The following is a 56467-nucleotide window of genomic DNA, read 5'->3' on the forward strand; positions in this document are numbered from 1 at the left end:
ACACAGGCTCCACCGCCGCCGAGCCGCCGGTCGCGGCGGCCGCCTCGAAGGCGGTGGTGCGCACGGTGATGACCTTGATCGGGTCGGCCGACTGCACGGTGGCGATCGCGTTGCCGGCGTAGATCGGCCGCTCGAAGGTGTCGGCGGAGACCACGCCGGTGATGTCGGAGATCGCCGCCACGTCCAGCAGCGCTGCCACGCGCGGCAGCAGGTTCTTGCCCTCCGAGGTCGCCGCGGCCATCACATGGCCGTAGCCCTTGGCGAGCCCGACGACCAGCGGGGCGACGGCCTCCGGCAGGGCGTGGGCGTAGGCCGCGTCGTCGGCCAGCAGCACCTTCGTGACACCCGCCACCTTGGCAGCAGCCTCGGCAACGGCCTGGGCGCCCTGGCCGGCGACCAGCAGGTGGATGTCGCCGCCGATGCGGGCGGCGGCGGTGACCGCGTTGAGCGTGGCGGGCTTCAGCGCGGCGTTGTCGTGTTCGGCAATGACGAGAATGGCCATATCAGATCACCCGCGCGTCGTTCTTCAGCTTGTCGACCAGGGCGGCCACATCGGCCACCTTCACGCCGGCCTTGCGCTTGGCGGGCTCGGCCACCTTCAGCGTCGTCAGGCGCGGCACCACGTCCACGCCCAGCGCGTCGGGCGCCAGCGTGTCGATGGGCTTCTTCTTGGCCTTCATGATGTTGGGCAGCGAGGCGTAGCGCGGCTCGTTCAGGCGCAGGTCGGCGGTGACCACTGCCGGGAGTTTCAGCTCCACCGTCTCCAGGCCGCCGTCGATCTCGCGGGTGACGGTCACGGTGCCGTCGCCGGGCACGACCTTGGAGGCGAAGGTGCCCTGCGGCCAGCCGAGCAGCGCGGCGAGCATCTGGCCGGTCTGGTTGCAGTCGTCGTCGATGGCCTGCTTGCCCAGGATCACCAAGCCCGGGCCTTCCTTGTCGACCAGCGCCTTGAGAACCTTGGCGACGGCGAGCGGCTGGGTCTCGGCATCGGTCTGCACCAGGATGCCGCGGTCGGCGCCCATGGCCAGCGCGGTGCGCAGCGTCTCCTGCGCGGTGGCCGGGCCGATGGAGACGACGATGACCTCGGTCGCCTTGCCGGCTTCCTTCAGGCGCACGGCCTCTTCGACGGCGATCTCGTCGAAGGGGTTCATGCTCATCTTCACGTTGGCGGTCTCAACGCCCGAGCCGTCCGCCTTCACGCGAATCTTGACGTTGTAGTCCACCACCCGCTTCACGGGCACCAGTACCTTCATGGGGTGTGTCTCTCCCTGTTCTGGACTTGGCCCCTCTCCCCCGAAAACAGCCCAGCGAAAATCCGCGTCTCTCCGCCTTTTTCGTCATCCCCGCGCAGGCGGGGATCCAGAAAACTCCGCGTCGAGGTGCTTGTTTGCCCTGGATCCCGGCCTTCGCGGGGATGACGGTGAATGTTGCCTTTCGCTATGCTTTCCGGGGTAAAGAGGGGCCTTCTACCGATCAGGACGCCTTCGCCCCCGCGAAGAGGTCCTTGTGGGTGTCGCGCAGCAGGTTCTTTTGCACCTTGCCCATTGTGTTGCGCGGCAATTCATCGACGAAGAAAACGCGCTTCGGCACCTTGAAGTTGGCGAGCTGCTGCTTGCACACGGCGATCACGGCGGTCTCGTCCGGAGTGGCGCTGCCGGGCTTGCGCAGCACGACGGCGGTCACCGCCTCGCCGAAGTCGGGGTGAGGGACGCCGACCACCGCCGATTCGACCACGCCGTCGATGGCGTCGATCACCGTCTCGACCTCCTTCGGGTAGACGTTGAAGCCGCCGGAGATGATCAGGTCCTTGGCGCGTCCGACGATATGGACATAGCCCCGGCCATCCACCTTGCCCACGTCGCCGGTGATGAAAAAGCCGTCGGGCTTGATCTCCTGCTTGGTCTTCTCGGGCATGCGCCAGTAGCCGGAAAAGACGTTCGGCCCCTTGACCTCGATGATGCCGATCTGGTCGCTGCCCAGCGTCTTGCCCGTCTCCGGATCCACGACGCGCAGCGAGACCTCCGGCAGGGGGAAGCCCACCGTGCCGGGGATGCGGTCGCCGTCCAGCGGGTTGGAGGTCAGCATGCCGGTCTCGGTCATGCCGTAGCGCTCCAGGATCGCGTGGCCGGTGCGGGCAGAGAATTCCTTGTGCGTGTCGGCCAGCAGCGGCGCGGAGCCGGAGATGAACAGGCGCATGTGCGCCACCGATTCCCGCGTCAGGCCGGGGTGGGCGAGCAGGCGGGTGTAGAAGGTCGGCACGCCCATCATTACCGTGGCGCGCGGCAGCAGCTTCAGCACCTGATCGGTGTCGAACTTCGCCAGGAACAGCATGGAGGAGCCGTTCAGCAGCACGCAGTTGGTCGCCACGAACAGGCCGTGCGTGTGGAAGATCGGCAGCGCGTGCAGCAGCACGTCGTCCGGGCGGAAGCCCCAGTAGCCGTGCAGGGTCAACGCGTTCGAGCCGAGGTTCCGGTGGCTCATCATCGCGCCCTTGGAGCGCCCGGTGGTGCCCGACGTGTAGAGGATCGCCGCGAGATCGTCGGCGGTCGTCGGAACGGTCGCGAAGTCCGCGTCCTTGCCCGCCGCCATCTCCGGCAGCGTGCCGTCGCCCTTGGTGCCGAGCGTCAGAAGATGCGCGACCTTGGCCTTGTCGGCGACCTCGCGCAGGCCTTCGGCGGTGTCCGGCTTGGCGACGAAGACGTGCGGCTCCGCGTCGGTCAGGAAATACTCGACCTCCGCCTTCGTGTAGGCCGGGTTCAGCGGCAGGAAGACGCCGCCCGCGCGCACGGTGGCGAGATAGAGGATGATGTTCTCGACCGACTTCTCCACCTGAACCGCGACCCGGTCGCCCTTCTTCAGGCCCAGGTCGGACAGCAGGCGGGCGTAGCGGCCGGTCAGCGTCTCCAGGTCGCCGTAGGTGACGACCGTGCCCCCAGGGGATTCAGGGTCCAGCTCCGCGAAGGGACGGCCGCGGTCCGCCGGAAAGCGGGAGCGAAAGAGATCGTATATGTTGTCGCTCGCGACGGCAGCGGACTGGGCCATGTGCACTCCCTCCCATGCGCACCAAACTCGGGAGTGTGGATCTAGCACAGCGGGCGTCGCGGGGCTACAGTTTTGTATACAGAGCGCCCGGCTATTGTATTTCACCGCCGCCCATGATGGACACGAACTCCGCGAAGATATCGATCTGGATGGTCACGTGGCGCCGCATGGCGGTGTAGGCGGCTTCCGGGTCGCCGTTCATGATGGCCTCTACCACGTCGTCATGCTCGTCGAAGCTGTCGTTGATTCGCGACGGGTGGTTCAGCTGGTAGCGGCGGTAGGGGGCGAGGCGGGCGAACAGGCCGCGCGCGATCTCCTGGAGCGGCTCGTTGTGGCTGCCGGCCTGGACGGCCTCGTGGAACTCCCGGTTCACGGCGTAGTAGGCGTCCAGCTCCCGCGCCTTCATGTGCGCGCAGGAGGCGTCGTGCAGACGCTTCAGGGTCTGCTTCTCCTCCTCCGACATGCGGCGGGCGGCGTAGCGGGCGCACAGCCCCTCGATCTCCGACATCACCTCGAACATCTGCACCATGCGGTGCAGCTTCAGGGAGGCGACGACGGCGCCGTGCCGGGGCTGCTTTTCGACCAGACCGGCGTGGACGAGCTGAAGGATCGCCTCGCGAATCGGCGTGCGCGAGATGTTGAAGCGCTGCGCCAGGCTTTCCTCGTCCAGCCGCGTGCCGGGGCGCAGGCGGCCGAGGAAGATGTCCTCCTCGATGGCCAGCCGCACCTCGTCGGCGCGCGTCACGCCCTTCTTTTCCGGCAGCTTCTCGCCAGCCTTTTCGGTCATGCCCCGATCGCTCATCCCGAGCGCGTCCTTTTCGTCATTTGCGGTGACCCGCCGCTCTTGCTCCGCGGCGTTCCGCCCTTTCGGCAACCGCACCACACTCATCGGCAATTCTCCACGCCTTGTCCAGAACCGGGGTCCAGAGCCCGCCCCGTTACAACACGCCGCAGCCCGTCTCTGTATACAAGATGTGGACACCACGTATCCACTATGATAGTCCTTTGCATCAAGAATGAGAACGGGAGATCCGCCAAGGGCCACGGGCAAAGCCCCGGGCCGGCGGCTCCGGACACGAGCGGTCGGGGGAGAGCTGGCGCATGGACTTTGCGCTTTCCGAAGAGCAGCAGGCCTTCCGTGACACCGCGCGCGACTTCGCGCGGCTTGAGATGGCGCCGCACGCCGCCCTCTGGGACGAGGAGGGCATTTTCCCGGTGGACACGCTGCGCCAAGCGGCGGCGCTGGGCTTCGCCGGCATCTATGTGGGCGAGGATGTGGGCGGATCCGGCCTCGGCCGACTCGACGCCGCGGTGATCTTCGAGGAGCTGGCGGCGGCCTGCCCGTCCACGGCGGCCTACATCTCCATCCACAACATGGCATCCTGGATGATCGACCGCTTCGGCAATCAGGAGCAGCGCGAGCGCTTCCTGCCGAAGCTGACGAGCATGGAGCATTTCGCCAGCTATTGCCTGACGGAGCCCGGTTCCGGATCCGACGCGGCCTCTCTGCGTACACGGGCGGAGCGCGACGGCGACCATTACATCCTGAACGGGTCGAAGGCCTTCATCTCCGGCGGCGGGTCGTCGGACGTCTATGTCTGCATGGTCCGCACCGGCGAGCCGGGGCCGAAGGGCATCACCTGCATCGCCGTGGAGAAGGACTCGCCCGGCCTGTCCTTCGGCAAGCAGGAGCACAAGCTGGGCTGGAAGAGCCAGCCGACCTCCGCCGTGATCTTCGAGAACTGCCGCGTCCCCGTCGCCAACCGCATCGGCGAGGAAGGGGACGGCTTCAAGATCGCCATGAAGGGGCTGGACGGCGGGCGGCTGAACATCGGCGCCTGCTCCATCGGCGGCGCGCGCTTCTGCCTGGAGCAGGCCGTTGCGTACACGGCGGAGCGCAAGCAGTTCGGCAAGCCGCTGAACGCCTTCCAGGCCTTGCAGTTCAAGCTGGCCGACATGGCGACGGAGCTGGACGCGGCGCGCCTGATGCTGCACCGCGCCGCCACCAGCCTGGACGCCGGCTCGCCCGAGGCCACCATGCACTGCGCCATGGCCAAGCGCTTCGCCACCGACATCGGCTTCCAGGTGGTGAACGAGGCGCTGCAGCTGCACGGCGGCTACGGCTACATCAAGGAATACCCGATCGAGCGGTATTTCCGGGATCTGCGCGTCCACCAGATCCTCGAAGGCACCAACGAAATTATGCGCGTCATCATCGCCCGCCAGCTGACTGGCGGCTGATCGAACGGTTGTTGCGCCGGCGGCCAACGCCGGGCGACGTGAATAAGGGGGAAACGCTATGGCGACTATCGCCTTTATCGGGCTCGGCAACATGGGCGCGCCGATGGCGCGCAACCTGCTGAAGGCCGGCCACACGGTCCTGGCCTTCGACCTGTCGGAGGCCGCCTGCAACGCCGTGCGCGAGGCCGGCGCCACCATCGCCGCCGGTCCGGGTACCGCGGCGGCCGAGGCCGAGGTGGTCGTCACCATGCTGCCCGCCGGCAAGCATGTGCGCGAGGTCTACACCGGCGAGGGCGGCATCATCGCCAGCGCCAAGCCCGGCAGCCTGTTCATCGACAGCTCGACCGTCGACGTGGACTCGGCCCGCGCCGTTGCGGCGGCGGCGGCCGAGAAGGGCCACGTCATGGTGGACGCGCCGGTGTCCGGCGGCGTCGGCGGGGCCGAGGCCGGCACGCTGACCTTCATGGTCGGCGGCAGCGAAGAGGCCTTCCAGCGCGCTGAGCCGATCCTGGCCGCCATGGGCAAGACCATCGTCCACACCGGCGGGCCGGGCAACGGGCAGGCCGCGAAGATCTGCAACAACATGATCCTCGGCATCTCGATGATCGGCGTGTCGGAGGCCTTCGCGCTGGCCGAGAAGCTGGGGCTGGAATCGCAGAAGCTGTTCGACGTGGCGTCGAAGTCGTCGGGCCAGTGCTGGTCGCTGACCAGCTATTGCCCGGTGCCGGGTCCGGTCCCGACCTCCCCCGCCAACCGCGACTACGCGCCGGGCTTCGCCGCAGCGCTCATGCTGAAGGACCTGAAGCTGGCGGTCGAGGCCGGGCAGAGCACCGGCAGCCCGCTGCCGCTGGGCGGCGAGGCGGCGCAGATGTACGCGCTGTTCTGCAACGCCGGCTTCGGCGGCAAGGACTTCTCCGGTATCGTCAACATGCTGCGAGGCAAGTCATGAGCCCGGCCCAGGCGGAAGCCAGGGACGTTCCCATGTTCGAGGCGCGGGGCGTGTCCCTGCGCTTCGGCGGCGTCCAGGCGCTGACCGATGTCAGCTTCCACATCAAGAAGGGGGAGCTGTTCTCGATCATCGGGCCGAACGGGGCCGGCAAGACCTCCATGGTCAACTGCATCTCCGGCCGCTACCGCCCGACCGACGGCAAGGTCTATTTCAAGGGCCAGGACGTCACGGGCATGACGCCCAACCACCGCGCGCCGCTGGGCATCGGCCGCACCTTCCAGAATCTGGCGCTGTTCGGGCACATGACCGTGCTCGACAACATCATGGTCGGGCGCCACAACCTGCTGAAGAACAACTTCTTCACCGGTTCGCTCTATTGGCTGACCGGAGCCCGCAAGGAAGAGCTGGCGCACCGCCGCGAGGTCGAGGAGATCATCGACTTCCTGGAAATCCAGCATGTGCGCAAAGCGACCGCCGGCACCCTGTCCTACGGCCTGCGCAAGCGCGTCGAACTGGCCCGCGCCATCGCGCTGAAGCCCGACCTGATCCTCCTGGACGAGCCCATGGCGGGCATGAACCTGGAAGAGAAGGAGGACATGGCCCGCTACATCGTCGACCTGAACGAAGAGTGGGGCATGACCGTGGTGATGATCGAGCACGACATGGGCGTCGTGATGGACATCTCCCACCGCGTGATGGTGCTGGAATTCGGCAAGAAGATCGCCGAGGGCTCGCCGGAGGAGGTGCTGGCCGATCCGCGCGTCAAGCGCGCCTACCTGGGCGAGGACGACGAGGAAGAGGTGGCGCCCCCGCAGAAGCAGGAGGTCGCGTGATGGCTCTTCCCGATCTGAACATTCACGACACGCTGCCGAAGCTGCTGACCCTGCACGCCCGCGACCATGGCGGCGACGTGGCGATGCGCGAGAAGGACTTCGGCATCTGGCGCGAGTTCACCTGGGCCGACATGCACGCCCGCGTGCGCGCCTTCACGCTGGGCCTGATCGAGCTGGGTGTGCAGCGCGGCCATGTGGTGGCCCTGCTGGGCGACAACCGGCCGGACTGGGTCATGGGCGAAATCGCCGCCCACGCCATGGGCGCCATGAGCCTGGGCATCTACCGCGACGCCATGGACCAGGAGGTCGCCTACCTCATCACCTACGCCGACGTGCACGTCATCTTCGCGGAGGATGAGGAGCAGGTCGACAAGCTGCTGAACCTGGGCGACCAGCTGCCGACGCTGAAGCACATCATCTATTCCGACCCGCGCGGCATGCGCAAATACAGCGACCCCCGCCTGATGGAGGCGACGGAGCTGGTGCGCATGGGCGAGGCGCTGCACGCGAGGAAGCCGTCGCTCTACGACGAGATGGTCGCGGCGACCAAGGGCGAGGACGTGGCGGTGCTCTGCACCACCTCGGGCACCACGTCGAACCCGAAGCTGGCCATGCTGCCGGCGGGGCGGCTGATCCGGCATGTCGCCAGCTACCTGTCGGTGGACCCGAAGGGGCCGGAGGACGAATACGTCTCCGTCCTGCCGCTGTCCTGGATCATGGAGCAGATCTACGCCGTCGGCATGGGCATGGTGTCGCGGATGCGCGTGAACTTCGTCGAGGAAGCCGAGACGATGATGAACGACTTCCGCGAGATCGGGCCGAGCTTCGTGCTGTTCGCCCCCCGCCTGTGGGAGCAGATCGCCGCCGATGTGCGGGCGCGCATGATGGACAGCTCCCCCTTCAAGCAGAAGATGTACGACTACGGCATGAAGCTGGGGCTGGAGGCTCTGGCGGAAGGCAAGCGCTCGGCCGTTGCCGATCGCGTTCTTTTCGCAGCGCTGCGAGACCGGCTGGGCTTCACCAACCTGAAGTCGGCGGCGACCGGCGGTGCGGCGCTGGGGCCGGACACCTTCAAGTTCTTCCAGGCGCTGGGTGTGCCGTTGCGCCAGATCTACGGCCAGACGGAGACGATGGGCGCCTACACGGTGCACCGCGGCGACGACGTGGATTTCGACACGGTCGGCGTGCCCTTCGACGACGGCATCAAGGTCAAGGTGATCGAGCCCGACCAGAACGGCGTCGGCGAGATCGTGGTCAGCCACCCGAACATGTACGCCGGCTATTACCGGAACGAGGCGGCGACCAACGCCGACCTGCGCGATGGCTGGATGCACACGGGCGACGCCGGCTTCTTCGACAAGAAGGGCCATCTGGTCATCATCGACCGCATCAAGGACATCGCCACCACCAGCAACGGCGACCGCTTCAGCCCGCAATACATCGAGAACAAGCTGAAGTTCAGCCCCTACGTCGCCGAAGCCGTCATCCTGGGCAACCAGCGCCCGTACCTGTCGGCGATCATCTGCATCCGCTTCCCCATCGTGTCGAAGTGGGCGGAAAAGAACCGCATCGCCTTCACCACCTACTCCGACCTGTCGTCGAAGCCGGAGGTGTACGAGCTGCTGCGCCAGGAGGTGGAGCGCGTCAACGCCACGCTGCCGGAATACCAGCGCATCTCCAAGTTCCTGCTGCTCTACAAGGAGCTGGACGCCGACGATGGCGAGCTGACCCGCACCCGCAAGGTGCGCCGCGGCGTGATTGCGGAGAAGTACGGCACCATCATCGACGCGATCTACGCCGGCCAGCCGGCCATCGACGTGGACACCACCATCACCTTCCAGGACGGCACCAAGCAGCGCATCCGCACCGTGCTGAAGGTGGTCGACCTGCTGCCCGCCCCGGCGAGCGTGGCGGCGTGATGCGGGCGATGATGTGCGTCAATCTCCCTCTCCCCTCTGGGGAGAGGGTCGGGGTGAGGGGGGCCGGCCATTGCCGAACTCTCCGGTCCCCCCTGAACCCCCTCACCCTAACCCTCTCCCCAGAGGGGAGAGGGAATAAAAAATTCGTGCGCCGGGGAGGCGAACGCCCATGACCTTGCTCTTCCAGCTTCTTGTGAACGGCCTGATCGTCGGCGCGCTGTACGGCGTCGTGGCGATGTCGTTCGTGCTGATCTACAAGGCCAGCCGCATCGTGAACTTCGCCCAGGGCGAGTTCCTGCTGATCGGTGCCTGGACCTGCTGGTGGCTGCTGACCCACTGGCAGCTGCCCTTCTGGATCGGATTCCCGATCACGCTGGCCTTCATGCTGGTGTTCGGCGTCGTGCTTCAGGTCGTCGTGCTGCGGCCGATGATCGGGGAGCCGATCATCTCCGTCATCATGGTCACCATCGGCCTGTCGATCTTCTTCCAGGCGATGATGAAGTGGATGTTCGGCGTGTTCGCCAAGCCCTTCCCGCCGATCTTCGGCAGCCCGACGATGAACGTCTTCGGGCTGGAGGTGCAGACGGTCTACGTGATGTCGCTGGCCATCTCCATCCTGATCATGGCGGGCTTCGGCTGGTTCTTCAAATACTCGCGCATGGGCCTCGCCATGCGGGCGACGGCCTTCGACCAGCAGGTGGCGCAGTCGCTGGGCATCTCGGTCCGCCAGATGTTCGCGATGAGCTGGGCGATCTCCGCCATGGTGTCGGCGGTGGCCGGCGTCACGGTGGGCGTGGTCAACGGCGTGTCCTCGGCCCTGTCCTTCTTCGGCATCAAGGTCTTCCCGGCGGTGATCCTCGGCGGGCTGGACAGCGTGGCCGGCGCGGTGCTGGGCGGGCTGATCGTCGGCGTGCTGGAGAACCTCGCGCACTACGTGGACAGCCAGTGGCTGAACTGGGGCAACATGTACGAGATCGCCCCCTTCTACGTCCTGATCGTCATCCTGATGATCAAGCCGTACGGCCTCTTCGGCACCAAGGACATCGAGCGCGTGTAAGGAGCGGCCGCAACCATGGCGAACATCAGTCTCATTCCCTGCGGCGACTTCAAGACCCGATACGCCGCCGACACCACGATTTTCCCGACCGTTACCAGCCGCAACTTCGCGATCCTGGGCGTTCTGATCCTGCTGGTCTTCCCGACCTTCATGGACCGCTACTGGCTGAACCTGTGCATCCAGATCGGATACCTGGGCATCGCGGCGCTGGGGCTGAACATCCTGGTCGGCTTCACCGGCCAGATCTCCATCGGCCACGCGGCCTTCTTCGGCTTCGGCGCCTTCGCCTCGGCCTGGCTGTCCAACCGCTTCGGCATCCCGGTGGCGCTGGCCATCCCGCTGGCCGGCGTGATGACGACGGCGGTCGGCATGCTGTTCGGCGTGCCGGCGGCGCGGCTGAAGGGCCTGTACCTCGCCATCGCCACGCTGGCGGCGCAGTACATCCTGCAGGACTTCTTCGCCCGCGCGGACTGGTTCACCGGCGGCACCGCCGGCACCATCGCGGAGCCGTTCAGCCTGTTCGGCTTCGCCTTCGACACGGACGAGCGCTACTTCTACGTGGTGCTGGTCTACATGGTCGTGATGTACATCCTGGCGACCAACCTGATGCGCACCCGCGACGGGCGCGCGCTGGTGGCGGTGCGTGACCATTATCTCTCCGCCGAGATCATGGGCATCAACCTGACCAAGTACCGCACGATGTCCTTCGGCATCTCCGCCTTCTACGCGGGCATCGGCGGGGCGCTGTACGCCCACTACCTTCAGTTCGTGTCGGTGGAGGGCTTCACGATCCTCTTCTCGATCCAGTTCCTGGGCATGATCATCATCGGCGGCCTGGGCTCGATCATGGGGTCGCTGATGGGGACCGCCTTCATGGTGCTGCTGCCGGAGGTGATGCAGGGCATCACCAACAGCCTGGCGGGCACGGCCATCGACCATGCGCTGAACCTGAAGGACGCCATCGCCTTCCTGCGCGAAATGTCCATCGGCCTGGTCATCATCCTGTTCCTGGTCTTCGAACCGGACGGGCTGGCGCACCGCTGGAAGCAGATCAAGGCCTACTGGAAGCTGTATCCTTTCTCGCACTAACGCACACTCTCCCTCTCCCCTCTGGGGAGAGGGTCGGGGTGAGGGGGATGTCGGGGGACCATAAAGTTCGGCACACGCGCACCCCCCTCACCCTAACCCTCTCCCCGGAGGGGAGAGGGAATTGAGGCAAAACATAATGAACGGGAGAAAACGCACCATGACCATGAAGACCCTGCTGCTCGCCTCCGCCGCCGTTCTGGTGATGGGTGCCGGTGCGGCGAACGCCCAGCAGAAGATCCCGGTCGGCCACCTCGCCGACCAGTCGGGCGCCACCTCCGACGTGGGCGTGCCCTTCGGGCAGGGCGTGGCCGACGCGCTGGCCTACATCAACAAGAGCGGCGGCGTCGGCGGCACCCAGATGGCCGTGGAGACCGTGGACTACGGCTATCAGGCCCCGCGCGCCATCAGCCAGTACAAGAAATGGTCGTCGGGCAGCGACAAGGTCGCGGCCATTCAGGGCTGGGGCACCGCCGACACCGAGGCGCTGACCGGCTTCGTCGGCAAGGACGAGATTCCCTACTACTCCGGTTCCTACTCGGGCCACCTGACCGATCCGGCGGGCAAGGGCCCGCACGGCTCCAAGCCGGCGCCCTACAACTTCTTCTACGGCCCGTCCTACTCCGACGGCCTGCGCGCCATGCTGACCTGGGCGGCCGAGGACTGGAAGAAGAAGGGCGGTTCGGGCAAGCCGAAGTACGTCCACATGGGCGCCAACCACCCCTACCCGAACGCCCCGAAGGAGGCCGGTGAGGCGCTCGCCAAGGAGCTGGGCTTCGACGTGCTGCCGGCGGTGCAGTTCGCGCTGACGCCGGGCGACTACACCGCCCAGTGCCTGACGCTGAAGGAATCCGGCGTCAATTACGCCTATCTCGGCAACACGGCGGGCTCCAACATCTCCGTGCTGAAGGCATGCCAGACGGTGGGCGCCAACGTGCAGTTCATGGGCAACGTCTGGGGCATGGACGAGAACGCCGCCAAGGCCGCCGGCTCCGCCGCCAACGGCGTCATCTTCCCGGTCCGCACCGCCGCCATCTGGGGCGACGACGCGCCGGGCATGAAGACGGTCAAGGAGATCTCCAAGATCTCCGACGCCGCCGGCACGGCCTACCGTCCGGTGCACTATGTCGCCGGCGTCTGCTCCGCCTACTACATGAAGGAGGCGATGGACTGGGCGAAGGCGAATGGCGGCGTGACCGGCCCGAACATCCGCAAGGGCATGTACCAGAAGAAGGACTGGGTGCCGGCCGGGCTTGAGGGCGTGTGCGTGCCGTCCACCTGGACCGAAACCGACCACCGCGGCATGGACAAGGTCAACATCTACCGCGCCAACGTGAAGGGCGAGACCGGCGCCTCGGTGGACGAGCTGGTGAAGGCCGGCACGATCAAGCTGGAGAAGATCGCCACCGTCGACGTCCCGCGCAAGCCGGAGTGGCTGGGCTGGTAAGTCCGGCCATCCCCTCCTCCGTCCGTCACAGGGCGGGGGAGGGGGCCTCCTTGCTCCTCTTCGCATCAGGTGCCGCATGATGAACGCTGCTACCGCGACGGCTGTTGCTCCCGCGCCGGTCCCCGGCACGGCCAAGGCGCCGCTGCTGTCCGTCAACAACATCGAGGTCGTCTACAACGACGTCATCCTGGTGCTCCGCGGCCTCAGCCTGGAGGTGCCGGAGGGTGAGATCGTCGCCCTTCTCGGCGCCAACGGCGCCGGCAAGTCCACCACGCTGAAGGCCATCTCCGGCCTGCTGAAGACCGAGGACGGCGAGGTCACGCGCGGCGACGTCACCTTCGCGGGCGAGCGCATCAACGGCATCGACCCCGACCAGATCGTCAAGCGCGGCATCTTCCAGGTGATGGAAGGCCGCCGCATCGTCGGCGACATGACCTGCCTGGAGAACCTGCGCCTGGGCGCCTTCACCCGCCGCGACGGCGGCGTGAAGGACGACATCGAGATGGTCTACCACTACTTCCCGCGCCTGAAGGAACGCACCGGCCTCGCCGGCTATCTGTCGGGCGGCGAGCAGCAGATGCTCGCCATCGGCCGCGCCATGATGGCCCGCCCGAAGCTGATCCTGATGGACGAGCCCTCCATGGGCCTGTCGCCGCTGATGGTGAAGGAGGTCTTCAGCATCATCCGCCAGATCAACAAGGATTTGGGTGTCACCATCCTGCTGGTCGAACAGAACGCCCGCATGGCGCTCCAGGCCGCGACGCGCGGCTACATCATGGAGAACGGCAAGGTCGTGCTGGACGGTACGGCGGAGGAACTGCGCAACAACGAGGACGTGAAGGAATTCTACCTCGGCGGCGGCAACGAGGAGCGCAAGAGCTTCAAGAACCTGAAGAGCTTCAAGCGCCGCAAGCGCTGGATTTGATCTGTCCCTCTCCCCTCTGGGGAGAGGGTGGCGCGAAGCGCCGGGTGAGGGGGATCTCGGGGGACCGGAAGCGCGGGAAATGCGCAACCCCCTCACCCTGACCCTCTCCCCGGAGGGGAGAGGGAAGTAAGAACGCGGAGGCATCGGTGGCTGACTTCTACGACTCTTTGGAAACCCGCTCCTCCGACCAGCGCGAGGCGGAGCTGTTCGCGGCGTTGCCGGCGCAGATCGCCCACGCCAAGGCGAACGCGCCGTACTTCGCCCGCGCGCTGGCCGACGTGGACCCGGCGTCGGTGCGCGACCGCGCCTCGCTCGCCGCGCTGCCGGTCACGCGCAAGTCGGACCTGATCGCGCTCCAGAAGGACGCGCCGCCCTTCGGCGGCCTGACCACCGTCGCCATCGGGCAACTCGCCCGCGTCTTCGCCTCCCCCGGCCCGATCCACGATCCGGAGCCGCACGGGACGGACCCCTGGCGCACCGCGCGCGCCATGTTCGCGTCGGGCATCCGGGGCGGCGACCTCGTGCAGAACTGCTTTTCCTACCACCTGACCCCGGCCGGCTCGATGTTCGAGACGGGGGCGCACGCGCTGGGCTGCGCGGTCATCCCGGCCGGCGTCGGCAACACGGAGATGCAGGCCCAGGTGGCCACCCATCTGAAGCCCAAGGCCTATGTCGGCACGCCGGACTTCCTGAAGATCATCGTGGAGAAGGCGGACGAGCTTGGCCTCGACCTCTCCTCGATCAAGGTCGGCCATGTCACCGGCGGCCCCTTCCTGCCGGACGCCCGCGCTTTTTACGACGGGCGCGGCATCAGCGTGTACCAGAGCTACGGCACCGCCGACCTGGGCATCGTCGCCTATGAGACTCCGGCCCGCGCCGGGCTGGTGGTGGACGAGGGCGCCATCGTCGAGATCGTGCGGCCGGGCACCGGCGACCCCGTGCCGGAGGGCGAGGTGGGGGAGGTGGTCGTCACCATCTTCAACAAGGCCTACCCGCTGGTCCGCTTCGCCACCGGCGACCTGTCGGCCGTGCTGCCGGGCACAAGCCCCTGCGGGCGCACCAACATGCGGCTGAAGGGCTGGATGGGCCGCGCCGACCAGACCACCAAGGTCAAGGGCATGTTCGTCCACCCGCAGCAGATCGCCGAGGTGGCGCGCCGCCATCCGCAGATCGGCAAGGCCCGCCTCGTCGTCGGGCGCGAGGACGCCAACGACACCATGACTCTCCGCTGCGAGGCGGCGGAGCATGGCGAGGCGCTGGCGGCCGCCCTGCGGGAAACGCTCGCCTCCGTGACCAAGCTGAAGGGTACCGTGGAGTTCGTCGCCCCCGGCAGCCTGCCGAACGACGGCAAGGTCATCGAAGACGCCAGGACGTAGAATGCCTTTAGCCCCTCTCCCTTGAGGGGAGAGGGGTTGGGGTGAGGGTGGCGCCGGCCGAAGGCCGGCTTGGTCTCTCCCCGCTCTTCGAGCGGTAACGACCCCTCATCCCAACCCTTCTCCCCGCTCTCGGCGGCCACAGGCCGCCTGTCGCCGTCAGCGCAAACTTCGTTTGCGCGTGAGGCCAAGGGGAGAAGGGCTCTGGAACCGAGACGCTCGCAGCCAAGAAATACACAAGGACCTCAGAGACATGACCGTCAGCACCGACCTCCAGCTCGACCCCTTCGCGCTCGCCAGGGAGCTGTCGGGCAAGCACTTCATCGGGGGCGAGTTCCGCCCGGCCGCCTCGGGCAAGACCTTCCCGGTCGTGAATCCGGCCACCGGCGAGACCGTCGCCGAAGCCGCCTTCGGCGAGGCCGCCGACGTGGACGCGGCGGTCGCCTCCGCCAAAGCCGCCCAGAAGGAATGGGCCAAGCGCCCGGCGCGCGAGCGCGGCAAGCTGGTGGCCGAATGCGGGCGCGTCCTGGACGCCCACAAGGAAGAGATCGCCAAGCTGATCGCGCTGGAGACCGGCAAGGCGCTGCGCACCGAATCGCGCATCGAGGCCGGTGTTCTGTCCGACGCCTTCGTCTTCTTCGGCGGTCTGGCGCCGGAGCTGAAGGGCGAGACCATCCCCTTCAACCCGAACATGCTGACCATGACCGTGCGCGAGCCGGTCGGCGTCGTCGGCGCGATCATCCCGTGGAACGTGCCGCTGCTGCTGATGGCGCTGAAGATCGCCCCGGCGATGGTGGCCGGCAACGCCGTGGTGGTGAAGTCGGCGGAGGAGGCTCCGCTCGCCGTGCTGCGTGTCGTGCAGCTGATCAACACGGTCATCCCGGCCGGCATCGTGAACATCCTGTCCGGCTATGGGCCGGAGTGCGGCGCGCCGCTGGTCGCCCACAAGGACGTGCACAAGGTGACCTTCACCGGCTCCGTGGAGACCGGCAAGATCGTCTACAAGACCGCGGCCGACAAGCTGATCCCGGTGACGCTGGAACTGGGCGGCAAGAGCCCGATGATCGTCTGCGGCGACGCCGACATGGACCAGGCCATCGCGGGCGCCGTCGCCGGCATGCGCTTCACCCGCCAGGGGCAGAGCTGCACCGCCTCCTCCCGCATCTTCGTCCATGACAGCATCCACGACGCCTTCGTGGAGAAGCTGAAGGAGAAGGTGAACGCGATGAAGATGGGCGACCCGCTGGACGAGTCGACCGACATCGGCACCATCGTCTCCCCGCAACAGATGGAGCGGGTGCAGAGCTACATCGCGATCGGCAAGGAAGCAGGGGCGACGGCGCATGTCTGCTCCGCCATGCCGGACTCGGAAAAGCTGACCAAGGGCCTGTTCGTGCAGCCGCACATCTTCACCGGCGTGAAGAACACCGACCGCATCGCGCGGGAGGAAATCTTCGGCCCGGTCTGCTGCGTCATCCGCTGGACCGACTACGAGGACGTGATCGCCCAGGCCAACGACACCGAATACGGCCTCGCCGCCACCATCTGGACCCGCGACCTGAAGCTGGCCATGGACGCGGTGCACCGGCTGGAGGCGGGCTTCGTGCAGGTGAACCAGAACCTCGTCGTGCAGCCGAACCTCAGCTACGGCGGCGTGAAGACCTCCGGCCTCGGCAAGGAGGCCTCGCTGGAGGCGATGCTGGAGCATTTCACGCACAAGAAGACCATCATCATCAACATGAAGTAAGGCGAACGCCGGGGGGTCCGCTCGCTGGGATGGCGAGGTGGCGCGGGCAGGGAGGTCTTTTTAAGGCCAAGCCCGCGCCACCTTTCGATCCGACCGGGAATTCGGTTCCGAAAGCCTGTATCGTCTTTGCCTGTCGAAAGGATCGCCGGCAACCCTAGCGCGATTCATTCGATGGCAAATGGATGCGAGGACATGATGGTCAGACGACTTCTTTCGGCAGCGATCGTCGCAAGCGCCCTGCTGCAGGGCGTGGCGCATGCGGATTCGGCGATCGGCGATTACAGCGCCAATCAACGGGTGCGTGAGGAACTGAAGCTGCCACGGATGACGGTGCCGCTGCCGCCCGGCGATTGGCGCGTCAGCGCCGTCGATGAATTCCGGAACAGCGACAACATCACGCTGTTCCGAATCACCCTGGCGAACATCGAGAACGGCAAGCTGGCGTCCTGGGTCGAATTTGAAACCAACGTGGACGCGGCCGAGCAGGGGTGGCCCTACAGCCCGGTGTGCGAACGCAAGGACCTGATCTACCTGGAAAAGCGGGCCAATTACCCGCATGAGCAGGATTGCCGCTGGCTAAGCCACATCGTGTTCGAGGCGACCAGCACCTACACGCCCAAGAAGGGGGTGAACATCCGGCAGTTTGCCCAGAACAACAATGTGGAAATGCCGCCGGTGGCCTTGCAGGAAGGGATTCGCCTGTCCGACAAGGCGAACTTCCTGAACGTTCTTTACCTGACGAACCCCGCCGTGTTCGGCATCGCGCCGGAGTACAGAACGACCTGGGCCAACAGCAAATGGCACAAGGACCTGTACAGCCGCGATCCAAAGCGGGTCGAGGCCGTCAACGCCCTTGAACGCGAACTGGAGCAATTCTACGAGGCCGTCCGTCGGAGGACCTATTTCTGACGGCGAATGCCGGACAAAGCCGCCCTGCCCGACTAGGGACGACCCGACCAGGGACGACCCGACCAGGGAGGAGCGCGGCGGCGGCAATGTCCGGCTTGCCACCGCCTCGTCCATACGCTACCGTACGGTCACAATACGCTGCCGTATGGTGGCCCGATCAGGCAAGCGGCAAAAAGCGAACGGCAAAAAACGAACGAAGGGGGAGCGCCCACACCATGCTGTCCAACCAGTATCCGACCCTGAACTTCGACCTCGGCGAGTCCGCGGACATGCTGCGCGATTCGGTGCGCGCCTTCGCCGCCGACGAGATCGCGCCCCGCGCCGCCGAGATCGACCAGACCAACGAGTTCCCGAACGAGCTGTGGCGCAAGTTCGGCGACCTCGGCGTGCTCGGCATCACGGCGGAGGAGGAATACGGCGGCGCCGGCATGGGCTATCTGGAGCATGTCGTGGCGATGGAGGAGATCTCCCGCGCCTCGGCCTCGGTGGGCCTCAGCTACGGCGCGCACTCCAACCTCTGCGTCAACCAGATCCGCAAGAACGGCACTGAGGAGCAGAAGCGCCGCTACCTGCCCAAGCTGATCTCGGGCGAGCACATCGGCGCGCTGGCCATGTCGGAGCCGAACGCTGGGTCCGACGTGGTGTCGATGAAGCTGCGCGCGGAGAAGAAGGGCGACCGGTATGTCCTGAACGGCACCAAGATGTGGATCACCAACGGCCCCGACGCCGACACGCTGGTGGTCTACGCCAAAACCGACGTGAACGCCGGCCCGCGCGGCATCACCGCCTTCCTGATCGAGAAGTCGTTCAAGGGTTTCTCCGTCGCGCAGAAGCTGGACAAGCTGGGCATGCGCGGCTCCAACACCGGCGAACTGGTGTTCGAGGACTGCGAGGTGCCGGAGGAGAACATCCTGGGCGGGCTGGGGCGCGGCGTGAACGTGCTGATGTCGGGCCTGGACTACGAGCGCGCGGTGCTGGCCGGCGGGCCGCTGGGGATCATGCAGGCCTGCATGGACGTGGTCATTCCGTACCTGCACGACCGCAAGCAGTTCGGCCAGCCCATCGGCGAGTTCCAGCTGATGCAGGGCAAGCTGGCCGACATGTACACGATCATGAACGCCGCCAAGGCCTATGTGTACACCGTCGCCAAGGCCTGCGACCGCGGCGAGACCACCCGCAAGGACGCCGCCGGCGCAATTCTCTACGCCGCCGAAAAGGCGACCTGGATGGCGCTGGAAGCCATCCAAACGCTGGGCGGCAATGGCTACATCAATGAATACCCGACGGGCCGCCTGCTGCGCGACGCCAAGCTGTACGAGATCGGCGCCGGCACCAGCGAGATCCGCCGCATGCTGATCGGCCGCGAGCTTTTCAAAGAGACGGCCTAAGGGAAAAAGATGGTCGAGGGAAGGGAAGAGACATGACCGACACCGTTGTCATCGCGGGTGCCGCCCGCACGCCGATGGGTGGCTTTCAGGGCGAGCTTCAGGGCCTGACCGCGCCGCAGCTCGGATCCACCGCGATCAAGGCGGCGCTGGAGCGCGCTGGGGTGAAGCCGGAGGCCGTCGACGAGGTCTTCATGGGCAACGTGCTGCCGGCCGGCCTCGGTCAGGCGCCCGCCCGTCAGGCCTCGCTGGGTGCCGGCATTCCGGAGGCGGCCGGCTGCACCACCATTTCCAAGGTGTGCGGCTCGGGCATGAAGGCGGTCATGCTCGCCCACGACCTGATCAAGGCTGGCACGACCCAGGTCATGGTGGCCGGCGGCATGGAGAGCATGTCGAACGCCCCCTACCTGCTGGACCGTGCGCGCGGCGGCTATCGGCTGGGGCACGGCAAGGTGCTCGATCACATGTTCCTGGACGGGCTTGAGGACGCCTACGACCGCGGTCGGCTGATGGGCACCTTCGCCGAGGAATGCGCCCAGCACTACCAGTTCACGCGCGAAGCGCAGGACGCCTACGCCGTGGAAAGCCTCGCCCGCGCCAAGCGCGCCACCGAGGACGGCAGCTTCCGAAAGGAAATCACCGCCGTCACCGTGAAGGGCCGCAAGGGTGACACGGTCATCGACAAGGACGAGCAGCCGCTGAAGGCGGACCCGGCCAAGATCCCGACGCTGAAGCCCGCCTTCGCCAAGGACGGCACGGTCACGGCGGCGAACTCCTCGTCGATTTCGGACGGTGCCGCGGCGCTGGTGCTGACCACCCGGTCGAACGCGGAGAAGCTGGGCCTGCCGATCATCGCGGAGATCAAGGCGCACTCCAACCACGCCCAGGCCCCGGCCTGGTTCACCACCGCCCCGGTCGGCGCCATCAACAAGGTTCTGGAGCGCGCCGGCTGGTCCGCCAAGGACGTTGATCTGTATGAGCTGAACGAGGCTTTCGCGGTCGTGGCAATGGCCGCGATGCGCGAGCTGGACATTCCGCACGACAAGATCAACGTGCACGGCGGCGCCTGCGCGCTGGGCCACCCGATCGGCGCGTCGGGGGCTCGCATCCTCGTGACCCTGCTGGCCGCGCTGGAGAAGAACGGGCTGAAGCGCGGCGTGGCGAGCCTGTGCATCGGCGGCGGCGAGGCGACGGCCGTGGCGGTGGAGTTGGTCTGAGCGACGCGATGACTATCCCCTCTCCCCTCTGGGGAGAGGGTTAGGGTGAGGGGGCCTCGCCACGTTGGTACGTTCGGCAAAGGCGCATCCCCCTCACCCCGACCCTCTCCCCGGAGGGGAGAGGGAGAAAAGGGAGGAAAAACATGCGGCTGACGGAAGAGCAGCAGATGGTGCGCGACATGGCGCGTGCGTTCTCGGCGGAGCGGCTGGCGCCGACAGCGGCCGAGCGGGACCGGACCGGGGCCTTCCCGAAGGCCGAACTGGCGGAGATGGGCAAGCTCGGCCTGATGGGCATGCTGGTACCGGAAGACTATGACGGCGCCGCCACGGACCACATCGCCTACGCGCTCGCCATTGAGGAGATCGCGGCGGGCGACGGCGCTATCTCCACCATCATGAGCGTCCACAACTCCGTCGGCTGCATGCCGATCCTGAAGTTCGGCAGCGCGGAGCAGAAGGACCGCTTCCTGAAGCCGATGGCGCGCGGTGAACTGCTCGGCTGCTTCTGCCTGACGGAGCCGCAGGCGGGATCCGACGCCGCCGCGATCACGACGAAGGCGCGGCGCGACGGCAATCACTGGGTCCTGAACGGCACCAAGCAGTTCATCACCTCCGGCAAGAACGCGGACGTCGCCATCGTCTTCGCGGTCAGCGACCCGGACGCCGGGAAGAAGGGCATCACCGCCTTCATCGTCCCCACCGACACGCCGGGTTTCCAGGTCGCGCGGGTGGAGGAGAAGCTGGGGCAGGGCTGCTCCGACACCTGCCAGATCGTGCTGGAGGACTGCCGGATCCCGGCGGACCTGATGCTCGGGCCGGAGGGCGGCGGGTACAAGGTGGCGCTCGCCAACCTGGAGGGCGGGCGCATCGGCATCGCCGCGCAGTCGGTGGGCATGGCGCGCTCCGCGCTCGACCACGCCGTGCGTTACGCCCAGGAGCGGCAGAGCATGGGCGTGCCGATCATCCAGCATCAGGCGGTGGCCTTCCGGCTGGCCGACATGGCGACGAAGGTGGAGGCGGCGCGGCAACTGGTCCTTCACGTGGCGAGCCTGCGCGACGCGGGCGAGCCCTGCCTGAAGGAGGCCGCCATGGCGAAGCTGTTCGCCTCGGAAATGGCGGAGCGGGTGTGCTCCGACGCGATCCAGATCCACGGCGGCTACGGCTACCTCGCCGACTTCCCCGTCGAGCGCATCTACCGCGACGTGCGGGTCTGCCAGATCTACGAGGGCACCAGCGACATCCAGCGGCTGGTCATCAGCAGAGCCTTGGTTTCTTGAGGGGGTTCTTGAGGGGGAATGTTGGGTTTCGCGGTGCTCAACCCAACCTACGGGTGGATGTGTAGGTTGGGTTGAGCGCAGCGAAACCCAACGAAAACAACGCCGACGACGAAGAATAAAAAGTGGGAGGACGACGGCCATGACCGTCCTGAAGAGCGCCCTGAACGCGCGCTCCGCCGAGTTCCAGACGAACGCCGACGCCATGTCCACCCTGGTCGCCGACCTGCGGGAGAAGGTCGGCGCCATCAAGCAGGGTGGCGGGGCGAAGGCGCGCGACAAGCATCTGTCGCGCGGCAAGCTGCTGCCGCGCGAGCGCATCCGCCAGCTTCTCGACGTCGGCTCGCCGTTCCTGGAGCTGTCGCAGATGGCCGCCTACAAGGTCTATGACGACGACGTGCCGGCGGCGGGCATCATCACCGGCATCGGCAGCGTCGCCGGCCAGGAATGCATGGTGGTCGTCAACGACGCCACCGTGAAGGGCGGCACCTACTACCCGCTGACGGTCAAGAAGCACCTGCGCGCGCAGGAAGTGGCGCAGCAGAACAACCTGCCCTGCATCTATCTGGTGGACAGCGGCGGCGCCAACCTGCCGAACCAGGACGAGGTCTTCCCCGACCGCGACCATTTCGGCCGCATCTTCTTCAACCAGGCCAACATGTCGGCCCAGGGCATCCCGCAGATCGCGGTGGTCATGGGCAGCTGCACGGCCGGCGGCGCCTATGTCCCGGCCATGTCGGACGAGGCGATCATCGTCCGCAACCAGGGCACCATCTTCCTGGGCGGCCCGCCGCTGGTGAAGGCGGCGACCGGCGAGGTGGTCTCGGCCGAGGATCTGGGCGGGGCGGACGTGCACTCCCGCACCTCCGGCGTCACCGACCATTACGCGCTGAATGACGCGCACGCGCTGGCCATGGCGCGCAAGGTCGTGTCGAACCTGAACCGCAGCAAGCGCATCGACATGGACCTGCGCGAACCGCAGGAGCCGGCCTACGACCCGCGCGAGCTGTACGGCGTCATCCCCAGCGACCCGCGCAAGCCCTTCGACGTGCGCGAGGTGATCGCGCGCGTGGTCGACGGCTCGGTTCTGGACGAGTTCAAGCCGCTCTACGGCACGACGCTGGTCTGCGGCTTCGCCCACATCTTCGGCTATCCCGTCGGCATCATTGCCAACAACGGCATCCTGTTCAGCGAATCCGCCTTGAAGGGAGCGCATTTCGTCGAACTGTGCTGCCAGCGCGGCATTCCGCTGGTCTTCCTGCAGAACATCACCGGCTTCATGGTCGGCCGCAAGTACGAGGCCGGCGGCATCGCCAAGGACGGCGCGAAGCTGGTGACGGCGGTGGCCTGCGCCAAGGTACCGAAGTTCACGGTCATCATCGGCGGCAGCTACGGCGCCGGCAACTACGGCATGTGCGGGCGCGCCTACAGCCCGCGCTTCCTCTGGATGTGGCCGAACTCCCGCATTTCCGTCATGGGCGGGGAGCAGGCGGCGGGCGTGCTGGCCCAGGTGCGCCGCGACGCGCTGGAATCCCAGGGCAAGAGCTGGCCGGCCGAGGAGGAGGAAGCCTTCAAGGCCCCGATCCGCCAGCAGTACGAGCACCAGGGGCATCCCTACTACGCGTCGGCGCGGCTGTGGGACGACGGTATCATCGACCCGGCCGACACCCGCATGGTGCTGGGCCTCGGCCTGTCGGCCAGCCTGAACGCCCCGGTCGAAAAGACCACCTTCGGCGTCTTCCGGATGTGATGGGGGCGGAACCATGAGCGACATTCTGATCGAAACGGCCGCAAATGGCGTCGCCACCGTCACCATGAACCGTGGTCAGGTGCACAACGCCTTCAACGAGCACGTCATCGCCGACCTGACCGCCGCCTTCCGCAAGGTGGGCGAGGATCCCTCGGTCCGCGTTGTGCTGCTGCGCGGGGTGGGCAAGAGCTTTTCGGCCGGGGCTGACCTTGACTGGATGAAGCGCATCGCCGGCTACGGGCATGAGCAGAACGTCGAGGACGCTATGGGCCTCGCCACCATGCTGCGCACGCTGGACGAATGCCCGAAGCCCACGGTCGCCGTGGTGCAGGGGCCGGCCTTCGGCGGCGGGGTGGGGCTGGTCTCCGCCTGCGACATCGCCATTGCGGCGGAGACGGCCAGCTTCGCCCTGACCGAGGTGCGGCTGGGCCTGATCCCGGCGGTCATCAGCCCCTACGTCATCGCCGCGATGGGCGAGCGCGCCTGCCGCCGCTACTTCCTGACGGGGGAGCGCTTCTCGGCCGCCGAGGCGCTGCGGCACGGGCTGCTGCATGAGGTGGTCCCGGCGGACGGGCTTGAGGGGGCCGTGGAGGCCATGGTCAAGCGGCTGATGGAATGCGGCCCGGCCTCCCAGACCGCCGCGAAGGAACTGATTCGCGCGGTGGCGCGCCGCCCGATGAGCACCGAGGTGATGCTCGACACCGCCCAGCGCATCGCCCGCCAGCGGGCAAGTGCGGAGGGGAAGGAGGGCGTCGGCGCCTTCCTGGAGAAACGCGACCCGAAGTGGCGGAGCTGAGACCATGCCCAACATGGCTATGTTTGACAAGATTCTCATTGCCAACCGTGGCGAGATCGCCTGCCGCGTCATCCGCACCGCCCGCCGCATGGGCATCCGCACGGTCGCCGTCTATTCGGAGGCCGACGCCCGCGCCATGCATGTGGAGATGGCCGACGAGGCCGTCTGCATCGGCGCGGCCCCGGTCGGCGAAAGCTATCTGCGCGGTGACGTGATCCTGGAGGTTGCCAAGCGTACCGGCGCCCAGGCCATCCATCCCGGCTACGGCTTCCTGTCGGAGAACGCCGGCTTCGCGGCGGCCTGTGCCGAGGCCGGCGTGGTCTTCATCGGCCCGCCGATCGAGGCGATCCGCGTCATGGGCTCCAAGGCCGAGTCCAAGCGCGTCATGTCCCAGGCCGACGTGCCGCTGGTCCCCGGCTATCATGGCGAAGCCCAGGATTTGGAGACGCTGGCCGCCGAGGCGCAGCGCATAGGCTTCCCGGTGCTGGTCAAGGCCTCGGCCGGCGGCGGCGGCAAGGGCATGCGCGTGGTGCGCGCGGCGGGCGAGTTCGCCGACGCCGTGGCCGGCGCCAAGCGCGAGGCGAAAGCCGCCTTCGGCGACGACAGCGTGCTGCTGGAGAAGTATCTCGGCCGTCCGCGCCACGTCGAAATCCAGGTCTTCTGCGACACCCACGGCAACGGCGTCTACCTGTTCGAGCGTGACTGCTCCATCCAGCGCCGCCACCAGAAGGTGATCGAGGAGGCCCCGGCCCCCAACCTGCCCGACGACCTGCGCCGCCGCATGGGCGAGGCGGCGGTGGCCGCCGCGAAGGCGGTGAACTACGTCGGCGCCGGCACGGTGGAGTTCCTTTACGAGGACGGCGGCTTCTACTTCATCGAGATGAACACCCGCCTACAGGTGGAGCATCCGGTGACGGAGAAGATCACCGGGCTGGATCTGGTGGAATGGCAGCTCCGCGTCGCGGCCGGCAGCACCCTGCCGCTGATGCAGGAGCAACTGACCCGTCGCGGCCACGCCTTCGAGGCGCGTCTCTACGCCGAGGATCCGCAGCGCGAGTTCCTGCCGGCCATCGGCCGCCTCGCCCGCCTGCGCCCGCCGGCCGAGAACGAGCATGTCCGGGTGGACACCGGCGTCCGCGAGGGCGACGAGGTCACCATGTTCTACGACCCGATGATCGCCAAGCTGATCGTCTGGGACGAGGACCGCGACGCGGCCCTGCGCCGCCTGCGGGTGGCTCTGGCGGCCTACGAGGTCGTCGGGGTGACCACCAACGTCGCCTTCCTGGGCGCCATCGCCGCGCACCCGGCCTTCCGCGCGGTGGAGATCGACACCGGCTTCATCGAGCGGCACCGCGCCGACCTGCTGCCCCCGCCGGCCCCGGTGCCGGACCGTGGGCTGGCCATCGCGGCGCTCGCCATCCTGCTGCGCCGGAACGCCGAGACGAAGAAGGCCCGCCGCGCCGCGTCGGACCCCTATTCGCCATGGCTGTCGGCCAGCGGCTGGCGGCTGAACGACGACAACCACCACGACCTGCGCCTGCTGGACGGCGAGACCCCGCGCAGCCTGACCCTGCATTTCCGCCCCGACGGCTACGAGATCGAGGTGGAAGGCCGCCCGGCCATCCGCGCGGAGAGGGTGTCGCTGGACGGCGAGGTGCTGACCGCCACCATCGACCGGGTGCGCACGCGGGCCACGGTGGTCTGCCAGGGCCTCGACCTGACCATCCTGTCGGATGGGGCGGTGTGGCGGCTGCATCTGGACGACCCGACCGCCCGCGCGGCGGAGCAGGAGGGCGGCTCCGGCCGCCTGACAGCACCCATGCCGGGCACCGTCGTCCGCGTTCTGGTCGAGCCCGGCCAGACCGTGGAGGCCGGCGCGCCGCTGATGCTGCTGGAAGCCATGAAGATGGAGCACACCATCAAGGCCCCGGCCGCCGGCACCGTCTCCGCCGTGAACTTCGCGGCCGGCGATCAGGTGTCGGAGGGCGTGGACCTGCTGGTCCTCGATGTCGCCGAGGAGAAATAGTATGCGTTTGCCGAAGAGCGTCCGCATGGTGGAGGTCGGCCCGCGCGACGGCCTCCAGAACGAAAAGCAGATCGTGCCGACCGAGGTGAAGATCGGGCTGGTGGACCGGCTGGCCGAGGCCGGGCTGACCTCCATCGAGGCGGGCAGCTTCGTCTCGCCCAAATGGGTCCCGCAGATGGCCGACACGCCGGAGGTCTTCGCCGGGATCCGGCGCAAGCCCGGCGTGCGCTACGTCGCGCTGACCCCGAACGCCAAGGGGCTGGAAGGGGCGCTGGCCGCCAAGGCCGACGAAGTGGCGGTGTTCGCCGCCGCCTCGGAAAGCTTCAGCCGGAAGAACATCAACTGCTCCATCGCGGAGAGTCTGGAGCGCTTTGCCCCCGTCATGGACGCGGCGAAGGCGCAGGGACTGCCGGTGCGCGGCTATGTCTCCTGCGTGCTCGGTTGCCCTTATGAGGGGGAGATCGCGCCGGCCGCCGTCGCCGACGTGGCGGGCAGGCTGCTGGAGATGGGCTGCTACGAGATCTCGCTCGGCGACACCATCGGCACCGGCACGCCGGCCAAGGCGCAGGCCATGGTCGCGGCGGTGGCGGAGCGCGTGCCGATGGAGAGGATCGCCGTCCACTTCCACGACACCTACGGGCAGGCGCTCGCCAACATCCTGGCGGTGCTGGAGATGGGCGTGGCGGTGGTGGACAGCTCGGTGGCCGGTTTGGGCGGCTGCCCCTACGCTAGGGGGGCGTCCGGCAACGTGGCGAGCGAGGACGTGCTCTACATGCTGAACGGGCTCGGCATCGCGACAGGCGTGGACCTGGACAGGCTGGTGGCGGCCGGTGCCTACATCAGCGAGGCCATCGGTCGTCCGACCGCGTCCAAGGTCGCGCGGGCAAGAGGGTGCGCGTAACATCTCCCTCTCCCCTCCGGGGAGAGGGACGGGGTGAGGGGGATGCGCATTGCGGAACGTCCGGCAAAAGCGCAACCCCCTCACCCTAACCCTCTCCCCAGAGGGGAAAGGGAACAGTACGGGAAAGGGAGAGCGCCATGAGCTACACGAACCTGCTGGTGCATCTGGACGACAGCGAGCGGTGCGAGGAGCGGCTGAACCTTGCCCTGACGCTGGCGCAGAGCCACGGCGCCACGCTGACCGGCCTGTTCGCGCAGAGCGAGACGGCCGGTGTCGGGGTCGTCGCCCGGCGCGCCAGCCCGGCCCTCGTCCAGGCGGCGGAGCGCGTGAAGGAGGTTTTCGAGGGCAAGGCCCGCGAGGCCGGCGTAACGACCCGCTGGTGGCAGCTCAGCCATGGCGAGTACGGTCATGTGATGTCGGAAACGGTGATCTGCTGCCGCTACGTGGACCTCGCCATCTTCGGGCAGCATGATTCGAAGGGCGACAACCGCGTGCCGCCGGACCTGATCGAAGAGGTCGTGCTGAACTCCGGCCGCCCGATTCTGGTGGTGCCGCACGCCGGCAGCTTCAACCAGTTCGCCGAGCGCCCGGTCATCGCCTGGAACGGCAGCCGCGAGGCCGCCCGCGCCGTCAACGACGCGCTGCCGCTGCTGAAGCAGGCCAAATCGGTGCTGCTGCTGGCTTTCCACGTCCAGTCCGGGGCGGGGGAGGGTGGCAACGTCCCGCAGGTGGACATTCTGGAACACCTCGCCAGCCACGGCGTGAAGGCCAGCCAGGAGCGCCTGACCATCAGCACCATGACGCCCATGGACGCCGCCCTGTCGCGCGCGTCCGACCATGGCGCCGACCTGCTGGTGATGGGCGGCTTCGGTGGCTACGGTGGCTCCCTGTTCCCGCTGTTCGGGCGGGGCAGCAACACCCGCCAGATCCTGCGGCAGATGACGCTGCCCGTTTTGTTGTCTCATTAAGAAGAAGGAAGAAAGCGATGGCTCAGGCGATGGATCGCGACCCGCGCGAGGTGATGGAATACGACGTCCTCGTGGTCGGCGCCGGCCCGTCCGGCTTGAGCGCGGCCATCCGCCTGAAGCAGCTGGCCAATGAGGCGGGGCAGGAGCTGTCGGTCTGCGTCATCGAGAAGGGCTCCGAAGTCGGCGCGCACCTGCTCTCCGGCGCGGTGTTCGAGCCGCACGCGCTCGACGAGCTGATCCCCGACTGGAAGGACAAGGGCGCTCCGCTGACCACCCCGGCGCGCGAGGACCACTTCCTGTTCCTGACCGAGACCAAGGCCTACAAGTCCCCGGTCACCCCGCCGCAGATGCACAATCACGGCAACTACATCATCTCGCTCGGCAACCTCGCCCGCTGGATGGCCGCCCAGGCCGAAGAGCTGGGCGTGGAGATCTACCCCGGCTTCGCCGCCGCGGAGGTCCTCTACGACGACTCGGGTGCGGTGAAGGGTGTGGCCACCGGCGACATGGGCATCGGCAAGGACGGCGAGAAGACGTCCGGCTACACGGCGGGCATGGAGCTGCACGCCAAGCAGACCGTCTTCGCCGAGGGCTGCCGCGGCTCGCTGACCAAGACGCTCTTTGAGACGTTCAACCTGCGCGAGGGCGCCGACCCGCAGACCTACGGCATCGGCATCAAGGAGCTGTGGGAGGTCGAGCCGAGCAAGTCCCAGCCCGGCCTGATCGTCCACACCATCGGCTGGCCGGTGGACCCCAGCACCTACGGCGGGTCCTGGCTCTACCACATGGAGGGGAATCTGGTGTCGGTCGGCTTCGTGGTCGGGCTCGACTACGCCAACCCGCACCTGTCGCCGTTCGAGGAGTTCCAGCGCTACAAGACGCATCCGGCCATCCGCCCGACCTTCGAGGGCGGCCGGCGCATCGCCTATGGCGCCCGCGCGCTGAGCGAGGGCGGCTTCCAGTCGATCCCCAAGCTGACCTTCCCGGGCGGTCTGATCGTCGGCGACGCGGCGGGCTTCCTGAACGTGCCCAAGATCAAGGGCAACCACACCGCCATGAAGTCGGGCATGCTGGCGGCGGAGGCGATCTACGAGCACCTGACCGGCGGCGGCCCCAGTGGCGAAGGCGACCGCGAGGTGACGGAGTATCCGGACCGCCTGAAGGCGTCGTGGGTGTGGAAGGAGCTGTGGGAGGTGCGCAACATCCGCCCCGGCTTCCAGAAGGGGCTGTGGGCCGGGCTGGCCAACGCCGCCTACGAGACGGCGACCAAGGGCAAGTCGCCCTGGACCTTGCACCACAAGCACGGCGACCACGCCACGCTGAAGAAGGCGGCGGAGACGCCGAAGATCGTCTACCCCAAGCCGGACGGGGTGGTGAGCTTCGACCGGCTGTCGTCGGTGTACCTGTCGAACACCAACCACGAGGAAAACCAGCCGGCGCACCTGACGCTGAAGGACCCGGCGGTGCCGATCAGCGTGAACCTGGCGCTGTACGACGCGCCGGAGACGCGCTACTGCCCGGCCGGCGTGTACGAGATCGTGCGCAACGAGGACGGCACCAACCCGCGCCTGCAGATCAACGCGCAGAACTGCGTGCACTGCAAGACCTGCGACATCAAGGACCCCACCCAGAACATCAACTGGGTCGTCCCGGAGGGCGGCGGCGGTCCCAACTACCCCGGCGGCATGTAACGCCGTCGTCCTCTTTCCCGCGAGAGAAGAGGTTCCGCGTATAAAACACCCGTCATCCCCGCGAAGGCGGGGAACCAGAGTTTTCCGCAGGTGCATGTTGTGCGAGGTTCTGGATCCCCGCCTTCGCGGGGATGACGATGGTTTTGTTGATGGCATTATAACGTAAAAGCGGTCGCCCCGCTTCGCAGGGAAGGGTTAGGGTGGGGGCAACAGCCACCCTGATAAGAAACTCAGACGGAGAAGGATCACCATGCAGATCAACGGTCAGGCCGCCATCGTCACCGGCGGCGCGTCCGGCATGGGCGCGGAGACCGCCCGCCATCTCGCCAAGCTCGGCGCGAAGGTCACCGTGCTCGACATGAACGAGGCGGCGGTGAAGCAGGTGGCGCAGGAGATCGGCGGCCTGGGCCTGCTGTGCGACGTGTCGAACGCCGAGTCGGCGGAAAAGGCGGTTGCCGAGGCCCGCGCGGCCCACGGCCCGGCCCGCGTCCTGGTCAACTGCGCCGGCGTCGCGCCGGCCAAGCGCATCGTCGGCCGCGACGGCCCGATGCCGCTGGACGACTTCCGCAAGGTGATCGAGGTCAACCTGATCGGCACCTTCAACATGCTGCGTCTGGCCGCCGCCGATATGGGCAAGCTGGATGCGCTCGAATCGGGCGAACGCGGCGTCATCGTCAGCACCGCCTCTGTCGCCGCCTATGAGGGGCAGATCGGGCAGGCGGCCTACGCCTCGTCCAAGGGCGGCATCGTGGCGCTGACCATCTGCGCGGCCCGCGACCTCGCCCGCAGCGGCATTCGCGTCATGACCATCGCGCCGGGCCTGATCGGCACGCCGATGCTGCTGAACATGCCGCAGGAGGTCCAGGACAGCCTGGCCGCCAGCGTGCCCTTCCCCAAGCGCTTCGGGCGCCCGGAGGAGTATGCGCGGCTGGTGCAGCACATTCTCGAAAACGAGATGCTGAACGGCGACGTGATTCGCCTGGATGGCGCGATCCGCATGGCTCCGCAGTGAACGATGCAGTGAACGTCGCGGACTCGTTCGAGTGACGAAGGGTCGGGCCGCCGCGTGCGGCCCGTTCCGTTTCGGCTGGAACCGCGCCGACGAAAGCATCACGCGATCCCCCTCAGCCAACGCTGGCACCGGACCGCTCCGCCGGTGCATAAAGGGTGTGGCGACGCTGGCGTGGCAAGGGGTTGGCGGGAATGACGGCGAAGTGGTCGGTGCGGCAACTGGTGTGTCAGGCCCATGGCTGTGAGCTGGCCGTGACGTGGCGCGCCGACGGCCGCTGGACCTGGACCGTGTCGGTGGCCGGCGAACGCATCGCCGCCGGCATCGCGCAGTCGCAGGAAGGCGCGCAGGACGCCGCCTCCGACGCCGCCTACCGCCACGCGCGCGACGACGGCACCGTGCAGCTGACGATGTTCTGACGTGGCGTCGGGCGGAAATCCCCGCGAAGGCTATTCTTCAAGCCATCTCCAGGCATAGCGAAATATAAACGCCGTCGTCGCGATCTCGAGGCTGCTGAAGAACACGTAATACGGTGTCGGCGTGCCGGAAAAGAGTGTGGCGACCTGCACGGCGGTCATGATCGCCCCGGCGACCATATTTGCTATCCGGTTCACCCGATAGGTCAGCACGCGCGAAAGCAGGACCATGGCGATGGGGATTTCCATCAGCACGCCCGCGCCGAACAGGAATTCCTGGGTGATGTCCATTCCCTCGACGCTTCCGGCCAGGAACTGCTTGAGCAGGTCCGGATTCATGAGCGTTATGATGTCGCAGTACAGGTAATTGAGTGTGGCGAAAATCCACAGGGCGGAAAGCCTTGCCTTCCGGTCCGGGGCAGCTTGCGTGGTGTCTGCTCCCGTGATTGCTTCGTCGTTCATCCCGCCTGCCCCACACCGCCGCCCTGTTCTGGGGAGTGGTGTGCGAACGGCGGATGAAACGCAACGTGATGTCCTGTCGCATGGCGTTCAAACGCTTCATACCGCCGGGGTCCAGGGGCCGTCGCCCCTGGCTGGGGAGCGCGGGGGGGCGGCGTCCCCCCCCCTGAAAGCGCCTTACGTGCCCTTGTTGTCCCGGTGCCGCCGTTCGATGGCGTCCCAGAGGGTGGCTTCCAGGGCGGAGCCGTTCAGGCGGTTGATTTCCTGGATGCCGGTGGGGGAGGTGACGTTGATTTCGGTCAGGTAGTCGCCGATCACGTCGATGCCGACGAAGACGAGGCCCTTTTCGCGCAGGACCGGGCCGATGGCCTTGCAGATCTCCTGCTCGCGCGGGGTCAGGTCGGTCTTCCGGGCGCTGCCGCCGGCGTGGAAGTTGGCGCGGGCCTCGCCCTCCTGGGGCATGCGGCTGACGGCGCCGGCCGGTTCGCCGTCGATCAGGATGATGCGCTTGTCGCCCTGGCGGATCTCGGGCAGGTACTTCTGCACGATCACCGGCTCGCGGTAGAGCTGGGTGAAGAGTTCCAGCAGCGAGCCCAGGTTCTCGTCGTCCGGCTTCAGGTGGAAGACGCCGGCGCCGCCGTTGCCGAACAGCGGCTTGACGATGATGTCCTTATGCTCGGCGCGGAAGTCCAGGATGGCCTGCTTGTCGCTGGTGATCAGCGTCGGCGGCATCAGGTCGGGGAAGTGGGTGACGAACAGCTTCTCCGGCGCGTTGCGCACCTCGGCCGGGTCGTTCAGCACCAGCACCTTGGGCTGGATGTGCTCCAGCATGTGGGTGGCGGTGATGTAGGCCATGTCGAAAGGCGGGTCCTGGCGCATCAGCACGATGTCCATGGTGGACAGGTCCACGACATTCGGCTCGCCCAGCGTGTAGTGCGCGCCCTTCTGGCGGACGACGGTCATCTCCCGCACGCGGGCGGTGAGCTTGTTGCCGGTCAGGCTGAGGTCGCGCGGGTGGTAGTGGTACAGCCGGTGCCCGCGCTTCTGCGCCTCCAGCGCCATCATGAAGCTCGAGTCCGTGTCGATGTTGATGGACTCGATGGGATCCATCTGGAAGGCGACGGCAAGGCTCATGAGGGCGGTCTCCAAAGCGGACTTGTGAGGGGCGGGTCAGTTCAGGCGGTTCTTCAGCTGCTGGATCAGCGCGGCGGTCTGGTGGCGGTGCCGGTCGCTGTCGGTCAGGGCCATGAAGCTTTCCAGGGCCGCGACGGCGGCGGTCAGGTTGCCGGCGTGCGCCTCCAGCAGGCCGGTCTCGCGCCACAGCGACGGTTCCTCCGGCGCGAACAGGCGCATGGCCTCCAGCACCTCCAGCGCCTTGGGCACGTCGTGGGCGGACAGGTGGCGCAGCTTGATGTTGTTCTGAAGCCGCAGCAGCACGTCGCGGTTGGACACGGGCTGGTAGTGACCGGGCTCCAGCTCGGCGGCGCTGCCGGCGGTGGCCTTCAGCAGGTCGCGCAGGTCCACGGCGGTGCGCACCTGCCCCTCGTTGAAGGGGTCGATGATGGCGCGCCCGCCCTCGGCGTCCATGCGGATCAGGAAATGGCCGGGGAAGTTCAGCCCCATGACCGGCCAGTCCTGCGACCGGGCGGCGTGCATGAACAGGATGCCCAACGCCACCGGCAAGCCCCGGCGGCGGTCGATGACGCGCAGCAGGTTGGCGTTCTGCAGGTCGTCGTAGGTGTCGTGGTCGCCGGAATAGCCGTGCCGCTCGATGATGACCTCGTGCAGCCAGGAAATCCGCGCCTCCAGGCTGTCGGCGATGGGGTCCACGCGGTCGGCGAGGTCGCCGACGATGGCCGCGATGTGGCGGCGGTAGTCCTCCAGCGGCGTGCCCGGCAGTTCCAGCGCGCCCAGAGCCAGGGCGGCTTCCGCGAGGTCGATCTCGTCGTCCGTCTGCTGCCCCACGCGGCGCAGGATCTCGCGGGCTTCGGCGCGGCTGGTCACGGGAGGCGTCCTTCTGAAAACTTTCGGTCTCTCGACCTCTTGTATCTAGGCGCGCCAGGCGTCCTGTACATGGCGCGGCCACGACCAAGGGGTAACGAGCATAACGTCGAAGCGCAAGACATAGCCCGCGTATTGCGGGTTCGCCGCAAGGTAGACATGCGCGGCGCGCGCAAGTCGGCCGCGCTGGCGGGCGCCGACGGCCTCGTTCGCGGTGTCCCAGTCGGCGCGCGCCTTCACCTCCACGACCGCCAGGGTGGTGCCGCGCCGGGCCACGATGTCGATTTCGCCCATCGGGGTGCGCAGGCGGTTTTCCAGGATGCGGTAGCCCTTCAGCCGCAGGGCCAGCCGGCACAGGGTTTCGGCGAAGCGGCCCCAGTTCTCCGCCCGGCGGCGCAGCGCGTCTCCGGTCGTCATGGCTTCGCCTCCCGCGCCAGCTCCAGCGCGCGGGCGTACATGGCGCGCTTGGGCTGGCCGGTGCGGGCGGCCACGTCGGCCGCCGCGTCGCGCACCGACAGGCGGGTCAGCGCCTCGCGCAGCAGGTCGTCCAGGTCGGCCTCGGTCGGGGCGGCCTCCTCACCGGGCGGGCCGATGACCAGCACCACCTCCCCCTTGGGCGGCCCGGCCTCCGCGTAGTGGGCGGCGAGTTCGGGCAGGGTGCCGCGCCGCACTTCCTCGTAGAGCTTGGTCAGCTCCCGCGCCACGGCAGCCTCGCGGGGGCCGAGGATGTCGGCCAGATCGGCCAGCGAGTCGGGCAGGCGCTGCGGCGACTCGAAGAAGACCAGCGTGGCGGGGACGCCCTTCAGCTCCCCGATGGCGGTGCGCCGCGCGCTGCTCTTGTTGGGCAGGAAGCCCGCGAACAGGAACCGGTCGGTCGGCAGGCCGGACAGCACCAGCGCCGCCAGCGGGGCCGAGGCGCCGGGCAGGGTGGTGACCTTCACGCCCTCCGCCACGCACTCCCGCACCAGCTTGTAGCCGGGGTCGGAGACCAGCGGCGTGCCGGCGTCGGTGACCAGCGCAATGGCCTCCCCCGCCTTCATCCGCCCGATCAGAACCGGGCGCATCTTCGCCGCGTTGTGTTCATGGTAGGAGACGAAGGGCGTGTGGATGCCGTGGATGCCCATCAGCTTGGCCGTCACCCGCGTGTCCTCGCAGGCGATGGCGTCGGCCCGCTTCAGGGTGTCCAGCGCGCGCAGCGTGATGTCCGCGGCGTTGCCGATGGGGGTCGCGACGACATAAAGCCCGGCAGCGAGTTTACTTGCGGCCTTCGGCTCGCTACCTTCAGCGTCACCAGAGGCACTGGACCCGAAGGTGGGTTCCTTGTCCGGACCGGATGTGGAGATCGACGGTGGCACGCTTGGCAACACCTTTCTCGCGCGCTCGGGGGCGGCACGCTGCCGTCGCCCTGTTGGTTGTTGGCATGCTTTCGGCCTGTTCGTCGAATGTAAAGGCCCCGGCACCGGGGACTCAAGCGCCACAAGCGGTCGCCCCGGTCACCCAGGCTGCCCCGCAGGTTGCCAAGGTCGCGCTGCTGCTGCCGCTGTCCGGCGCCAACGCCCAGATCGGGCAGGCGATGCTGGAGTCCGCGCAGCTGGCCCTGTTCGACCTCGCCGGCGACCGGTTCGAGCTGCTGCCCCGCGACACCAAGGGCACGCCCAACGGCGCCGCCGACGCCGCGCGCCAAGCCATTTCGGAGGGTGCGCGCATCATCCTCGGCCCGCTGTTCGGGGCGGAGGTCGCGGCGGTGAAGCCCGTCGCCCAGAACGCGGGCGTGGGCGTGCTGGCCTTCACCAACGACTGGACGCAGGCCGGCAACGGCACCTACGTCATGGGCTTCGTGCCCGGCGATCAGGTCAACCGCGTGGTCGGCTTCGCCCGGTCGCGCGGGGTCGCCCGCTATGTGGCGCTCGCCCCGCGCAACGCCTACGGCGACGCGGTGGTCACGGCGCTCCAGAACACGACCCGGCAGCTCGGCGGGCAGATCGCGCAGGTGGAGCGCTACGACCCGACGGTCACCGACCTGTCCCAGCCGGCGCGGCAGGTGACCCAGGCCGGCATCCAGCCCCAGGCGGTCATGCTGGCCGAAGGCGGGCCGCGCGCCCAGGGGCTGGCCAACGCGCTGGCCGCCAACGGCCTGAACCCGCAGCAGGTGCGCCTGCTCGGCACCGGCCTGTGGGACGAGCCCGGCCTTGGGCAGGAACCGTCGCTGGTCGGCGCCTGGTTCGCCGCCCCGGCCCCGCAGACCCGCGCCGACTTCGAGTCGCGGTTCGAGCAGACCTACGGCCACAAGCCGCCGCGCATCGCCACCCTGTCCTACGACGCGACCGCCATCGCCGCGGTTCTGGCGAAAATGGGCGGCCCGGTGCCATTCGACCCGGCGTCGCTGAACAACCCGAACGGATTCGAGGGCATGGACGGCCTGTTCCGCCTGCGCCCCAACGGGCAGGTGGAGCGCGCGCTGGCCGTGCTGGAGGTCACGCCGTCCGGCTCCCGCGTCCTCGACCCGGCCCCGCCGAGCTTCGAACTGCTGGGGCAGTAAACACCCCCTCTCCCTGAGCGCGGATATCGCGGGCTTTGGCATTGAGGCGGACGAGCAGTTTGCTCCAGATAGCCCATGGCTTCGGCGAACTGGCGCACGGCGTGGGGAGGAAAGGCGCGCCGTCACTTCATCCGGCTGCCGGCCTGCTCGGTGCGGAGCGGGGTCACTTCGCCCTTCATGTAGCGGTCGATGGCGAGCGTGGTGCGTTGCGCCGGCACCTCGATCGGCAGTCCGGCCTGCGGCGAGGGGGGCAAGGGCACGATGTGCGCGGCCATGTTGTTGCGCACGGACTCGCCCAGGCTGGGGCTGCCGCTGATGGGAACCTCGGACGAGCAGGCGGCCATCAGCAGGGCCAGGGCGGACAGGACAGGAAGGCTTTTCATCGCGTCACCTCACCGCAGGACGTAGCCGACATCGCCGGCAAGGCCGGCCCCGGCGGGCATGGCCACGGACGGGGGGCCACCCCGATTTGCACCCGAGCCGGTGCCGCCGGACCCGGTGGTACCGGCGCTGGCGCCGCCGGGGTTGGGCGGGCGCGGCCCCTCGATGCGGCCGTTCAGGAACAGGTCCACCTCCCGCGGTGGAGAGACGCTGTCGGTCGGCAGCTTCAGCTGTCCGGCCAGCGTGGGATGAGCCAGATAGGGGGTCACGATGATGACCAGCTCCGTCTCCTGCTGTTGGAAGGAGCTGCTGCGCAGCAGGGCGCCAAGCACCGGAATGTCGCCGAGCCCCGGAAGCTGGTTCACGCCGTCGACGAAATTGCTCTGGATCAGGCCGGCGATGGCGAAGCTCTCCCCATGGCGCAGGTCCACGGTGGTGTGCGCCCGCCGGGTGGTCAGGCCGGGCACCACGGTCCCCTGGAGCACCACGGCGTTGGTCCGGTCGATGGCGCTGACCTCCGGTTCCACCAGCAGGTTGATGGTGCCGTTGCCCAGCACGGTCGGGGTGAAGGCCAGTTTCACGCCGAACTGCTTGAACTCGATGGTGATGACGTTGCGGCCGTTCTCGTAATTCGAGCCGACGGGGATCGGGAACTCGCCGCCGGCCAGGAAGCTCGCCGTCTCGCCGGACATGGCGATGAGGTTCGGCTCCGCCAGCGTCTTGACGATGCCCTTCTGCTCCAGCGCGTCGAGCAGCAGGTCGATGGTGACGCCGCCGGTGGTGAGCAGACCTTCCGCCAGCGCGAAGGGCGCCAGGTTGGGAACCGTGCCGGAGCGGAAGGCCAGCCGGTCGTTGCCCTTGCCGATCAGGATGTTGGAGTTGAGTCCCAGCTGCTTGGCGACGTTGCGCTTCACCTCGGCGAAGCGTACGGCCAGCATGACCTGCTGCCCGCCGGCCATGCCCAGCATGTTGGTGACCTTGCCCGGCGCGAAGTTCTCCGCGACCGCGACGGCGCGCTTCATCAGGTCGCCGCTGGACACCGTGCCGCTCAGCACCACGGCGTCGTTGGCGCCGCGCACCTCGACCCGCTCGTTCGGCATCAGCTCGTGCAGGCGTTGGCGCAGGGTGGGAAGGTCCGGGGTGACCGTCACGTCCATCAGCGAGATCAGCGACCGGTTCGGGCCGTACAGCACGATGTTGGTCGATCCCAGGCTCTTCCCCAGCACGTAGATCGATCGGTCCGACAACGCCATCACGTCGGCCACCTGCGGGTTGCCGACCAGCACGTCGGTGACCGGCCGATCCACCCGGATGATGCGCGACTTGTTCAGCGGAAGCTGCACCTCACCCGCCACCTGGGCGTTGGCGGATTCCACGCGAACCGCCGGCTGCGCCAGGGCGGCGGTTTGAACCCCGCCGGCCAGCGCAAGAGCGGAGCAAAAAATCGCGGAGACAGTTTTCAAGGTTATCCCCCTCGAACCAGGAGTCCTGAAATACTTGTGCACAAACGATTTCCGGCCACATCGCTTGCGACAAATTTTAGATTTCGAAGCAACTGTGACCGAGCATCCGACGCCCAAACAGCTAGACGAAGGTGACCGGGGTACCCCCTAATTCGCTTCGGCCACGCGGCGAAGTCTTCAGCCGGAGGTGAAGGGGGCCGGAGGTGAAGGGGACTATGCCCGCGGTCTCAGTCGGCGGGGCAGCTCTGCGCCGAAAGGCAGCGGAAGCCGGGATGGCTTTGCCCGCTTCCGACGAACCGGCCGATGCGCAGCGGCTCTGGCTGGCGGGTGGAGCCAACGTGGATCCAGCGCCCGCCCGTGGGGGCCATGACCCGCGGCACGGGACCGTTGGGGGAGGGAAATTCCGGGGCCGTCTCCGGAGGAAGACCGGCCGCCGCGCGCAGGACGTCCAGCGCCACCGCCACGTCGAGCATCGCCGTGTAGCGGTCGGCGGCAATGGTCTCGTCACGGAGGTCGATGTGGCGCACGGCCCGTGCGACCAGCCAATCGGAGAGATGGGGCGGCGCCTTGTCCGGGTAGCGGGCCTGCCACGCTCTGGCGACGGCCTCGCGGGCGGCGCGCGCCAGGACCGAATCGCGGGTGCCGGTGCCGAGCGGTCCCGCCGCCTCCAGGCGCAAGCCCTGCACTTCAGCCAACTGGGCCGTGCCAGGGCCGGACACAAGCAGGCCGGCCGCGACGCAGCCGGCCCCAAGGGCACCCGTCCATGCGCTCGACCAACCCATCCCCGCGCCGCTCCGGAAACGGCATCGCCATGTCCGTACAACGCGCGGGTGGGTGGGTCGGCGCGAGCGCCGGTGGGTTTACTCAGTGCGCGTTGGGGCGCGCGTCGGGTGAGCCCTTGCGGAGGTAGGTCAGCCAGCGCAGGTTTTCATTCGCCGTGCTGAAATGGCGGGAGCTGTCGTTGACCGCCTTTATCAGGTAGCTCTCGGCGGTGCCGTAGTCGCCGCGGGCGATGGCGGCGAAGCCGACGTTGTTCAGCGCCGTGGGCGCGCGCTCCGCCGGGACGGCAGCCAGCGCGCGGTCGTACTGGCCCATCATGGCGTTGGCGAAGGCCAGGTTGTCCTGCGCCGCCGCCATCCCCGGCGCCTGACGCAGGGCGAGGTCGAACTGCCGCGTCGCCTCGGCGTAGCGCCCGCGCAGCAGCAGGGAGTAGCCGAGGTTGTTGTGGACCTCCGCCGCGGACGGGTTCACCTCCAGCGCCCGGTGGTAGGCGGCGTCGGCCCGGTCCCAGTTGCGGTTGTGGTCATGGACCCGGCCCAGCGCGTTCCAGCTCCGCCACAGCGACGGGTCCGCCGCGACGGCGGTGCTGAGCGCCTGTTCCGCCGCGTCCAGCCGGTTCAGCCGGGCGAGCGCGATGCCGATGCCCTGCTGAATCTTCGGATCGGCCGGGGCCTCCGCCTGCAGGCTTTCGAAGCTCTTCAGCGCCAGCTCCGCGTCGCCCATGGCCAGGGAGGTTTCAGCGATGCCCAGACGGGCGCGGCGGTTCTCCGGATCGGCCTGCATCACCGCGCCGAAGCCGGACAGCGCGCTCTGGTAACGCCCGTCGCTCAGGTCGCCTTCGGCCTGGGCGAGCATGGTCTGGATCCGCTCCGGCGGGGTGTGGCGCAGCTGGATGGCGCCGTTCGCGCTGGTGTTGCCGAAGCCCGCGCACCCGGCGAGCGTCAAGGCAGCGGCCACCCCGGCCGCCTGAAACAGTCCCCGTACCTTCATGCCTGTCCTCCCCCTCCGGAAGCCTTGCCACGATGGGAGAGCGAGCGCGAAAGGGTCAATTCGGCGGATCGGTATCGGACGGCCGCGCCGCCGAAAGGGCAAGTCGTAAGCGGCTCCTGGCCTTCCGCCTAGAACGATGGAATCCGAGACAAATTCAATCGAAGCCCCCAAAGTCGGCGTTGGTTTCGCCATGGGGATGGCAGGAAACATGCGGCAATCCCGAAATAATGGATGGGCCCGAAATTACGGACGGGCTTGGACAATGCGCTGGCGCGTGGCCGGGCTGGCGCTGCTCGGCGCAGTGCAGGTCTCTGGCGCGGCGGCGGGCGACCTGGACTGTGCCGCGCACCGGCAGGACGAGCTGACCTGTCTTGCCTGCAACATCTACCACGAGGCGCGCGACCAGCCGGACGCGGGGCAGATCGCCGTCGCGATGGTGACGCTGAACCGGCTGCGCACGGCGGACTTCCCGAAATCCATTTGCGAGGTGGTCTGGGAGAAGGGACGCGACTACCGCACGGGCCGTACCGTGGCGCAGTTCTCCTGGACGCTCGACGACCGGCCGGACGTGGTGACGGAAAAGGCCGCCTGGGAGCGTGCGAAGGGGATCGCCGTCCGCGCGCTGGCGACGCTCCGTCCGAACGCCCCCGGCTTGCCGGACCCCAGCGGCGGCGCGCTTTACTTCCACGCCGACTATGTGACGCCGGACTGGAGCGGCGATCCGGGGCTTCGCCTCGTCACCCGCATCGGCAACCATCTGTTCTACGCGCGGACCAAGGACGGCGCCGCCGTCACCACCTTGGCGGCTGCGGCGCCGAGGCCGCCCGTCTCCGTGGCGAGCCTTCCGGATCCGGCGGAGCCCCTGGATCCGGCCCTGGCCCGGCACCCGGCGGCCCAGGCCGTCCGCCGCGGCGCGAAGCTGATCAGCCTGACGGGCGCCGCGCGCGACGGAGTGATCGAGGCCAGGATTTACGAAGGCTCCAAGACGCGCGTCGTGCAGGTCCGCCGCGAACGGCTTTGATGCGGTTATGGGGTTCGGGGCAGGGCGGCGGCGAGGTCGTCGTAGAGGTCGTCCACCGACTCCAGCCCGGCGGACAGGCGCAGCAGGTCGCCCGGCACGGGGGAGCCCGGCCCCTCGATGCTCGCGCGGTGCTCGATCAGGCTCTCCACGCCACCCAGCGAGGTGGCGCGCCGCCACACCCGGACGTTCGCGGCGGTGGCGACGGCGGCGTCCGTCCCGCCGCGCACGCGGACCGACAGCATGCCGCCGAAGCCGTCGCGCATCTGCTTGGCCGCGACGGCGTGCCCCGCGAAGCCCGGCAGGCCAGGGTAAAGCACTTCCGCCACCGCCGGGTGGGCGGACAGACGCTCGGCCAGCGCCAGGGCGGATGCGCTCTGCCAGCGCACGCGCGGGAACAGGGTGCGCAGGCCGCGCTGGAGCAGCCACGCTTCAAAGGTGCCGAGGATGCCGCCGATCTGCTTCTGCACGCCCTTGATGCGCGCCCAGGCATCGTCGTCGCGGGCGGTCGTCAGGGTGCCGGCGATCACGTCGGAATGGCCGTTCAGGTATTTGGAGGCCGAATGCATGACGATGTCCGCGCCGAGATCAAGCGGGCGGGAATGCACCGGCGTGGCGACGGTGGAGTCGACGGCCAGCCGGGCGCCGGCCGCGTGCGCGATCTCCGCCGCGGCGGTCACGTCGGTGATCGTCCACAGCGGGTTGGCGGGCGTTTCCACCCACACCAGCCTGGTCTCGCCGGGGCGGACGGCGGCGCGCAGGGCATCGGTGTCGGCCATGTCCACGCCCTGCACCCGCAGGCCCCAGTGGGTGGCGAAGCCGTGCACCCAGTTGCGGAAGGCCCAGTACATCACCTCCGGCACCACCACATGGTCGCCGGGCGACAGCGCCTGGAACACCGCCGTCGCCGCCGCCATGCCCGACGCGAACAGCAGCGTGTCCGCCCCGCCCTCCAGCGCGGTCAGCGTCCGGGCCGGCGTGTCGAAGGTCGGGTTGTCGCTGCGCGCGTAGACCCGGCCCCGGCCATAGCCGTTGTCGGGGTCGCGCATGTAGGTGGTGGAGGGGTGGATGGGCGGGATGATGGCCCCGGTCGCCGCGTCCTCGTACCCCAGGGCGCCGGCGGCCACGGTTTCGGGGCGCAGGCCGGCGTGGGGGGAGGTGGGGGATGCGGTCATGGCGGCGTCTCCGTGTTCCTGGATCACGCGCGGAGGAGCAACGCGCGTGTTGTGTGAATTGTTGGGGCAGGAGCCTATTGGGCGTTGCCAAAGGTGTCCATTTCTTTCCCGTTCTTTCCATGGGCGCTTGACAAATGCCTGCCATGCCGTTGTGGTTTGGGTGGTGTGAAATCGTCGTTTTGGACGAATATTTTGTGTGAAATCGGCGTGCCGAACGCCTTGCGAGGATAGGAGACCGTCATGCCGGACACCCGCCCGCCCCACGCGGTGGAGCGCCTCGACCCTCAGGTCGTCGCGCTGATCGACGCCGCCAAGCGGCAAGGGGTGCCGCCCGCCGATCCGCTGGCCCTGCCGCTCGCCGAGGCACGGGCGGCGGCGGAACGGCATCACGCTTTCCTGAACGGCGATACGCCGGTGCCGGCCGAAGTCCGGAACATCGAGGCTGACGGCCCACGGGGGCCGCTGCGTCTGAGGCTTTACCGGTCGGCGGGCCAGGACGGACGCCGGCTGCCGGTGCTGCTCTACATCCACGGCGGCGGCTTTGTGTTGAACAGCGTGGACACGCATGACCGGCTGCTGCGCCTGCTGGCGGTGCGCAGCGGCGTTGCGGTCTGCGCGCTCTCCTACGGGCTGGCGCCCGAACACCGCTTTCCCCACCCGTATGAGGAAGCCCTGGCCGCGTTGCGCTGGGTGGCGCGGAACGGGGCGGCGCATGGGCTGGATCCGGACCGGATCGCGGTCGGCGGCGATTCGGCCGGCGCCAACCTGGCGCTGGGCCTTGCGCTGGCCGCCCGCGGGGCCGGAGAGCCGAAGGTCGCCTTTGGCCTGCTGCTGTACGGCATGTTCGCGCACGACTTCGACACCCCCTCGCACCGGCAGTTCGGTGACGGTCGATACGGCCTGACGACGGCCCGCATGCGCTGGTACTGGGAACAGTATCTCGGCCAAACCGAGCCCACAGACGATCCGCGCGCCGCGCCGCTGCTGGCCGAGGATTTGCGCGGCCTGCCCCCGCTGCTGCTGATCGCCGCCGGGCTCGACTGCCTGCGGGACGACAGCCTGCGCCTTGCCGACCGGCTGGCCGAGGCCGGCGTCCCGCACCGGCTGGAGATCTGCGAGTCGCTGCCCCACGCCTTCGCCACCATGACCCGTCTCGTCGAAGCGGCGGACGCCGCCATCCAGCGCGCGGCCGACGCGGTGCGCGCCCATCTCGGCGCGTGACGGGGAGGGTCCGACCGCAGGATGACGGCCTATGGAGGCGGGATAACGTGTCCTTCGGCGCCGGAGGCGACGGTACCTCTTATTGCGCGGCCACCGCCGACAGGCGGTCAATCCGCCGCAGCGCCGGGAACCGCCAGGCCCACAGGCCGGCGATGGCGACCGCACCCACGCCGCCCAGCACCACCGCGGGCACCGCGCCGAGCAGCGAGGCAACAAGGCCGGATTCGAACTCGCCCAGCTGGTTGGACGCGCCGATGAACAGCGACGACACCGCGCCGACGCGCCCGCGCATCTGGTCCGGCGTGGCGAGCTGGATCAGGGTCTGGCGAACGAAGACGCTGATCTGGTCCGTCGCCCCCACCGCCGCCAGCGCGACGAAGGACAGGGCCGGGTCATGGGACAGGCCGAACACGGCGGTCGCGACCCCGAAGCCGGCCACGGCGACCAGCATCCAGCGCCCGGCGTGGCGGTTCACCCCCCAGCGGGTCAGCACCAGCGCCGTGCTGAAGGCGCCCACCGCCGGCGCCGCCCGCAGCAGGCCCAGGCCCCAGGGGCCGACGTGCAGCACGTCGCGGGCGAAGACCGGCAGCAGCGCCGTCGCTCCGCCCAGCAGCACGGCGAACAGGTCCAGCGAGATGGCGCCCAGGATGGCCGGGCGGCTGCGGATGAAGCCGACGCCGGCCAGCAGGGAGGTCAGGCTCATGCCGCGCGGCGCCAGCTCTACCGGGCGCGGGCGCAGCGCCGCGATCAGCGTCGCGGCCAGCGCCAGCAACGCCGTGCTGACCGTGTAGACCACCGCCGGCCCGGCGATGTAGAGCAGCCCGCCCAAGGCCGGCCCGGCGACCATCGCCGACTGCATCGCCGACGAGTTCCAGGCCACGGCGTTGGGCAAATCCTCCGGCGGCACCAGCGCCGACAGCAGCGCCTGATAGGCCGGCCCCTCGAAGGACTTCGCCGCGCCGATCACCGCGACGATGGCGAAGACGGCGGCCGGCGTCAGCGCCCCGGCGACGGTCAGCGCGCACAGCGTGCCGATGGCCGCGGTGCTGACCAGCACCGCCGCGAACAGCACGCGCTTGCGGTCCACGCTGTCCACCACATGGCCGGCGACCAGCGCCAGCAGCAGCGTGGGCAGGAACTGGAACAGCCCGACAAGGCCGAGGTCCAGCGCGCGGCCGGTCATGTCGTAAACCTGCCAGCCCACCGCCACCACCTGCATCTGCACGGCCAGCCACGCGGCGGTGCGGGCCAGCCAGAACAGCCGGAAGGAGCGGTGGCGCAACGCCGATGGACGGCTGGCTGGTTGTGAAGGTTCGTGCATCAGGGATCAGGCTTTCGGTTTCCCGTCGGCGCCGCGTTCGGTCCGGAACGTCTCCAGGTTCAGCGCCGTCAGGGCCGCCTTGAGGTGCGTCGGATCGATCCGGGCGTCGAGGTCGATGGGGTTGCGGATCAGCATGCTGTCCAGTGCGAAACGCACCCCATCCTTGTACCGGTCCCGATGGAAGGCATCGACCAAAGGCGTGTTGCGTCCCCTGAGATCCTGCCCTGCAAGGTGCTCGGCCAGCGCTTCCCGCGGGGGTGCTTTCAGACCCTTGATGAAGGTGACAGGCAGGCCCTTGCGCGCGGCCGTGTGCAAAGCGAGTTGGCCAGAAAGAAAAACGTCGCGCATCGGTGGAGATGCGCGACGTTTTGGTGCTCAGCGGGCTTCGGTGGAGGCGGGTGCCGGTGCCGGGACCGGAACGGGTGCTGGGTCCGAAGCCGGAGCCGCCACGGGCGTCACCGGCGGAGCGGTTGGTGCCGGTTGAGCGGTTTCGGCGGCCGGTGCGGGAACCGCAGCCGGCGCTTCCGCCGGTGGGCTTGCGGGAGCGGCTTCGGCGGCGGGCGTAGCTGGGGCCGGGGCCACAGGGGCCGGCGCCGGTTCGGCAGCCGTCGTCGGGGCCGGGGCCTGCTCAACGGTCGGCGGAACCATGGCCGGGGCGGGCGTCGGCGTGGCGTCCGGTGCCGGAGCGGTAGTGGCCGGAACCGTGGGGGCGGCGTCGGCGGCCGGTGTCGGCGCGGTCACAGGCTCCGCCGCTGCGGTGGGGGCCGGTTCGGCCGGCGTCGGCGACGGGCTCGACTCGACCGTGGCGCTGGCGGCCGGGGTGACCGGGGCCGCGGGTGCCGTCTCCTGGGCTGCCGTGGGGGCTGCCGTGGGGGCTGTCGCGGGCGTTACGGCGGGGGGCGGCGGTTCCGTCGGGGCGGCCTGCGCGGCGGGTTCGGACACCGGCGTCGCGGGCGCGGCCTCTGGAGCCGGCACCGGGGTGGGCGCCGGAACCGCAACGGCGGCCGGTTCTGCCGCCGGGGCGGGCGCCGCGTCCTGGACGGGCGCGGGAGCTGCCGCCGGTTCCGGAGCCGGCGCCGCAACGACCGGAGTGGCCGGTGGTGTGGCCGCCGGTTCGGCAGCGGGCGCGGGGGCGGGCGCCGCCACCTTCGGCGGGGCTGCGGCCTCGGCGGCGAGGGCCGCATCGACGCATCCGGTCAGCGCGGTCAGCGCCTTGCGGGCGCCGCCGAGCGGGAAGCCGGCACGGACCTTGGCGGCCTTCACATACAGCTCGCGGCCGGCGCGGATGCCGTCCAGCAGGGCCGGGGCGTTGGACAGGTCGAGGACCACGCCCTCGCCAGCCACGACGGGAACCTCAACGGGGGCGCCGTAGCCGCGGTCCACGGAGGTCTGGATCGTCTCCTTGGGGCCGGTGACCGCCGTCCAGTTCGGGTGGGCGGCGCTGAGGGACAGGGCGCGGGCGCGGTCCTGCGAGAATTTCAGGACGCCGCCGTCGGCGTAGGTCCGGGTGACGGTGCAGCGCGCCAGCCGGCCTTCGGCGTCGATGGACCGCGTGCCAGCCCACCGGCCGGACTCCTCCGCCTTGAGGCCGTCGATCGCCACCGGCTCGACACGCTGTGCGAGCGCTGTGCCCGAAACCGTCGCCATCAGCATGGCGAACCAGAAAGCAACACCCTGTCGCATAGGCCCACGTCTCCCGAATGTCACAGCAGAGGCATACCCAAGCCATACGACCAAGTCAAAGAAACGGGTGATCCGGCCGACGGAATCTCAACCGGTGAGGGAGCCGGCCCATGGGAAACGTTTTGGCGGGAAACGTTCCGGCGCGCTGTCCATGGTTCCATCGTCGAATTGTTCGGCGGCTCCGCGACCGTGCACCGTGGGCTGTTGAAACAAGTCCCTTCGGGCTGACGGTTCGGGAGCGGTGGCCGCGTCCGCGCCGGCGGTCGATGGAGCGCCGTCGGTCATGGGCAGGGTTCTTTTCCTCATTATGCTGCTGGTCGCCGGCTTTGCCGGCGGCGGGAGCCCGGCTCTGGCCGGGGAGTCCGGGCTGTCCGAAGCCCTGGCCCGGCAACTCGTACCCCCGGGCATGGAGCTGGGGCCGCGCGACCGCGACATCCCCGCCTTTCCATTGGTCAAGGCCGGCCAGACGGTCGGCTACGTCTTCGACAGCCTGGATTACGCGCCGCTTCCCGGCTTTTCCGGCACGCCGCTGGAAATGCTGATCGCCATGGACAGCCGGGGCGAGATCCTCGACGTGCAGGTGATCCACCAGAACGAGCCGGTTTTCGTGGACGGGCTGGGACCGGGGCCGCTGGTGGACTTCCTGAAGCAGTACCGGGGCAAGTCGATCCGCCAGAACATCAAGGTCGGCAGCGCCTACGGCACGGGCGAAAAGGACACCGGGACGAACGTCACCATCGACGGGGTGACCAAGGCCACCGCGTCGGTCCGCATCGCCAACGTCACCATCCTGTCCTCGGCCCTCGCGGTGGCGCGCGCCCGCATGGCCGGGGTGGCGCCGGCGCAAGGGGCGGAGGTGCGGGCCGACGTCCGCCGCCCGCTGCCCTGGGCGGACATGCTGGACAAGGGCTATGTCGGGCGGATCGCGCTCGCCAACCGGGACGTGGACCGGGCCTTTGCCGGCAGCCGCCTCGCCAACGAGGACGTGGAGGCCAAGGCCGATCCGGACGGGACCTTCGCCGACGTCCGCTTCGCGCTGGTCGACGTGCCGTCGGTCGGGCTCGGGCTGCTGGGGGAGGCGGGCTACCGCCGGCTGATGGACAAGCTGGAGCCCGGTGACCACGCCATCGCCGTGATGGGCGGCGGGCGCTGGTCCATCGTGGGGGAGAGCTTCATCCCCGGCACGGTGCCCGACCGGCTGGCCCTGACGCAGAACGGCTTCCCGGTCAACATCCGCGATTGGGACTTGGATCTGCCGCTGGCCCCCGGCGTGCCGCACCCGGAGGAGATGAAGGTGCTGCGCATCGACGGGGGGAGCGGGTTCGACCCCGGCTCCCCCTGGACGATGACGCTGCGGGTGACGCGGGCGCACGGCAGCTTCTACCCGGAGACGGAAAGCCGGGACTTTTCCGCCGGCTACGGCCTGCCCGCCGACTTCTTCACGCGGCGGACGACGGGCGGGGAGCCGGCCTGGGCCTCGACATGGCGCAGCCGCGCGCCGGAGATCGCGCTGCTCGGCGGGATGCTGGGGCTGCTGACGGTGGGGCTGCTCGCGCAGGGGCGCCTCACCCGCCGGCCCCGGCTGTTCGCCACGGCGCGGATGCTGTTCCTGGCGGTGACGCTGGGTTTTGTCGGCTGGTACGCGCAGGGGCAGCTGAGCATCGTCAACCTGCTCGGCGTGGTGAAGGCGGCGGCGAAGGACTTCGACCTGACATTCCTGCTCTACGACCCGATCACGGTGATCCTGTGGATCTATGTGCTGGGGACTTTGCTGGTGTGGGGGCGCGGGACCTTCTGCGGCTGGCTGTGCCCCTTCGGCGCGATGCAGGAGTTCGCCGCCCAGGCCGGACGCCGGCTGGGGCTGCCGCAAATCCGGCTGCCGGCGCGCTGGGACAAGCGGCTGACGCTGGTGAAATACGCGGCGCTCGCCGTTCTGGTGGGCGGCACCCTGTGGAACGCCGCGCTGGCGGAGACGCTGGCAGAGGTGGAGCCCTTCAAGACCAGCGTCACGCTGGGCTTCGCGCGGGAGTGGCCCTTCGTCGCCTACGCGGCGGCCCTGATCCTGGCGTCCAGTGTGATGTTCAAGCCCTATTGCCGGTTCCTCTGCCCGCTCGGCGCCGGGCTGGCGCTGGGTGGGCGGCTGCGGCGCTGGCGGTGGATTCCCCGGCGGCGGGAATGCGGGTCGCCCTGCCAGCTCTGCGCCAACCGCTGCCGCTACAACGCCATCCGGCGCGACGGGTCGGTCGCCTATGACGAGTGCTTCCAATGCCTCGACTGCGTGGCGATCCACCAGGACAAGGCGGTCTGCGTGCCGCTGGTGCTGGAGGCGCGCCGCCGCCCGCCCCTGACCTCGGAACGGAGCAAAGCCCATGTCCGCTGATCGACTCCTCACCCGGCGGCGCGCGATCACGGTGTTGGCCGCGGCGGCGGGGCTCGCGCTGCTTCCCCGTCCGGGCCGCGCCGCTCCGGTGCCGGTGAGCTGGCAGGGGCAGGTCATGGGGGCGGAGGCGGGGATTACCCTGCACCACGAGGACCCGGCGGCGGCCCGCGCGATCATCCTGGACTGCGTGGCCGAGATCGACCGGCTGGAAAGCGTGTTCAGCCTGTTCCGCCCCGATTCCGCCCTGCGGCGTCTGAACCGCGACGGCGCGCTGGCCGACCCGCCCGCGGACCTCGTGGCCGTGCTGACGGAGGCGCAGCGCATCGCGGCGCTGACGGACGGCGCCTTCGACGTGACGGTGCAGCCGCTGTGGGACCTCTATGCGGGCCATTTCGCCCGGTATCCGGACGACGAGGAGGGGCCGCCCGCAGCATCCGTCCAGGCGGCCCGAGCGCTGGTGGACTGGCGGCGGCTTGAGGTGTCGGCGGAGCGGATCCGGCTGGGACGGCCCGGCATGGGGGTGACGCTGAACGGCATCGCGCGGGGCTACGTCACCGACCGGGTGGGCGCGCTGCTGCGGGCGCGGGGGCTGGAGCATGTGCTGCTGGACCTGGACAACTACCTGTCGCTCGGCGGGAAGCCCGACGGCCGGCCCTGGCGGGTGGGCATTGCGGACCCGCGCGCGCCGGAGCGGGTGCTGACCGTGCTGGACACCCGCGACGAGGCGGTGTCCAGCTCCGGCGGCTACGGCACGCTGTTCGACCGCGCGGGGCGGTTCCACCACATCTTCGACCCCGCCACCGGGCGCTCCGCCTTCTCCTGGGCCGGGACCACGGTGGTGGCGCCCTCGGCCACGGTGGCGGATGCGCTGTCCACGGCGCTGGTGGTCGTGCCGCCGGACCGGGTGGCCGGCATCCTGCGGGAGGCCGGGGCGACGCGCGCCCATCTGGTGGATGGCGCCGGCCGGATCACCACGCTGTAGCGCCCCCGTCCGGCACTGCGCCCGGCACTGCCGCCCTCACCCGCGATTGGCTATATACTGCGGGCAGACTGGAGGAGTGCGGCGCGGTGTTCAACGACGAGGCCATCGGCAAGGCCGACATCCTGCGGCGGCGGGCCATGCCCTCCCTGTTCGAGGCGCTGGAGAAGCAGTCGGAGGGCACCGTCGCCATCGACCGCGACTCGCGGATCGTCTGGATCAACGCCAAATACGCCAAGATGCTGGGCATCGACGACCCCGCCACCGCCATCGGGCGGGAGGTGGAGGAGGTCATCCCCAACAGCCTGCTGCGTCAGGTGGTGAAGACGGGCCAGCCGATCCTGCTCGACGTCATGCGCTTCGGCGCGCAGCGGCTGGTCGTCTCGCGCTTTCCGCTGATCGACGACGACGGGACGGTGATCGGGGCGGTGGGCTACGTCTTCTACGACAGCCTGCACCGGCTGAAGCCGCTGCTGGGCGAACTCGCGCGGCTGGAGGCGGAGCTTGAGACGGCCAAGCGGCACCTGAACGAACGGCGGCAGCCGCGCCACACGCTGCAAAGCTACGCGGGCGACAGCCCGGTGTGCCTGGAGGTGAAGCGGATGGCCCGCCTCGCCGCCCGGCACGACTCGCCGATCCTGCTGCTGGGCGAGACCGGAACGGGCAAGGAACTGATCGCCCAGGCCATCCACGGCCTGTCGGCGCGCGCCGGCCGGCCCTTCGTCGGCGTCAACGTCGCCGCCATCCCCGACACGCTGCTGGAGGCGGAGTTCTTCGGCGCGGTCCCCGGCGCCTACACCGGCGTGGACCGGCGGGGGCGGGAAGGGCGCTTCAAGAGCGCCGACGGCGGCACCCTGTTCCTGGACGAGATCGGCGACATGCCGCTGGCGCTCCAGGCCAAGCTGCTGCGTGCCCTGCAGGAGCAGGAAATCGAGCCGCTCGGCTCCGACCGGCCGGTGAAGGTGGACGTGCGGGTGATCGCCGCGACCCATGTCGATCTGGAACAGCGCATCCAGGACGGGCGCTTCCGCGCCGACCTCTATTACCGCCTGAACGTGCTGTGCATCCGCCTGCCGTCCCTGGCGGAGGTCGGCAGTGGGCTGGAGGCCATCGCGGAAGCGATCCTCCAGGAAATTTCCGTCCGCACCGGCATGCCGAGCCGCGTCCTGACGTCCGAGGCGGTGGCCGCGCTCAGCCGCCACCGCTGGCCCGGCAACGTGCGCGAACTGCGAAACGTGCTGGAGCGCGTCTGCATGCTGACCGACAACCGCAGCCTGACCGTGGAGGACTTGGCGGAGGCCCTGCCGACCGTCCGCCTGACGGAGCCGGCGGTGCCCGCGCCAATGCCGGTCCCCGTCACGGCTGCGCCCGCCCCCATCACGCCGGACATCCGCAGCTACGACGAGGCGTTCGACGCGTTCGAGCGGGACCTGCTGCAACGGGCGCTGACGGCGTCCGGCAACCGCGCGGCCGAAGCGGCCAAACGCCTCGGCATCTCCCGCGCGGCTTTCTACAAGAAGCTGGCGCGGGTCGGGGTGAAGGCGAAGGGGTAAAATTCTTCTAGGAACTTTCGGTGGTTTAACCCTATCCGGGGGCAGCCACCACCCCTCCCCGTCATCCCCGCGAAGGCGGGGATCCAGTCGCTTTAGCCACGTATGTGCGGAGTTTTCTGGATCCCCGCCTTCGCGGGGATGACGATGGAGAGGCGGTTGCCGCGCTGGATCAGTCGTGCGTACCCGTCACCGGGCCAGCCAGCCGCCATCCATGTTGATCGCGGCGCCGCGGATGTTGGAGCCGGCGTCGGTGCACAGGAAGACGGCCAGTTCGCCCAGCTGCTCCGGCGTGACGAAGGTCTGCGAGGGCTGCTTTTCGCTCAGCAGTTCGCGGCCGGCCTGCTCGTTGCTCCAGCCGTTCTTCTCGGCCAGGGCGTCGATCTGCTTCTGCACCAGCGGGGTCAGCACCCAGCCGGGGCAGATGGCGTTGCAGGTCACGTTGGACAGCGCGGTTTCCAGCGCCACCGTCTTGGTCAGGCCGACCACGCCGTGCTTGGCGGCGACGTAGGCCGACTTGTTGACCGACGCGACGAGGCCGTGGACGGAGGCGATGTTGACGATGCGGCCCCAGTTGCGCGCTTTCATGCCCGGCAACGCGTAGCGGGTGCCGTAGAAGACCGCCGACAGGTTGATGGAGATGACCCGCTCCCAGGCGTCCTCGGGGAATTCCTCCACCGGGGCGACGTGCTGGATCCCGGCGTTGTTGACCAGGATGTCCAGCTTGCCGAACGCCTGCTCGGCGTTGGCGACCATGGCCTTGATCTCGGACGGCTTGCTCATGTCCGCCGCGTCGTAGGCGACCTTCACGCCGAATTCCGTCGCGATGGCGTCCTGAATCGCCGCGATCTCCGCCTTGTCGCCGAAGCCGTTCAGCATGACGTCGGCGCCCTGGGCGGCGAGGCAGCGCGCGATGCCCAGGCCTATGCCGCTGGTGGAGCCGGTGACGATGGCCGATTTGCCCTTCAGCATATGGACGTTTCCTTCCCCAATCAGAGCGGCATGGCCGGCACGTCGGCCGGGATGATCAGTTCGGCGCCGGTGGCGGCGATCACCTGTTCGACCGTCACGCCGGGGGCGGTTTCCTTCAGCACCAGACCGTGGTCGGTCGGTTCGATCACCGCGAGGTCGGTGACCACCAGATCGACGCGGCGGACCGAGGTCAGCGGCAGCGTGCATTCCCGGACGATCTTGGACTCGCCCTTCGCGACGTGCTGCATGGCGACGATCACGCGCTTGGCGCCGGAAACCAGATCCATCGCCCCGCCCATGCCCGGCACCATCTTGCCCGGCACCATCCAGTTGGCGAGCCGCCCTTCCTGGTCCACCTGAAGGCCGCCCAGCACCGTGATGTCCAGGTGGCCGCCGCGGATCAGGCCGAAGGACATGGCGCTGTCGAAGGAGGCCGCACCGGGCAGCGCGCTGATCGGGTTGCCGCCGGCGTCGGTCAGGTCGGGATTCTCCGTGCCCGCGATGGGGCCGGCCATGCCGATGATGCCGTTTTCCGACTGGAAGAACACCTGGATGCCGGGGGTGACGTAGCGCGCCACCAGCGTCGGCAGGCCGATGCCGAGGTTGACGAGGTTGCCGTCACGCAACTCCAGCGCCACGCGCTTGGCGATCAGGGTTTTCTCATCCATGGCGGCGCTCCTTGGCGACGATGTAATCGACCAGCACGTTGGGGGTGTCGACGGAGTCCGGCGGAATGACGCCGACGGGGACGATGTCCTCCGCCTCGGCGATCACCGTCTCGGCGGCCATCGCCATCAGCGGGTTGAAGTTGCGCGCGGTCAGCGCGTACTCCAGGTTTCCGTAATAGTCGGCGCGCTTGGCGCCGATCAGCGCAAAGTCAGCCTTCAGCGGCTTTTCCAGAAGGAAGACCTTGCCGTCCACCTCGACGGTCTGCTTGCCCTCCTCCACGACGGTGCCGACGCCGGTCGGGGTCAGCACGCCGCCCAGGCCGAAGCCGCCGGCGCGGATGCGTTCGGCCAGCGTGCCCTGGGGCACCAGCTCCACCTGCGTCTCGCCGGCGATCATCTGGCGCTGGGTTTCGGGGTTCAGCCCGATGTGGCTGGCGATGACCCGGCTGAAGGCCTTGGCGGCGATCAGCTTGCCCACGCCCACGCCCGGCAGGGCGGTGTCGTTGCAGATCAGGGTCAGGTCGCGCTTGCCCTGGCGGACCAGCTCGTCGATCAGGCGGGGGGGCGTGCCCACCCCCATGAAGCCGCCGATCATCAGGACCGAGCCGTCGGGAATGCGCGCGACGGCCTCGGCCAGTTCAATGACTTTCTTCATGTCAGACGATCCCGGTCAGGTAGTAGACGGCGATGACGACGAAGACCGCCATGGTCTTGATGCAGGTGATGGCGAAGATGTCGCCGTAGGACTGGCGGTGCGTCAGCCCCGTCACGCCCAGCAGGGTGATGACGGCGCCGTTGTGGGGCAGGGTGTCCATGCCGCCGCTGGCCATGGAGGCGACGCGGTGCAGGACTTCCATCGGAATGCCGGTGGCGTTGGCGGCGGTGATGAACTGGTCGGCCATGGCGGCCAGCGCGATGCTCATGCCGCCCGACGCGGAGCCGGTGACGCCGGCCAGCGTGGTGACGGTGATGGCCTCGTTCACCAGCGGGTTCGGGATGGCCTTCAGCCCGTCGGCGATCACCAGGAAGCCCGGCAGCGCCGCGATCACGGCACCGAAGCCGTATTCCGACGCGGTGTTCATGGAGGCGAGCAGCGAGCCGCCGATGGCCGTCTTGGTCCCCTCGGCGAAGCGCTGGGACACCGGCTTCCAGGCAAACGCCATCACGGTCAGGATGCCGGCGAGCAGCGCGCCCTCGACCGCCCAGATGCCGGCCACGGCGGAGACCTGCGTCACCAGCGGCTTGGCCCCGGAGGTCAGCGCCACCTGGTTGCTGGCCCCGTAGAAGGTCGGGATCAGCATGGTGAAGACCTTGTTCAGCACGCCCACCATGACCAGCGGGAGCAGGGCGACCATGGGGTTGGGCAGGGATTCGGCGTGGATGGCCTCCGGCTCGTTGATGTGGCCCTCGCCGTAGCCTTCGCCGGCCGTGGCGGCGGACTTGCGGCGCCACTCCAGATACAGGATGCCGACGATCAGGATGAAGATCGCGCCGATGGTGCCCAGCCACGGGGCGGCGAAGGCGTCGGTCTTGAAGAAGGTGGTCGGGATGATGTTCTGGATCTGCGGCGTGCCCGGCAGCGAGTCCATGGTCACCGTGAAGGCGCCCAGCGCGATGGTGCCGGGGATCAGGCGCTTCGGGATGTTGCCCTGGCGGAACATCTCCGCCGCGAAGGGATAGACGGCGAAGACCACCACGAACAGCGACACGCCGCCGTAGGTCAGCAGCATGCAGACCAGCACGATGGACATCATCGCGCGTTCACGGCCCACCAGCTTGATGACGGCGGAGACGATCGACTTGGAGAAGCCGGACAGCTCGATCACCTTGCCGAACACCGCGCCCAGCAGGAAGACCGGGAAATACAGCTTCACGAAGCCGACCATCTTGTCCATGAACAGGCCGGTGAAGATCGGCGGCACCGCGGATGGGTCGGTCAGGAGAACGGCGGCCAGCGCCGCGACGGGGGCGAACAGGATCACGCTGAAGCCGCGATACGCGACGAACATCAAAAAGGCCAGCGCGCCCACGCAAATCAGAAAACTCATGGACGATTTCCTCCGGTTGCTGGAGCATTGGGGCCGTGTGAAGCCCGGCCCTGGCTGTCGGCACGCTCCGCGTCCGGATCGCCGGACAGAAGCGTGGAAAGGGCGTCGAACCCGTCCTTGTAGAGCCCGCGGACGAAGGTCTCGACGTTGGGTTCGGGGAGCCCCGCGGGCTTGAAATTCGCGGTCCAGACGAGGATCGAATGGCCGTCCACATGCGGGAGCACGCGGAGCTGCGCCAGATGGTCGGTGACGGGGTAGGGGCTGCTGAGGACCGAGTAGGTGTAGGCGTCCTCGATCCGGCTGAGATGCTCCAGCCGGTGGACCAGGGTCGCGCCGTCGTGCAGCCGAAACCGGCGATGTCCGCCCTTCTCCGTCCCCTCCACGTCGAGCGCCACGGCGCCGGGGTACCAGTCGAGCAGACGCCCGTCCCAGCGCACCAGCGACCAGAGCCGCTGGGCGGAGACGGGGAGGAATGCTCTCATGGTCACGCGGGCCATTGCGCCAAGCCTGTGCCGTTCGGGTTCGACACCGGTCTAAGAGCAAGGGGCATGCCATCGCATGAAACGGCGGAATCCGGCCGTTTGCGGGGAGAGCCTGCGAGCGTCAGGCGAGCCCTCCCATCGTCATCCCCGCGAAGGCGGGGATCCAGGAAGCTCTGCGCATAAGTGCTTGAACGGACTGGATCCCCGCCTTCGCGGGGATGACGGGTGAGAGACGCGCAATGTGGGTTCCAACGCGACGCACCCCGAAGGTTGGGCCTTCCTCAGCGCGGTCTCTGTCGATGCATGAGTTGTGATTGGAGTGGCCGAGGTTGTCTCCTAGGCGAGACGATTCAGCGCCCTTCTGTCTCACAAAGGAGACAATGTCTCTGATTTGAGACGTGCAGTCAGGCAGCCGCGAGGAAGATGCGCACGTTCTCCAGAAGCAGGAACACGCCCATCACGCCGAAGGCGGCGATGGCCAGATCGACCATCAGCACCTGGCTGAAATTGGCCACCCGATCCCGCCGCGCGACCTGGATGCGGGAGAGCGGCAGTGCGATGGCGAACACCACCAGCGCCACGAAGGCCACGATCTTGCCAAGCGCGGTCAGCAGGATGAAAAGCCAATAGGCGAGCGTGACGAGCATGGCCCTATCTCCGCATGCGGGTGGCGAGGGCATATTACTATTTTCTGATGCTGTCCTGCAAAAAATATTAAGAATTGTTGAGGCGGCGGCCTTCAGCGCGGGCTGGCGCGCGGCTGTGATGCGCTTCCGCTCAGCCAGTCCTCAAGGCGTTCCGGCGGGTTCGACGGTTGGCCAGGGGGGCGGCTTAGCGGCTGGCTCGGCGGCAGGGCGGCCGATTGGGGCGGGCGATCCGGGGGCTGGTCGAGGGGCGGGCCGGCGACGATGTTGCCGCGCGGATCGACCCGCGCCTCGAAGCGCTGGCCGTCGGCGGACAGGAACTTGCCCTGGCCGCTCGGGCGGTTGCGGGTGAAGGTGCCGACGTAGCGGTTCCCGTTCGGAAAGGTCAGCGTTCCGAAGCCGGTGCGGTGGTCGTCCTGCCACTCGCCCTGGTAGGTGCGGCCGTCGGGCCAGACGTAGGTGCCCTGTCCGGAGGCCCGCCCATGGCGGAAGGTCCCGTCCAGGCGCCGGCCGTCTCGCCAGACGACGCGGGCTGGTCCCTCCAGCCGACCTTCGACGAAGGTGCCCTCGACCTGCCCGTCGTAGCGGCCGTCGTAGAACCAGACCAACAGGCCGGGGCCGTCCGCCCAGCCGTTGCGGCAGCCGCCCGACCACTGCACCGTCTTGCGGGAGTCCGGATACTGGTCCCAGACGCGGCAGTCCGATCCCCGCACCGTCAGGGGCTGTTCCGCCAAGACGCCGACGGGCGCGAG

51 protein-coding genes and 1 pseudogene (1 of these 52 cut by a window edge) are annotated in these 56467 nt (G+C 68.6%); 28 read left to right on the top strand and 24 right to left on the bottom strand.

Annotated elements, in window-relative coordinates; genetic code table 11:
• The 4 genes and pseudogenes from ACSVC7_RS23195 to ACSVC7_RS23210 all read right to left on the bottom strand — a co-directional run.
• A pseudogene (locus tag ACSVC7_RS23195) lies at positions 1–502 on the bottom strand (electron transfer flavoprotein subunit alpha/FixB family protein); the annotation flags it as partial.
• Between the two features lies 1 nt (position 503).
• The gene (locus ACSVC7_RS23200) at positions 504–1253 is read right to left on the bottom strand and encodes an electron transfer flavoprotein subunit beta/FixA family protein (RefSeq protein ID WP_483508705.1); all 750 of its coding nucleotides are present in this window, start codon (positions 1251–1253) and stop codon (positions 504–506) included.
• A gap of 220 nt (positions 1254–1473) precedes the next feature.
• Positions 1474–3042, bottom strand: coding sequence for a malonate--CoA ligase (locus ACSVC7_RS23205; RefSeq protein ID WP_448208235.1), 1569 nt, complete (start codon positions 3040–3042; stop codon positions 1474–1476).
• Between the two features lie 91 nt (positions 3043–3133).
• Entirely contained in the window at positions 3134–3829 is a 696-nt protein-coding gene (locus ACSVC7_RS23210; protein WP_448208236.1) for a GntR family transcriptional regulator, read from the bottom strand.
• Positions 3830–4143: 314 nt separating this feature from the next.
• On the opposite strand from ACSVC7_RS23210, the gene ACSVC7_RS23215 reads away from it, so the two are divergent.
• The 22 genes from ACSVC7_RS23215 to ACSVC7_RS23320 all read left to right on the top strand — a co-directional run bounded on the left by ACSVC7_RS23215 (position 4144) and on the right by ACSVC7_RS23320 (position 30964).
• Entirely contained in the window at positions 4144–5283 is a 1140-nt protein-coding gene (locus tag ACSVC7_RS23215; RefSeq protein WP_448208237.1) for an isobutyryl-CoA dehydrogenase, read from the top strand.
• A 58-nt stretch (positions 5284–5341) separates the two neighbouring features.
• Positions 5342–6232, top strand: coding sequence for a 3-hydroxyisobutyrate dehydrogenase (mmsB, locus tag ACSVC7_RS23220; RefSeq protein ID WP_448208238.1), 891 nt, complete (start codon positions 5342–5344; stop codon positions 6230–6232).
• Positions 6229–7065, top strand: a complete 837-nt coding sequence (locus ACSVC7_RS23225; protein WP_448208239.1) for an ABC transporter ATP-binding protein — start codon at positions 6229–6231, stop codon at positions 7063–7065. Before mmsB ends, ACSVC7_RS23225 begins: the two co-directional genes overlap by 4 nt.
• On the top strand, positions 7065–8984 hold the full coding sequence (locus tag ACSVC7_RS23230; protein WP_448208240.1) for a long-chain fatty acid--CoA ligase: 1920 nt from the start codon (positions 7065–7067) through the stop codon (positions 8982–8984). Before ACSVC7_RS23225 ends, ACSVC7_RS23230 begins: the two co-directional genes overlap by 1 nt.
• Positions 8985–9153: 169 nt before the next feature.
• A complete protein-coding gene (locus ACSVC7_RS23235; protein WP_448208241.1) occupies positions 9154–10041 on the top strand; it encodes a branched-chain amino acid ABC transporter permease in 888 nt (295 codons plus the stop codon).
• Positions 10042–10056: 15 nt separating this feature from the next.
• On the top strand, positions 10057–11130 hold the full coding sequence (locus ACSVC7_RS23240) for a branched-chain amino acid ABC transporter permease (RefSeq protein WP_448208242.1): 1074 nt from the start codon (positions 10057–10059) through the stop codon (positions 11128–11130).
• 157 nt (positions 11131–11287) lie between these two features.
• On the top strand, positions 11288–12574 hold the full coding sequence (locus ACSVC7_RS23245; protein ID WP_448208243.1) for an ABC transporter substrate-binding protein: 1287 nt from the start codon (positions 11288–11290) through the stop codon (positions 12572–12574).
• A gap of 79 nt (positions 12575–12653) precedes the next feature.
• On the top strand, positions 12654–13499 hold the full coding sequence (locus ACSVC7_RS23250; RefSeq protein ID WP_448208244.1) for an ABC transporter ATP-binding protein: 846 nt from the start codon (positions 12654–12656) through the stop codon (positions 13497–13499).
• A gap of 146 nt (positions 13500–13645) precedes the next feature.
• Entirely contained in the window at positions 13646–14875 is a 1230-nt protein-coding gene (locus tag ACSVC7_RS23255) for a phenylacetate--CoA ligase family protein (protein ID WP_448208245.1), read from the top strand.
• Positions 14876–15125: 250 nt separating this feature from the next.
• Entirely contained in the window at positions 15126–16619 is a 1494-nt protein-coding gene (locus tag ACSVC7_RS23260) for an aldehyde dehydrogenase family protein (protein WP_448208246.1), read from the top strand.
• Between the two features lie 192 nt (positions 16620–16811).
• Positions 16812–17528, top strand: coding sequence for a hypothetical protein (locus ACSVC7_RS23265; protein ID WP_448208247.1), 717 nt, complete (start codon positions 16812–16814; stop codon positions 17526–17528).
• A 215-nt stretch (positions 17529–17743) separates the two neighbouring features.
• Positions 17744–18916, top strand: coding sequence for an isovaleryl-CoA dehydrogenase (locus ACSVC7_RS23270; RefSeq protein ID WP_448208248.1), 1173 nt, complete (start codon positions 17744–17746; stop codon positions 18914–18916).
• A gap of 32 nt (positions 18917–18948) precedes the next feature.
• A complete protein-coding gene (locus ACSVC7_RS23275; protein ID WP_448208249.1) occupies positions 18949–20130 on the top strand; it encodes an acetyl-CoA C-acetyltransferase in 1182 nt (393 codons plus the stop codon).
• Between the two features lie 143 nt (positions 20131–20273).
• A complete protein-coding gene (locus ACSVC7_RS23280; protein WP_448208250.1) occupies positions 20274–21407 on the top strand; it encodes an acyl-CoA dehydrogenase family protein in 1134 nt (377 codons plus the stop codon).
• Positions 21408–21546: 139 nt separating this feature from the next.
• Positions 21547–23154, top strand: coding sequence for a carboxyl transferase domain-containing protein (locus ACSVC7_RS23285; RefSeq protein WP_448208251.1), 1608 nt, complete (start codon positions 21547–21549; stop codon positions 23152–23154).
• Between the two features lie 13 nt (positions 23155–23167).
• On the top strand, positions 23168–23950 hold the full coding sequence (locus ACSVC7_RS23290) for an enoyl-CoA hydratase/isomerase family protein (RefSeq protein WP_448208252.1): 783 nt from the start codon (positions 23168–23170) through the stop codon (positions 23948–23950).
• A 19-nt stretch (positions 23951–23969) separates the two neighbouring features.
• The gene (locus ACSVC7_RS23295; protein WP_448208255.1) at positions 23970–25976 is read left to right on the top strand and encodes an acetyl/propionyl/methylcrotonyl-CoA carboxylase subunit alpha; all 2007 of its coding nucleotides are present in this window, start codon (positions 23970–23972) and stop codon (positions 25974–25976) included.
• 1 nt (position 25977) lies between these two features.
• Positions 25978–26877, top strand: a complete 900-nt coding sequence (locus tag ACSVC7_RS23300; RefSeq protein ID WP_448208253.1) for a hydroxymethylglutaryl-CoA lyase — start codon at positions 25978–25980, stop codon at positions 26875–26877.
• A gap of 137 nt (positions 26878–27014) precedes the next feature.
• On the top strand, positions 27015–27845 hold the full coding sequence (locus ACSVC7_RS23305) for a universal stress protein (RefSeq protein ID WP_448208254.1): 831 nt from the start codon (positions 27015–27017) through the stop codon (positions 27843–27845).
• 17 nt (positions 27846–27862) lie between these two features.
• Positions 27863–29536, top strand: a complete 1674-nt coding sequence (locus ACSVC7_RS23310) for an electron transfer flavoprotein-ubiquinone oxidoreductase (RefSeq protein ID WP_483508712.1) — start codon at positions 27863–27865, stop codon at positions 29534–29536.
• A 250-nt stretch (positions 29537–29786) separates the two neighbouring features.
• Positions 29787–30548, top strand: coding sequence for an SDR family NAD(P)-dependent oxidoreductase (locus ACSVC7_RS23315; RefSeq protein ID WP_448207039.1), 762 nt, complete (start codon positions 29787–29789; stop codon positions 30546–30548).
• A 191-nt stretch (positions 30549–30739) separates the two neighbouring features.
• On the top strand, positions 30740–30964 hold the full coding sequence (locus tag ACSVC7_RS23320; protein WP_448207038.1) for a hypothetical protein: 225 nt from the start codon (positions 30740–30742) through the stop codon (positions 30962–30964).
• Between the two features lie 30 nt (positions 30965–30994).
• On the opposite strand, the gene ACSVC7_RS23325 is transcribed toward ACSVC7_RS23320, so the two are convergent.
• From ACSVC7_RS23325 to rsmI, 5 genes are all read right to left on the bottom strand, one after another.
• Positions 30995–31423 carry a DUF6326 family protein gene (locus tag ACSVC7_RS23325; RefSeq protein ID WP_448207037.1) on the bottom strand — a complete coding sequence of 143 codons (429 nt, stop codon included), beginning with the start codon at positions 31421–31423 and terminating at the stop codon, positions 30995–30997.
• A 174-nt stretch (positions 31424–31597) separates the two neighbouring features.
• Positions 31598–32554, bottom strand: a complete 957-nt coding sequence (gene gshB / locus ACSVC7_RS23330; protein ID WP_448207036.1) for a glutathione synthase — start codon at positions 32552–32554, stop codon at positions 31598–31600.
• 36 nt (positions 32555–32590) lie between these two features.
• Entirely contained in the window at positions 32591–33424 is an 834-nt protein-coding gene (locus ACSVC7_RS23335) for a SirB1 family protein (protein WP_448207035.1), read from the bottom strand.
• Positions 33425–33469: 45 nt separating this feature from the next.
• Positions 33470–33838, bottom strand: coding sequence for a YraN family protein (locus ACSVC7_RS23340; RefSeq protein WP_448207034.1), 369 nt, complete (start codon positions 33836–33838; stop codon positions 33470–33472).
• Positions 33835–34776 carry a 16S rRNA (cytidine(1402)-2'-O)-methyltransferase gene (gene rsmI, locus ACSVC7_RS23345; RefSeq protein WP_448207033.1) on the bottom strand — a complete coding sequence of 314 codons (942 nt, stop codon included), beginning with the start codon at positions 34774–34776 and terminating at the stop codon, positions 33835–33837. The genes ACSVC7_RS23340 and rsmI overlap by 4 nt, the downstream gene beginning before the upstream one ends.
• A gap of 65 nt (positions 34777–34841) precedes the next feature.
• Here rsmI and ACSVC7_RS23350 point away from each other — a divergent pair, with 65 nt between their 5' ends.
• On the top strand, positions 34842–35960 hold the full coding sequence (locus ACSVC7_RS23350; RefSeq protein ID WP_448207032.1) for a penicillin-binding protein activator: 1119 nt from the start codon (positions 34842–34844) through the stop codon (positions 35958–35960).
• Positions 35961–36082: 122 nt separating this feature from the next.
• Here ACSVC7_RS23350 and ACSVC7_RS23355 read toward each other — a convergent pair whose 3' ends face one another.
• From ACSVC7_RS23355 to ACSVC7_RS23370, 4 genes are all read right to left on the bottom strand, one after another.
• Positions 36083–36343, bottom strand: a complete 261-nt coding sequence (locus tag ACSVC7_RS23355) for a hypothetical protein (protein WP_448207031.1) — start codon at positions 36341–36343, stop codon at positions 36083–36085.
• Positions 36344–36352: 9 nt separating this feature from the next.
• Positions 36353–37717: a type II and III secretion system protein family protein gene (locus ACSVC7_RS23360; RefSeq protein WP_448207030.1), complete on the bottom strand. Its 1365-nt coding sequence runs from the start codon at positions 37715–37717 to the stop codon at positions 36353–36355.
• A gap of 314 nt (positions 37718–38031) precedes the next feature.
• Positions 38032–38586, bottom strand: a complete 555-nt coding sequence (locus ACSVC7_RS23365) for a hypothetical protein (RefSeq protein ID WP_448207029.1) — start codon at positions 38584–38586, stop codon at positions 38032–38034.
• An 82-nt stretch (positions 38587–38668) separates the two neighbouring features.
• The gene (locus tag ACSVC7_RS23370; RefSeq protein WP_448207028.1) at positions 38669–39574 is read right to left on the bottom strand and encodes a tetratricopeptide repeat protein; all 906 of its coding nucleotides are present in this window, start codon (positions 39572–39574) and stop codon (positions 38669–38671) included.
• Between the two features lie 262 nt (positions 39575–39836).
• Here ACSVC7_RS23370 and ACSVC7_RS23375 point away from each other — a divergent pair, with 262 nt between their 5' ends.
• Entirely contained in the window at positions 39837–40595 is a 759-nt protein-coding gene (locus ACSVC7_RS23375; RefSeq protein ID WP_448207027.1) for a cell wall hydrolase, read from the top strand.
• Positions 40596–40600: 5 nt separating this feature from the next.
• Here the strand turns inward: ACSVC7_RS23375 and ACSVC7_RS23380 are convergent, their stop codons facing one another.
• Positions 40601–41767: a trans-sulfuration enzyme family protein gene (locus tag ACSVC7_RS23380; protein ID WP_448207026.1), complete on the bottom strand. Its 1167-nt coding sequence runs from the start codon at positions 41765–41767 to the stop codon at positions 40601–40603.
• A gap of 240 nt (positions 41768–42007) precedes the next feature.
• Between ACSVC7_RS23380 and ACSVC7_RS23385 the strand changes: the two genes are divergently transcribed.
• Entirely contained in the window at positions 42008–42988 is a 981-nt protein-coding gene (locus ACSVC7_RS23385; RefSeq protein WP_448207025.1) for an alpha/beta hydrolase, read from the top strand.
• A gap of 79 nt (positions 42989–43067) precedes the next feature.
• Here the strand turns inward: ACSVC7_RS23385 and ACSVC7_RS23390 are convergent, their stop codons facing one another.
• Genes ACSVC7_RS23390 through ACSVC7_RS23400 form a run of 3 tightly spaced genes read right to left on the bottom strand, consistent with a single transcriptional unit; the run spans position 43068 to position 45992 of the window.
• On the bottom strand, positions 43068–44309 hold the full coding sequence (locus ACSVC7_RS23390; protein WP_448207024.1) for an MFS transporter: 1242 nt from the start codon (positions 44307–44309) through the stop codon (positions 43068–43070).
• Positions 44310–44315: 6 nt separating this feature from the next.
• Entirely contained in the window at positions 44316–44657 is a 342-nt protein-coding gene (locus ACSVC7_RS23395; RefSeq protein WP_448207023.1) for a hypothetical protein, read from the bottom strand.
• 27 nt (positions 44658–44684) lie between these two features.
• Positions 44685–45992 carry a hypothetical protein gene (locus ACSVC7_RS23400; protein WP_448207022.1) on the bottom strand — a complete coding sequence of 436 codons (1308 nt, stop codon included), beginning with the start codon at positions 45990–45992 and terminating at the stop codon, positions 44685–44687.
• Positions 45993–46275: 283 nt separating this feature from the next.
• Here ACSVC7_RS23400 and ACSVC7_RS23405 point away from each other — a divergent pair, with 283 nt between their 5' ends.
• The 3 genes from ACSVC7_RS23405 (at position 46276) to ACSVC7_RS23415 (ending at position 50904) form a co-directional block, all read left to right on the top strand.
• Positions 46276–48372 (top strand): 4Fe-4S binding protein, encoded by a 2097-nt coding sequence (locus tag ACSVC7_RS23405; RefSeq protein WP_448207021.1) that lies wholly within the window; start codon positions 46276–46278, stop codon positions 48370–48372.
• Positions 48362–49354, top strand: a complete 993-nt coding sequence (locus ACSVC7_RS23410) for an FAD:protein FMN transferase (RefSeq protein ID WP_448207020.1) — start codon at positions 48362–48364, stop codon at positions 49352–49354. Before ACSVC7_RS23405 ends, ACSVC7_RS23410 begins: the two co-directional genes overlap by 11 nt.
• An 86-nt stretch (positions 49355–49440) precedes the next feature.
• Positions 49441–50904 carry a sigma-54 interaction domain-containing protein gene (locus ACSVC7_RS23415; RefSeq protein ID WP_448207019.1) on the top strand — a complete coding sequence of 488 codons (1464 nt, stop codon included), beginning with the start codon at positions 49441–49443 and terminating at the stop codon, positions 50902–50904.
• Positions 50905–51090: 186 nt separating this feature from the next.
• Here ACSVC7_RS23415 and ACSVC7_RS23420 read toward each other — a convergent pair whose 3' ends face one another.
• The 7 genes from ACSVC7_RS23420 to ACSVC7_RS23450 all read right to left on the bottom strand — a co-directional run.
• Complete coding sequence (locus ACSVC7_RS23420) at positions 51091–51873, bottom strand: 3-hydroxybutyrate dehydrogenase (protein WP_448207018.1); 783 nt, start codon at positions 51871–51873, stop codon at positions 51091–51093.
• A gap of 20 nt (positions 51874–51893) precedes the next feature.
• A complete protein-coding gene (locus ACSVC7_RS23425; RefSeq protein WP_448207017.1) occupies positions 51894–52541 on the bottom strand; it encodes a 3-oxoacid CoA-transferase subunit B in 648 nt (215 codons plus the stop codon).
• A complete protein-coding gene (locus tag ACSVC7_RS23430) occupies positions 52534–53196 on the bottom strand; it encodes a CoA transferase subunit A (protein ID WP_448207016.1) in 663 nt (220 codons plus the stop codon). Before ACSVC7_RS23430 ends, ACSVC7_RS23425 begins: the two co-directional genes overlap by 8 nt.
• Position 53197: 1 nt before the next feature.
• Positions 53198–54589 (bottom strand): GntP family permease, encoded by a 1392-nt coding sequence (locus ACSVC7_RS23435; protein WP_448207015.1) that lies wholly within the window; start codon positions 54587–54589, stop codon positions 53198–53200.
• A complete protein-coding gene (locus tag ACSVC7_RS23440; protein ID WP_448207014.1) occupies positions 54586–55086 on the bottom strand; it encodes an SRPBCC family protein in 501 nt (166 codons plus the stop codon). The genes ACSVC7_RS23435 and ACSVC7_RS23440 overlap by 4 nt, the downstream gene beginning before the upstream one ends.
• A 389-nt stretch (positions 55087–55475) precedes the next feature.
• Positions 55476–55718: a hypothetical protein gene (locus tag ACSVC7_RS23445; protein ID WP_448207013.1), complete on the bottom strand. Its 243-nt coding sequence runs from the start codon at positions 55716–55718 to the stop codon at positions 55476–55478.
• 92 nt (positions 55719–55810) lie between these two features.
• On the bottom strand, positions 55811–56467 hold the 3' portion of the coding sequence (locus ACSVC7_RS23450; protein ID WP_448207012.1) for an MORN repeat-containing protein. Its footprint extends 51 nt past the window's final position; 657 of the gene's 708 nt are visible here — the last part of the coding sequence; the start codon falls outside the window, past its right edge; its stop codon occupies positions 55811–55813.

The organism is Azospirillum mesophilum, assembly GCF_053470405.2.

Excerpts from the sequence above, each read along its gene's own strand:
- ACSVC7_RS23200 (WP_483508705.1), bottom strand. The coding sequence starts at position 1,253 with ATGAAGGTACTGGTGCCCGTGAAGCGGGTGGTGGACTACAACGTCAAG.
- ACSVC7_RS23205 (WP_448208235.1), bottom strand. The coding sequence starts at position 3,042 with ATGGCCCAGTCCGCTGCCGTCGCGAGCGACAACATATACGATCTCTTT.
- ACSVC7_RS23210 (WP_448208236.1), bottom strand. The coding sequence starts at position 3,829 with ATGACCGAAAAGGCTGGCGAGAAGCTGCCGGAAAAGAAGGGCGTGACG.
- ACSVC7_RS23215 (WP_448208237.1), top strand. The coding sequence starts at position 4,144 with ATGGACTTTGCGCTTTCCGAAGAGCAGCAGGCCTTCCGTGACACCGCG.
- mmsB (WP_448208238.1), top strand. The coding sequence starts at position 5,342 with ATGGCGACTATCGCCTTTATCGGGCTCGGCAACATGGGCGCGCCGATG.
- ACSVC7_RS23225 (WP_448208239.1), top strand. The coding sequence starts at position 6,229 with ATGAGCCCGGCCCAGGCGGAAGCCAGGGACGTTCCCATGTTCGAGGCG.
- ACSVC7_RS23230 (WP_448208240.1), top strand. The coding sequence starts at position 7,065 with ATGGCTCTTCCCGATCTGAACATTCACGACACGCTGCCGAAGCTGCTG.
- ACSVC7_RS23235 (WP_448208241.1), top strand. The coding sequence starts at position 9,154 with ATGACCTTGCTCTTCCAGCTTCTTGTGAACGGCCTGATCGTCGGCGCG.
- ACSVC7_RS23240 (WP_448208242.1), top strand. The coding sequence starts at position 10,057 with ATGGCGAACATCAGTCTCATTCCCTGCGGCGACTTCAAGACCCGATAC.
- ACSVC7_RS23245 (WP_448208243.1), top strand. The coding sequence starts at position 11,288 with ATGACCATGAAGACCCTGCTGCTCGCCTCCGCCGCCGTTCTGGTGATG.
- ACSVC7_RS23250 (WP_448208244.1), top strand. The coding sequence starts at position 12,654 with ATGAACGCTGCTACCGCGACGGCTGTTGCTCCCGCGCCGGTCCCCGGC.
- ACSVC7_RS23260 (WP_448208246.1), top strand. The coding sequence starts at position 15,126 with ATGACCGTCAGCACCGACCTCCAGCTCGACCCCTTCGCGCTCGCCAGG.
- ACSVC7_RS23265 (WP_448208247.1), top strand. The coding sequence starts at position 16,812 with ATGATGGTCAGACGACTTCTTTCGGCAGCGATCGTCGCAAGCGCCCTG.
- ACSVC7_RS23270 (WP_448208248.1), top strand. The coding sequence starts at position 17,744 with ATGCTGTCCAACCAGTATCCGACCCTGAACTTCGACCTCGGCGAGTCC.
- ACSVC7_RS23275 (WP_448208249.1), top strand. The coding sequence starts at position 18,949 with ATGACCGACACCGTTGTCATCGCGGGTGCCGCCCGCACGCCGATGGGT.
- ACSVC7_RS23280 (WP_448208250.1), top strand. The coding sequence starts at position 20,274 with ATGCGGCTGACGGAAGAGCAGCAGATGGTGCGCGACATGGCGCGTGCG.
- ACSVC7_RS23285 (WP_448208251.1), top strand. The coding sequence starts at position 21,547 with ATGACCGTCCTGAAGAGCGCCCTGAACGCGCGCTCCGCCGAGTTCCAG.
- ACSVC7_RS23290 (WP_448208252.1), top strand. The coding sequence starts at position 23,168 with ATGAGCGACATTCTGATCGAAACGGCCGCAAATGGCGTCGCCACCGTC.
- ACSVC7_RS23295 (WP_448208255.1), top strand. The coding sequence starts at position 23,970 with ATGTTTGACAAGATTCTCATTGCCAACCGTGGCGAGATCGCCTGCCGC.
- ACSVC7_RS23300 (WP_448208253.1), top strand. The coding sequence starts at position 25,978 with ATGCGTTTGCCGAAGAGCGTCCGCATGGTGGAGGTCGGCCCGCGCGAC.
- ACSVC7_RS23305 (WP_448208254.1), top strand. The coding sequence starts at position 27,015 with ATGAGCTACACGAACCTGCTGGTGCATCTGGACGACAGCGAGCGGTGC.
- ACSVC7_RS23310 (WP_483508712.1), top strand. The coding sequence starts at position 27,863 with ATGGCTCAGGCGATGGATCGCGACCCGCGCGAGGTGATGGAATACGAC.
- ACSVC7_RS23315 (WP_448207039.1), top strand. The coding sequence starts at position 29,787 with ATGCAGATCAACGGTCAGGCCGCCATCGTCACCGGCGGCGCGTCCGGC.
- ACSVC7_RS23320 (WP_448207038.1), top strand. The coding sequence starts at position 30,740 with ATGACGGCGAAGTGGTCGGTGCGGCAACTGGTGTGTCAGGCCCATGGC.
- ACSVC7_RS23325 (WP_448207037.1), bottom strand. The coding sequence starts at position 31,423 with ATGAACGACGAAGCAATCACGGGAGCAGACACCACGCAAGCTGCCCCG.
- gshB (WP_448207036.1), bottom strand. The coding sequence starts at position 32,554 with ATGAGCCTTGCCGTCGCCTTCCAGATGGATCCCATCGAGTCCATCAAC.
- ACSVC7_RS23340 (WP_448207034.1), bottom strand. The coding sequence starts at position 33,838 with ATGACGACCGGAGACGCGCTGCGCCGCCGGGCGGAGAACTGGGGCCGC.
- ACSVC7_RS23350 (WP_448207032.1), top strand. The coding sequence starts at position 34,842 with ATGCTTTCGGCCTGTTCGTCGAATGTAAAGGCCCCGGCACCGGGGACT.
- ACSVC7_RS23355 (WP_448207031.1), bottom strand. The coding sequence starts at position 36,343 with ATGAAAAGCCTTCCTGTCCTGTCCGCCCTGGCCCTGCTGATGGCCGCC.
- ACSVC7_RS23365 (WP_448207029.1), bottom strand. The coding sequence starts at position 38,586 with ATGGGTTGGTCGAGCGCATGGACGGGTGCCCTTGGGGCCGGCTGCGTC.
- ACSVC7_RS23370 (WP_448207028.1), bottom strand. The coding sequence starts at position 39,574 with ATGAAGGTACGGGGACTGTTTCAGGCGGCCGGGGTGGCCGCTGCCTTG.
- ACSVC7_RS23375 (WP_448207027.1), top strand. The coding sequence starts at position 39,837 with ATGCGCTGGCGCGTGGCCGGGCTGGCGCTGCTCGGCGCAGTGCAGGTC.
- ACSVC7_RS23380 (WP_448207026.1), bottom strand. The coding sequence starts at position 41,767 with ATGACCGCATCCCCCACCTCCCCCCACGCCGGCCTGCGCCCCGAAACC.
- ACSVC7_RS23385 (WP_448207025.1), top strand. The coding sequence starts at position 42,008 with ATGCCGGACACCCGCCCGCCCCACGCGGTGGAGCGCCTCGACCCTCAG.
- ACSVC7_RS23390 (WP_448207024.1), bottom strand. The coding sequence starts at position 44,309 with ATGCACGAACCTTCACAACCAGCCAGCCGTCCATCGGCGTTGCGCCAC.
- ACSVC7_RS23395 (WP_448207023.1), bottom strand. The coding sequence starts at position 44,657 with ATGCGCGACGTTTTTCTTTCTGGCCAACTCGCTTTGCACACGGCCGCG.
- ACSVC7_RS23400 (WP_448207022.1), bottom strand. The coding sequence starts at position 45,992 with ATGCGACAGGGTGTTGCTTTCTGGTTCGCCATGCTGATGGCGACGGTT.
- ACSVC7_RS23405 (WP_448207021.1), top strand. The coding sequence starts at position 46,276 with ATGGGCAGGGTTCTTTTCCTCATTATGCTGCTGGTCGCCGGCTTTGCC.
- ACSVC7_RS23410 (WP_448207020.1), top strand. The coding sequence starts at position 48,362 with ATGTCCGCTGATCGACTCCTCACCCGGCGGCGCGCGATCACGGTGTTG.
- ACSVC7_RS23420 (WP_448207018.1), bottom strand. The coding sequence starts at position 51,873 with ATGCTGAAGGGCAAATCGGCCATCGTCACCGGCTCCACCAGCGGCATA.
- ACSVC7_RS23425 (WP_448207017.1), bottom strand. The coding sequence starts at position 52,541 with ATGGATGAGAAAACCCTGATCGCCAAGCGCGTGGCGCTGGAGTTGCGT.
- ACSVC7_RS23430 (WP_448207016.1), bottom strand. The coding sequence starts at position 53,196 with ATGAAGAAAGTCATTGAACTGGCCGAGGCCGTCGCGCGCATTCCCGAC.
- ACSVC7_RS23435 (WP_448207015.1), bottom strand. The coding sequence starts at position 54,589 with ATGAGTTTTCTGATTTGCGTGGGCGCGCTGGCCTTTTTGATGTTCGTC.
- ACSVC7_RS23440 (WP_448207014.1), bottom strand. The coding sequence starts at position 55,086 with ATGGCCCGCGTGACCATGAGAGCATTCCTCCCCGTCTCCGCCCAGCGG.
- ACSVC7_RS23445 (WP_448207013.1), bottom strand. The coding sequence starts at position 55,718 with ATGCTCGTCACGCTCGCCTATTGGCTTTTCATCCTGCTGACCGCGCTT.